Raw genomic sequence first — 57671 nt, forward strand, 5'->3', positions numbered from 1 at the left:
TGCGCACGCATCCGCATACGTGGTTGTTTAATGCTCCGGATATTGTATCCGGGCTGGCGGGTGAGGGATATCGGACCATCTGCATCGGCGGCGTTATTTTTTTTACGAAAAAAAACAAGCTTGCCAAGGTGCTGCCGGGGTATTTTCAGGAAAGCTACTGGCGTATGACCTTCGGCGTTACGAATTCCCGTTCGACCGAGCATCAGGTGAATCATGCCCTAAAGCTGCTGGAGAAGGCGGACCCGGCGCAGCGGCTGTTTTTGTTCCTGAATGTATCAGCTATTCATGGCCCTAATCACTATTTTCTGGAGGGCTCAGCCAAGGATTCGGTGGAGTCCCAACGTGCAGCCTTGCGTTATGTGGATGGGCAGCTTGGTCGTTTGTTCGACGCTTTGCGAAACCGGGGGAAGACGTTTTGTATGGCCTTTTCCGACCATGGTACGGCTTATGGGGAAGATGGCTACGAAGGACATCGTCTGGCGCATGAGGTCGTATGGAATGTGCCTTACCGCGAATTTGTATTGTAGGGTAAAAGAAATTATAGACTGCACTGGTAAAATGTAAAGAAATCAATCCAGCGCGAGGAGGGAGCAGAAATGAAAGCCATGAATCTGAATCACCCGCTTCTAACAGGAGCAGGAGCCAATACCCCTGCGGGGCTGGGCACAGGCTCATTAGGGTCTTCATGGCCTGAGAACCCTGTTGAATGGGCACACACGATCCGTGAAGCTCCCTACCGTTCCTATTTGTACTCTTACCCGCATAAAACGGCCTATCGGCCGTTTGATACACCGCTCTCACTGCAAGAGTTGTGGGAGAAGGAGGAGTTGGAGAGCTATTTTTTGTACATGCATATTCCGTTTTGCGCGGCTCGTTGCGGATTTTGTAACCTGTTCACTTTGCCGGACAAGCGGCTGGATGTGCATAAGGAATATGTGGATGCGCTTGAAAGACAAGCTCGCCAATGGGCGCCAATCATGGGCAGTCGGCCGTTTTCACGCTTTGCCATCGGCGGCGGTACGCCAACCTTGCTGGAGGCTCCTTTGGTTGAACGATTGTTTGACATTGCGGAAAATATAATGGGTTTAGACCCGGAGCATGCTTCCATTTCGGTGGAAACGTCGCCGGATACGGTAACCGAAGATCGGCTGGAGGTGCTTAAGCGTCGACGAACGGACCGTGTCAGCATGGGGATCCAAAGCTTTGTGGAGTCGGAGAGTGCGGCCATATACCGCCCACAGAAGCCCAAGCTTGTACGAGAAGCGCTTGCGCGGCTGGTGGAATACGATTTTCCGCTATTGAACGTGGATCTGATCTATGGCCTCCCTGGTCAAACGCCGGAAACCTGGCTGTATTCTCTGGAGGAAGCCTTGTCTTATTCGCCGGGTGAAATTTTTATTTACCCATTATACATTCGGGAAAATACGATTTTAAAGCCGGGTTATACCGGGCTGGATCATGATATTCGTCTAAGCTTGTACGAAGTAGCACGTGAAAGACTTAAACAAGCGGGATATGTACAATACTCTATGCGCCGTTTTGCCAAAAATGAGGATGCATCCGGCAAGGAGCTACTGCCGTATAGCTGTCAGGAGGAAGGCATGGCCGGTCTGGGCTGCGGTGCGCGCTCCTATACGCGCAATGTCCACTATGCTAGCCGATATGGTGTTAGTGCAGCGGCAACGCGTGGCATTATTGCTGATTATGTCGCCGCCGAGCGTCATGATCTGGCTGACTACGGCTTTATTTTAAATGTGGAGGAGAGTAAGCGGCGTTTTATCCTGAAGGCACTTCTCCATCGTGAAGGTCTGGAGCTATCTGCTTACGCCGTGCGCTTCAATGCGTCTCTGGCGGATGATTTTGCAGGAATGTCCTTGCTTTTGGAATCTGGTATGGCGGTGGTTATAGACGACACACTGCGCCTGACCGAGGAAGGAATGGCTTATTCCGATGCGATTGGCGACTGGATGATATCCACGGCAGTACGGGAGCAGATGGAAGGCTACGTAGGCGCATGAGAGCGACCCTATATTATCGTGGCTCGTTGACTTCTTGCAACTATGCTTGCCCTTACTGCCCGTTCAGCAAAAACGTGGATAGCCGTGAAACATTGGACAAGGATCGGGCGCAGCTGGAGCGTTTTGCCGATTGGGTACGGGAGCAGGGAACTTTGGGGCATCGACTATCCATATTTTTTAATCCGTATGGAGAAGCTCTGATTCATTCCTGGTACCGCAAGACCCTGATTGAGTTTTCTCATATGGCGCATGTGGATAAAGTGGCTGTACAGACGAATCTGTCCGCTAAGCTGGATTGGGCTAGGGAACTGAATCCGAGGACGGCTGCGCTGTGGGCGACGTATCATCCGGGAGAGACGAAGGAGCCGGCTTTTATATCTCAATGTATGAAGTTATATGAACTTGGTATTTCCTACAGTGTCGGCACCGTGGGACTGAGACAGGCTTTTACCGCTATTCATGCCTTGCGATCGCAGCTTCCGAAGGATGTTTATTTGTGGGTCAACGCTTACAAGGATCGACCACATTATTATACCGATGCCGAGATTGATGAATTAACGGCTATAGATCCCTATTTCCAATGGAATTTGCAAGATTACAGCAGTCAGGGGCGGGCGTGTCGCGCTGGAGAGGATGTATTTTACGTACAGGGTGATGGGCGTGTAAAACACTGCTACCAGGATCGGCGAGTGCTGGGTCATTTGTACAGAGATGGCCTTGAAGGACTAAGTGGCAAGCGTCCGTGCCGGATGAAGGAATGCGGCTGTTATATCGGGTACATTCATATGGAAGAACAGCCGTTTCGGGAAATGTACGGCAGTGGTCTGCTCGAAAGGGTACCTCAGGTTCCGGTATTCTCAGTTCCACACATTTAGCTATGTCCTATAGAACGCCAAAAAAGAACCGACCCTTGCATCAAGCGAAGGTCGGTTCTTCCGTTTCACTGCATACTCTGTTAGATATCACTATGCGTTATTCCATCAAGTCTGGACAATGGCCGTGATTTCTTCGTCGAGATCCAGCCTGACTTGCTCACGATAGGCACGGATATTGTACTCGGAATGCAGGTATCTCAGGATGGCCTCAATCATGTTGGCTTCCACCAGATACTGGCTACGACCCTGTACATGGACTTCTGCCGAATATCCTGTATCCTCTTCCCAGCTTAATTCTACTGTCACATCAGTGGGCTGGGCGCCTTTGCGTTCAGCCATATGCAGGCAGATGGCGTTTACAATTTCATCCATACTTAAAATCATAACTTAGTAACGTCCTCCACGGGAATCATCAGGTCTGCGACGATTTTTAATGGCACGGTAGATACCTACTCCGACCATGATCAGGGCGTATATAGCCAAAACGTTGACCGCAAGGCCAAGCAAGCTGCCCAGTGCGCCCATGTTGCCGAACAGTCCGCCGAAGAGCATACCTGCCAAACCACCCAGCATCATGCCTTTCAGGAATCCACCGCCACCGCCAAGAAATCCACCCGTTCTGCTTGTATTACCCGCAGTTGCACTGGATTTGGTTCCGTTATCAGACTTATTGATGCCGTTGCTGTCAGTGGCCTTGCTCGGTGTAGATTGGTACGTTTTTTGCCCGGATTTAAATCCGCCGCTTCGCCTCGCGTCAGCTGTAGATGGCGCGACCATAACAATCAGTAGGGTAAAAGCCATCATCAACATCATCATATTTTTCAAAGTAAATGTTTTTTTCATGTAAATATAATCCCCCTTGATATGTTAGTTTGATATAGGTCAAAAGCCGCTTACCAGTAATACGAAACGAATAGAAAAGGGTTTCAAAAAATTTAAAACATTCAAATTTTATTAATATATAAATCCTATGCTTGAATCGACTAAAGCATTCAGTTTACGGTTTAAGTGAAAATGGATTAGTGTCCGCTCTTACATCTCCGGCGAGCAGCATACGCAGTACCATTTGGCACCATTCCAGGCCCGCTTTGGCATTTATAAGCCCTTTTTGCACGAGAATGTAGTCACCGAAATTTTTGCTGCCAAAATGCAGATCCTCGTCGGGAATGTCGTTCAGAATATCCTCCAGATGTCGTATTCGCTGAATAAAATGACGTTTTCGCTCCTCCAGCATACGGTTGGCACTGCTTTTGTCCGTCAGCCAGAGACAGAATAGCCGAAGGCTTAATTCGTCTCGTGTGACCGGAGCGGTCACTGATTCTTGGAACCATTGCTGAAGCATATGGATTCCTTTGTCAGTAATGGTATACATTTTTTTATCAGGTTTGTCGGACTGCTGAATCCAGCGGGAAGCAAGCAATTCCTTGCTTTCCATACGCGCTAGCAGTGGATAGATCTGACTGTGCTTGGCCTGCCAAAAAGGCTGGATACGCAACATCAGATCATAGCCGGAGGATTCTTCTCTGGCGAGAAGGCCCAACAGACCATACGATAGTAAATTCATAGTATTTATCTCCTTCATCCATCTTAGTAACGGTTATAACGGATCTGCAGCAGGTGTACTGTCGCAATATGAAAAGTGTACACTGAAACTGTATGGTTTGACAACTTTCAGATAGGCCATTTACGGGTTAGCCTAAATTAGCTCCGGTCAACATAGACTCATATGTGCTTATTTTCATAAAAAAGAGGGTACCTCAGGGTCGTATTTTACGACCTAAAGATACCCTTTTCAATATTAATCATGGGGGCTTTTACTGCTTATTTCCATCAACAACCAGCTTTAGCTCCCCGGTGTCCGGATGAATGATCATACCGTGTACAGGCGCATTAGGAGGGAGAAGAGGGTGGTTTTTAATAAGCTTTACGGTACTTCTAACGCCTTCCTCAATGTTGTCAAAACCTTTCAGCCATTTGTTCAACTTAATGCCCGAGTTTTCCAGCGTATTCAGCACCTCTTGCGAAATCCCGCGCTCCAGCATTTCATTGACCATGTGGTCGGCATTCAGTGCGGCCATGCCGCATTCGTAATGACCTATGACGAGCACTTCATCTGCTTCCAACTCATACAGGGCAACGAGCACACTACGCATAACGCTTCCGAATGGCTGGGAGATAATCGCACCCGCATTTTTAATGATTTTGACATCACCGTTGCGCAGGTTCATGGCTTTGGGTAGCAGTTCGGTCAGACGCGTATCCATACAGGTAATGATGACCATTCTTTTATTAGGGAACCTGCCTGTACGATAGGCTTCGTATTCTTTGTTTTCCACGAAAACGCGGTTGTATTCCAAAATCTCTTTGATGTGATCCACGATTGTTCCCTCCGTATACTAATTAATGTTGAACCATTTTTTTGCAGCAGACCAGCATGAAAGAAGCCTAATTCTGATCTACACAGATCGATAATCAGGTTTTACTCCTTGGAAAATACGTACAATCTAACAGGTTGCAAAGCCTCCAGGAGCTGGTCGTACAAGTTGTGTGTTGATTATACTTTTTAATAAAAGTATCATCAAGTACAAGAAGTATAAAGTTTTATCATTTTAAAATAAAGAGGTGACCACGATTATGGTACAACAGACGTTGGATCAATTGGCGGCTTTAAAAGAATTAGCACACAAAATCAGAAGTTATGGTGAAGCCGTAGGCTTATTACATTGGGATTTACGGACAGGTGCTCCGCGCAAGGGCGTTGACATTCGTTCGGAAACATTGGGGATGCTGTCCACTGAAATGTTCAAGCTGGTTATTTCAGATGAAATGGGACAATTGCTGCAATTTTTTGCCGCAGAAGATAAGCTGGAGCAACTGGAGGACAATGATCGCAGACTGGTGGAGGAATGCCGGAAAAGTTATGAGCTGAACCGTTCGGTTCCGGCTGACCGTTACCGGGAATACAGCGTACTCGCTGCTCAGGCAGAGAGCAAGTGGGAGGATGCTAAGGAACATAGCGATTTTGCCGGATTTGAACCGTACTTGTCTAAAATCGTAGACATGAAACGTGAGTTTATCGGCTATTGGGGTGTCAAGGACACGGAATACGACACGCTTTTGGATCAATATGAGCCCGGAATGACGGTTGCAAAGCTGGATGCTGTGTTTGATCGTCTCAAAAATCGTCTTGTGCCGCTGTTGTCTAAAATTCAGGCTTCACCAAACCAGCCGGATAAGAGCTTTCTGGACGGTGTGTTTGATGTGAAGCAGCAAGAGAAGTTTGGCCTGTTCATTCTGAGACAGATGGGTTATGACTTCGACGCAGGTCGCTTGGATGAGAGCGTGCATCCTTTTGCGACAGGATTAAATCCGGGTGATGTGCGCATAACAACACATTATTTGCAAAATGATGTGACTAGCGCGATTTTCAGCTCATTGCATGAAGGTGGTCATGCGCTGTATGAGCAAAATATTGCGCCTGAGCTGGCAGGATCGCTGCTGTCCGAAGGAACCTCCATGGGGATTCATGAATCCCAGTCCCGCTTGTGGGAAAATATGATTGGACGCAGTCGTGCTTTTTGGGATCGGTACTATGCTGACTTGCAAAAGCATTTTCCAGACCGTTTTGCGAAGGTAACGGCAGAGCAATTCTACCTGGCTGTTAACCGTGTGGAAAATTCACTGATTCGTATTGAAGCGGATGAGCTGACATATAACTTACATATCATTATCCGCTATGAAATTGAAAAAATGCTGTTTAATGAAAAACTGGATGTGAAGCGCCTTCCAGAAGTATGGAACGCGAAATATAAGGAATATCTGGGACTTCTCCCGCCGAATGACGGGCTTGGCGTTCTTCAGGACGTTCACTGGTCCGGTGGTGATTTTGGTTATTTTGCCTCTTACTCGCTTGGCAATATGTATGCAGCGCAAATTTTGGCGACATTACGCAAGGAACTGCCGAATCTGGATGAGCTGATTGCTGCCGGAAATCTGGAGCCGATCAAGCAATGGCTGACTGAACGGATCTACCGTTACGGCAAGAGCCGGACGCCGTCCGAGCTGATTGTAGCCATTACGGGCGAGGATCTGAACCCGGACTATCTGGCTGATTATCTGGAAGAAAAATATACCTCCATATACAAGCTGTGATTTACTAGCTGTCATGTCATCATTTGTACAACTACCCCGCGTTCCTGGGCGAACGTGGGGTTTTTGTGTGCGATTAACCATTGAGTAGGCAGCCGCATAACAATATATGAAGTCTATAATGGAAAAAGGTGGGGAGGGAACAGAGATGAACATCGGCGCTCGTTTCAAAGCTGTGGCGGCTTCGGCACTGTTCGGGTTGCTGCTGCTCGGCGGGTGCGCACCCAAAGGAGAGCAGACGATTGAGATCAGACTGGGCGAAGTAGCTCGAACGGTCTTTTATGCGCCACAGTATGTAGCCTTGAGCCAGGGGATGTTTGCTCAGGAGGGACTGGATGTCCAACTGGCGACGATTCCCGGTGGCGACAAAACGATGACGGCGTTGCTGTCCAATCAGGCGGATATCGCGCTTATCGGTGCGGAAACATCTATTTATGTGTATCAGCAAGGGGCAGAGGACCCCATCATTAATTTTGCCCAACTGACGCAGACGGACGGAACCTTTCTATTTGCCCGGCAAACACAGGGTAGCTTTGACTGGGAAAAGCTGAAAGGGCAAAACTTTCTTGGACAGCGCAAGGGCGGAATGCCACAAATGTCGTTGGAATTTGCACTGCGCAAACACGGCATTGATCCACACAAGGATTTAAAGCTGATTCAAAATATTGATTTTGCCAATGTTGCCTCTGCTTTCGGTTCTGGTACAGGGGATTATGTGCAGTTATTCGAGCCGCAGGCATCTATTTTCGAAAAAGAAGGCCGGGGACGGGTAGTGGCCTCCATTGGTGTAGAGATTGGGGAGCTACCCTATACCGTATATATGGCGAAACAAAGCTATCTGAACGGAAATGGCGAGGCCGCGCAAAAATTTACGAAGGCTGTATACCAGGCACAGCAATGGATTGCCACGCATTCACCTGAGCAAATTGCCGAAGTCATTACGCCCTATTTCAAGGATACAGATCTGGCGGTTCTGACCAGTAGTGTCAAGCGTTATAAGGAACAAGGCACCTATGCTGTGAACCCGATAATTGGGGAAAAAGAATGGAAGAATTTGCAGGATGTCATGACTTCGGCGGGCGAACTGAAAAGCCCGGTTGCACTGGATCAACTGGTGAATCGAAGTTTTGTAGAGAAGGCGATTGCAGCAGGCTCATCGGGGAACGCTGACCAGCCTGCAAAAGCGGGAACAAATGGAGCCGCAGATACAGGCGTAGACGCCGGAGGCTCGCCATGACCGAAGAGCGGAGTTGTCTCATTTCGGATGAAACGGTCCCGGTGGTGGAACTGAAGAAAGTGACGCATGTGTATGTAACAGATCGGGAGGCGTCGCTTGCGGTTGAGAATATCGATTTTGCTGTAGGGACAGGAGAGTTTATCAGTCTGGTTGGCCCGAGCGGTTGCGGCAAAACGACAATTCTGTCCATGATCGCCGGGCTATTGTGCCCGGCGGCGGGCCAGGTGCTGCTGCAAGGTCGGCCCGTAAGCGGTCCGAGTCCGGAGGTCGGCTACATGTTGCAGCAGGATTATCTGTTTCCGTGGCGTACGATCATGGATAATGCGCTATTGGGCCTGGAACTGGGCAATCGGGTAGATGAGGCCTCGCGCGAACGAACCCGACTGCTGTTGGAAGGCATGGGGCTGAGAGGGAAGGCGCATCTGCATCCGTCCCAGTTATCCGGGGGGATGCGCCAACGTGTGGCGCTGGTTCGGACGCTGGCGACCAATCCAGAGCTGCTACTGCTGGATGAGCCCTTCTCTGCGCTGGATTATCAGACCAAGCTCCAGTTGGAAGATCTGATTGCCGAAACCTTGCGTGAGCGGGAGAAGACGGCTATTTTGGTCACACACGATTTGGCCGAGGCGATTGCGGTCAGTGACCGGATTATTGTGCTGGGCCGAAATCCGGGCCACATTCGGCGTACCTTTGAAATTCCGGATTCGATCCGGGAAGTTCAGCCTTTTTATGCGCGCGAGCAACCGGGCTTTAATGAGCTTTTTCATGAAATATGGGGTGAACTGGAGGCTTCGGGAGCAAAGGAGTGAGTCAAAGGATGAAGGACGAAGCGGATCGGCTTGGAGAACGCTGGATTCAAGGACTGTATCAGGAGTATCAACGCAGCAGGCGTTCGGAGCGGCGGTTGGTAACGGGTGTACAGACAGCCATTTTAGTGTTTTTATTCGTGTTGTGGGAAGTTGCGGGTCGGATGAAATGGATTGATGTACTGCTGTTTAGCTATCCAAGCAAAATATTTTCCCAAATTGGTAAGGATGCGGTCAGCGGCGAGCTGTGGGGGCATGTCGGTGTCACGGTTGGAGAGACGTTGGCGGGTTTTTTACTTGGGACGCTGCTGGGAACACTGCTGGCTGTGCTGATCTGGTGGTCACCGTTTTTGTCGAAGGTACTGGACCCCTATATGGTTGTCTTCAACAGTATGCCCAAGGTGGCGCTGGGACCGATTTTTATCGTCTTGTTCGGTGCCGGATTTACCGCTATTCTAATAACGACCCTCTCAATTACGGTCATTATTACGACGTTAGTCGTGTATAACAGCTTTCAGGAGGTCGATTCGAATCTGATTAAGGTGGTTCGCACATTTGGGGGATCGCGGCGCGATACGTTTAGCAAGGTGATTCTGCCTGCATCCTTTCCGGCTATCGTCTCTACGCTGAAGGTGAATGTCGGCATGGCCTGGGTTGGCGTGATCGTCGGTGAATTTCTGGTGGCTAAAAACGGGTTGGGTTATTTGATCATCTACGGCTTCCAGGTATTTAATTTTACCCTCGTGATGTCCAGTCTGCTTATCATTGCGGTCGTAGCGACATTGATGTATCAGGCGGTCGTGTATGTCGAGCGTCTGTTGCTGTCTGATCGTCTTCACCGATAGAAATCAAACTTCTATACATTTGTGTAAAACGTGAAAATAAAGTACCATGAAAATGAAAATGATTCAAAATTTACGAGAACAGATTTCATCCAGAGAGGACAGAATTTTTTCATGGGCTTTCGTACGATTAAAACGGCTATTGCCGCATTAATGGCCGTACTCATTGCGGATGGTTTTGGCATTCATGGAGCCACCTCGGCAGGGCTTTTGGCTATTTTGGGGGTGGATGTCACGCGCAAGAGAAGCCTCCGTACCATTTCGGCGCGATTTTTTGCATCCGTCGTGGGGCTTCTTTTTGCTTGTGTTTTGTTTGTTGTATTCGGATTCCATGATTGGGTGCTGGCATTATATATTTTAACGGCGTTTCCGGTCATTGTAAGGGTGGGCTTTAAGGAAGGAATTGTCACGGGTTCGGTCGTGGTTTTCCGCGTGTTCAGCGGTGGTGTGATGGATATGCAGGTGCTGCTGACCCAACTGTGTCTGCTGGTCATCGGATTAGGGTCCGCTATGGTCGTCAATTTGGCCTACATGCCGCGCTCCGATAACACCATGCAGCAAATCAGGCAGGAGGTAGACCGGACGTTTTCCATTATATTCAGAAATATGGCCAATACATTACGCAGTCCGGCATACATATGGGATGGCAAGGAAGTTATAGAGGCAAACAGCGTCATAGCCAGAGGGGTGACCGAGGCAGGGCGTTCATTGGAAAATCAGATGCTTCGTCCGCAAGAGGGCTGGAATGTGTACTTTTATATGCGCAGGGAGCAGCTGGAATCCATTCAAAATATGATGCAGTTGATCTCACAGATGTACCAGCATATGCCGCAGGCCAAACTTTTAGCCGAGCTATTTGATCAGCTCAGCAATGACGTTCTGGCCGGACATTATACGGGACAGACGGAGAAGTTGCTAGAGCAGGTACGTGAGGAATTCAAAAAAATGGAGCTCCCCTCAACCCGGGAGGAATTCGAAATTCGTTCGGCATTGTTACAGCTTACACATGAATTACATCAGTATTTGAAAATCGCCAAAAAGGACAAGGCCCCCACTCCAGTCAAAGCTTAGAGTCGAGGGCCCCAACTAAAAAGCTACTGTCTAACGATGGACAGTAGCTTTTTTTTGTTCAGTGATGACGGGCGGAGCAGGAAGGGTTCGTTTGTGCCGAATTCGACCTACGATCCATAAGGCAACGGTGATCAGGCAAGGATAAAGCATGGCCCAGCCGACAAAAGGAAACACCACCGCAGTCGAGATGAACGACACCCAACTGATGGCTACACCCCAGCGATTACCTCGTAGCAGCTTGATACCCGCAGCACACCCGCCCAGATAGGTCAGGATAAAAGTGGCGTTCGGGAACTGAATCAGGTTGGTGAGTGAAACAGTACCGCTACCGTAAAAAGACATAATGACGACGAAACAAAGGAAGAGAAACGCGATACCCCCAATTGGCGTATGAAAGCGCCGGGACAAGAGACCCATCCAGCGGAAGGCATGGCCTTGCTGGGATAAAGCATACGCGACACGTGAAGCAGCACCCACATAAGCAATAATCGTAGCTGTACATATAAAGATGCCTGTCAAGCCGGCTATCACCGCGCCCCACGGACCAATTGCCCGGCTAATCACCCATACGAGCGAAGCGTCCGATCCGCCTGCAAGGTAGCTTTGTGTCCCGACTGTAGCCAGTGCAGTAAGAAAATAAAGCAGGCCGACGATGACGGCTGCAACGGTGACACCCTTAACAGCTGCCCGCTGGGGATTGGTGAATTCCTCCGACAAATGGGAGACGGCTTCCCAGCCGATGAAGCACCAGAACAGAATCGCGGCCGCCTGACCGACAGGAAGCCAGCCGTGCGGAGCAAACGGTGTGAAGTGTACCGTTTTCATCTGAGGCAGCGCTGCGGCAATGGCGAAGATAAGGACAGCAACAATAGCAATAACAACGGCGATCTGAATACGGCCCGCAACCTTCATGCCGACCCAGTTAATGATCAGTCCAACCGCCAGCATGGCAGCGGCCAATCCCATGCGGCTTCCCTCTCCCCAGCCCATGGCGGCGGTCATATAGCCAGCTCCAGTGAGCGCGGAAACAGGTGCCCCAATCGGAACTGACATCAGAAAAAACCACCCGATATAAGAGCCTGCACGCGGTGAAAAAGCCAGCGTAACAAAATGCGATACCCCTCCAGCGTTCGGGAATTTGGCGGACAGCAGTCCCATGGACAGGGCCATTGGCAAGATGAGCAGGGTCATAAAGCCCCACGCCAGTAGTGATGCCGGACCCGCCATTTCGGCGGCAAGACCGGGTACAATCAATATCCCCGAACCCAGCACCGCCCCGATATATAGTGCAATGGCCTGTGGAAGACCAATGGTGGATTGTAGTTTATGTTCATTTGTCATGCAGGTAAGCCTTCTTTCTCTTGTCATTTCCTTCAGCTTATCAGATAATCAATCTATCGGAAAAACGGAATATAACGATGGCTTGCATCGAAAAAAACGATTGAAGGAGCAACTTATGGAATCACGGCATTTGTTTACTTTTTTAAATGTGGTTGAGGCAGGCAGTTTTACCCGGGCGGCGCGTATACTGGACTATGCACAATCAAGTATAACTGCTCAAATTCAGACGCTGGAGACGGAGCTGGGCACCCCTCTTTTTGACCGCATAGGTAAGAAAATCATGCTGACAGATGCCGGACGACGCCTGCTGCCCTATGCGCAGGAGATTTCCAAGATGCATGCCCTTGCCAAGGATGCGCTGCGTTCAGAAACGGTGTTGACGGGCACACTGAAAATTGGAGCGCCAGAGTCGCTGGCGGCTTTCCGCCTGCCGAGCCTGATCCGTGAGTACAGGGAGCGGTATCCGAAGGTAAAAATCGTGCTTAAACCTGGCGCATGCTGGGAATTGCGTGATATGACCCGTTCAGGTGAGCTGGATTTGGCTTTTTTGCTTCAGCCGGAGACGGAGGATAGAGAACTGCATGTCACTACGCTCATTCATGAGCCGATAGCATTGGTTGCGCCACTGGGGCATTCACTGGTTTCCTATAATAAGGTGGAGCCAGCTGACTTGAAGGACGAAACCATTTTACACACGGAGACGGGCTGTACATATCGTATCCTTTTTGAGCAGTATTTGAACAGACATGGTATTTTTGCAGACCCTAGTCTGGAGTTTTGGAGTATTGAAGCGATCAAGCAATGTGTCATGGCCGGATTGGGCGTTGCGCTGCTTCCGCTGGTTACGGTACAAAATGAGCTGCGTGAAGAGAAGATGGCGCGTTTAAGCTGGGATGACAGCGAACAGCAGGTGGCTACCCAGGTCGCCTATCATACAAAAAAGTGGAAATCCCCGGCGCTCAGCGAATTTTTACGGATTGTCGAGCAGCATGTAACACATTGGCGTGCATGAGTTCAAGCCATTAGGGCATAAGCTTATACAAATAATATTTTTTCCTTTTCGCCTATTCACTCAACATTCGCCCACAACCTGCATACATATGTATGGAATGATTGATTGTATGGAGGAGGTTCAAGTATGGCATTAAGTCATAAAAATCGTAGAGAGATTATTACAAAAGCGATCTGCGGTAAAGGTCGCAAATTCTCTACCGTAACCCATACCGTAACTCCGCCTAATAATCCGACCAGTATCTTGGGGGCGTGGATTATTAACCACCAGTATGAGGCTGTGGCGGCTGGAGACGGCATTGAGGTCGTGGGGACGTATGATATCAATATCTGGTACTCATACGATAAAAACTCGCAGACCGATGTGGCTAAGGAAACGGTGTCGTACGTGGAAAGTGTGCCGCTCTCGTATCTTGATCCGAAACACCGGACGTCTACAGTGGAAGTATCCGCCGAGGCAACACAGGAGCCAAGCTGCGTTGAGGCCAGTGTGTCTTCAGGGGGCGGCAGCGTAATTATCCGGGTCGAGCGGGAATTTGCGGTGGAACTGGTGGCAGAAACGAAGATTGTTGTAGAAGTATTCCCGAATGGTAGCAGTGACGATTTTGACAAGGACTATGATTTTGGAGCGGAAGAAGGGGACTATGAGGAGCTCGACCCCGACCTCATTGACGACGAGCTCTGACGGAAGTAACCCAAAAGAGGGCCGCTTTACTCTTTGCGCCGGCTGAGACTGCGCAGGGGGCAAAGGCCCTCCTTTTTGTTGTTATAGGGAAGAAAAATCGTTCAATCGTCCGTAATCTAATAGGGAGGGGGAAGATGATGCAGCAGGCGGGACAGGCGCTCAGACGTTTCAGACAAATGCCGGATGAAGAAAAGCAGCGCAGGCTGGAACGTTCCGGCATATCGGTTCGCTGGATTGACGACAACGCAGCAGATTTTGCAGTAGGCTATGTGGTGCAAATCCATCAGCTACGAATGCTGGAGATTCGAAGACGCACGATTGAAGGAAACTCCAAAGTCCGCGCTTATGATCCGTCTACGCTGGACAGCAGCTCTCAGCTGTCCGTCCGAATGGAGCGACTGGCTGTACGTACTTTGTACACACTCGGCCTCGACAGCGGCGAGGTCGCGCTGACACTGCTGGGCGAGCGCAGCTGTCAGGTACGCCAAGTCGTGGCCCAGCCATGGCTAAATGATAGACGCCTAGACACGCTATATGAAGCCGCAGCTCGCGAAGAACAAGGCCTTCCAGGGGCACAAGGGGATAAACAGCTGCTAATCGGGATGGACCCTGAATTTGTGCTGGTCCGTATGCCGGAAGGACGGGTCGTACCGGCTTCACGATATTTGGGCCGCCTTGGCGTGGCGGGATGCGATGCAGTTACGCGCCGAGGGCAGACGTTGTACCCGGTTGCTGAGCTTCGCCCCGCACCAAGTGGCGATCCGGCCCTTTTGCTGACACATCTACGCCATGCCTTTGCGGCAGCAGCCCGGCTCATTGCCGATCGTACGCTAATTTGGCAAGCGGGAGGGATGCCGCAGTCGGGTTTTCCGCTGGGAGGCCATCTGCATTTTAGCGGAATTCTGCTGAATGGGGCACTGTTGCGTGCGCTGGACAATTATTTAGCGCTGCCTTTGGCGTTGTTAGAAGATAAACGCGCAGCCCGTCGCAGACCGCATTACGGAAATTTGGGCGATTTTCGCCGCCAACCGTACGGAGGTTTTGAATACCGTACGCTACCCAGCTTTCTCGTTTCGCCGCAGCTCGCGAAAGGCGTGATTGGAATGGCATTTCTCATCGCGTCTCAATATCCGCGCTTGCAGCGTAGGCCGCTGGATGAGGAAGAGGCCCATAGAGCTTTTTATGAAGGAAATCGGATCGTGTTGGGAGAGTACATGGAGCCTCTTATTTTGGATATTGTTTCACTGGATGTATATCCGCAATATAAAGCTTATGTCGAGCCTTTGCTGGGCAGCCTGCGCCAGGGAAAACAATGGGATGAATCGCGGGATTTACGTCCGTTCTGGAAGCTTTCGTAAAATGTGTGGCGTTGTTTGCGATGCTTTCATGTTATCGACTGTCATTTTTGCTATAATGAGAGGTAATGTAAGTTTAAACGGAACAATGTGTGGGGGTTAGTGAACGGTATGGCCAAATATACACCGATGATTGAGCAATATTTATCCATAAAAGATCAGGCGCAGGACGCTTTTTTGTTTTTCCGCCTGGGGGATTTTTACGAGATGTTTTTTGATGATGCGATTCTTGCATCCAAAGAGCTGGAGATTACACTCACCGGACGCGAGGGTGGCGGCACGGAAAAAATTCCGATGTGCGGTGTGCCTTATCATTCGGCGGAAAATTATATACAGCGCCTTATTGAAAAGGGCTATAAGGTTGCCATCTGCGAACAGATGGAGGAAGCCTCGGCTACAAAGGGGATGGTACGGCGAGATATTGTCCGTGTCGTCACTCCGGGTACGGTGATGGAAGGCAAGGTGCTGGGTGACAAATCCAACAACTACATGGTATGTGTCACCGAGACGGACGGGATGCTGGCACTGGCGGCCTGCGATTTGTCAACAGGTGAGCTGTATGTGACCTCTGTACCGGATTCAAAAGAATGGCTATTGGATGAAATTAATATCTATGAGCCGTCGGAAATGCTGGGGGATGGTCATCTGCTCGATTTCGTAACCTCCCGAATGTCACCCGTTGGACGTCGTGTTGTATACACAGCCTGGGACAAGTCTAAGGATGATCTTGTGCGTGGTCAATTTGGTGAAGCAACGTGGGCCAGGCTCAACGAGGAACGTAGGCATTGTGTATCGCGTCTGATTGCCTATTTGAATGAAACGCAAAAAAGATCGTTAGGCCAGTTGACTCAGATTTCCGTTTATGAGCCGAACCATTTTATGATTCTTGATCCATTTACTCGCCGTAATCTGGAACTGGTGGAGACGGTTCGTGAGCGCTCCAAGAAGGGCTCGTTACTGTGGCTGCTGGATCGGACGGAGACGTCGATGGGGGCGCGGTTGCTACGACGCTGGATCGACAAGCCGCTGCTTAGCAGCCATCTGATCGAGGAACGGCTGGAGGCGGTGGACAAGCTGTACCACCAGTTTATTTTTCGTGAGGATGTACGTGCACAGCTCAAGGAAATTTACGATCTGGAGCGTTTGGTTGGGCGAATTGCCTTTGGCAGCGCCAATGCACGCGACCTGATTGCACTCAAGCTGTCATTGACCCGGATTCCGGCTTTGCGTGAGCTATGCGCTGAATCGGAATCGGAGACACTGCGTCGAATTGCCCAAACGCTGGATCGCTGTACAGACTTGTGCGCGTTGATTGAGGAAGCCGTAGCGGACGAGCCACCTATTTCCGTAAGAGACGGGGGGCTCATTAAGGAAGGCTACCATCAGCGTCTGGACGAACTTCGGGAGGCGAGTGTGAGCGGCAAGCGCTGGATCGCCGAACTGGAGGCGAAGGAACGTGTAGCGACTGGCATCCGGTCGCTCAAAATTGGATACAACAAAGTATTTGGCTATTATATCGAGGTAACCAAATCCAATCTGGCTTCATTGCCGGAAGGACGTTATGAACGCAAGCAAACGCTGGCGAATGCGGAACGATATATTACACCGGAGCTCAAGGAAAAGGAATCTCTGATTTTGGAAGCCGAGGATAAGATGGTAGATCTAGAGTACTCTCTCTTCTCTGAGCTTCGCGGTAAACTAAATACTGAAATTCCACGTCTGCAAAAGCTGGCAGAACGGGTGGCTGAAATTGACGTGTACCAGTCCCTGGCATCGGTCAGTGCAGAGCGGGGTTTTGTGAAGCCTGAACTGACAACGGGATATGATTTCGTGGTGGAACAGGGGCGGCATCCCGTTGTGGAAGCTGTGATGAAGGATGGTAGCTTTATCGCCAATGGCACGGCCCTGGAGGAAGCAGATGCGCATATTTTACTGATCACCGGTCCGAATATGGCCGGGAAAAGCACGTATATGCGTCAGGTTGCGCTGATCGCAATTATGGCGCAGATCGGCTGCTTCGTTCCGGCTGCACATGCCAAAGTGTCGATGCTGGATCGTATTTTCACACGTATCGGTGCGGCGGATGATCTGATCGGCGGGCAGAGTACATTCATGGTGGAAATGGCTGATATTCAGGTCATGACAGACAAGGCAACTCCGCGAAGCTTGATCATTATTGACGAGTTGGGACGCGGTACATCTACCAGTGAGGGGATGGCGATTGCTCAAGCTGTGATCGAATTTGTCCATGACACGATCGGTTGTAAGGCGCTGGTGTCTACGCATTTTCATGAGCTGGCTCATTTGGAGCAAAGCCTGTCCTCGCTGCGAAACTACTCCATGGCGGTACAGGAAAGCGGCGACAAGGTGAATTTCCTGCGTAAGCTCATACCGGGCGCGGCCAGCAGCAGTTACGGGATCTATTGTGCCCGTCTTGCGGGTTTGCCGGATAATATCATTGAACGTGCGAACGGGCTGTTGCACGGCTTTGAGCACGCGGCTGCCCAAGTGACGGCAGGCACCGAGGTTGTTGCAGTAGCGAGGGAAAACGTTATAAGAGAAGCTGCATTGCAGGCCCCACTTGTGTCACAGCAAGCCACCGCTGTAAAAGAAAACACTCAGCAGGCTGTGGAAGACTCCAGTGTGTTGGACCATACGGCTACTGGAGTCGTACAGCTGTCCATTTTCGGAGAGCAGGAGCTTGCCCCTGCCAAGCCGGAGACGGAGAGGGCCGAGGTTAATCCGATTGTACACCAGATTTTGCGTAAGGTGAAAAATGCTGATGTCATGAACATGACACCTTTGCAGGCGATGCAGTTGTTAAATGAATTGAAAAACAAGGCTAACGACCTATAGGTAACAATATTATATTTCTAATTTTTCATCACACTTTGAAGTCAGGGGGAGGTTAAAAGGATGTCTAAAATCCGGGTACTGGATGAGCATATTGCCAACCAGATTGCTGCCGGTGAGGTTGTGGAACGTCCAGCTTCCGTCGTGAAGGAGCTGGTGGAAAATGCGATTGATGCGGGCGGTACGCGCGTAGATGTATGGGTTGAAGAAGGCGGGCTGCAAAGCATCCGGGTGACGGATAACGGCAGTGGCATTGAGCCTGAAGATGTGGAAACGGCGTTCTATCGGCATGCGACAAGCAAAATCGGACATGGACGCGATCTGTTCCAAATCACGAGCCTGGGCTTCCGGGGAGAAGCGCTCCCGAGTATTGCGGCTGTATCGAAAGTGGAGTTGCTGACAGCAGCCGGAGATGACGGACGTGCCCGCAAATTGGTTATTGAGGGCGGCAAGCTTTTGCTGCACGAGGATGCAGCTGCCCGGCAAGGGACGGATTTTACCGTCCGAGACTTGTTTTATAACACGCCTGCAAGGCTAAAATATATGAAAACGATCCAGACGGAGCTAGGGCACATTTCGGATGTACTTTACCGAATGGCGCTCTCGCATCCGGAAGTTGCCTTCACATTGAGGCACAACGGAAATACCTTGCTTCAAACGCTGGGCAGTGGTGATTTGCTTCAAGTGATTGCCGCTGTTTATGGAACCTCGGCAGCGAAATCCATGCTGCTGCTGGAAGGAGAGAGTCTGGATTACCGTATTAGCGGCTATGTCAGCCGCCCGGAGTGGACCAGATCCAATCGGAATGCCATCTCGACGGTGGTGAACGGACGTTTTGTGCGTAGCTACGGGCTGAATCAGGCGCTGCTTAAGGCGTATCATACCTTGCTGCCAATCAATCGTTTTCCGCTGGCTGTGATCCAGCTGGAAATGCACCCTTCACTAGTGGATGTTAACGTTCATCCCGCCAAGCTGGAGGTGCGTTTCAGCAAAGAAGCCGAGCTATTTCAGTTGATTGAGGATTCGGTAAAAGCTGTTCTAGGACAGCAGGTGCTGATTCCGAAGGCAGTCAAGCGCGAGATCGGTGGCAAGGATAGCGGCTCGTTCGTGCAGGAGCAGTTTCATTTCTCGAAGGGAAGCGGTATGGAAGGAAACTCTTCTGCTGGCCAGAGCCGAGGGGGAGCACAGCCGCTTACTGGATCTTTCTCGGAGAGCCGAGACCTGCGCCAACCTATTCGCCTGGACGGGAATGAGGAAAACAGCAGGCTTAGCACAGATTGTGAGCAACGTCAGGATAGGGAAAGGCTGCCTGTCTCTGGCGGGGGGGACCCGCCTTCTGGGAAGCGTGTCAGCGATGAGGAACTGGATGCAGATTTTGTAGATGTAAACGATGGGGATAGAGCCGTATCGGGCTCATCCCACTTGTACAGCGGTGGAGTGCAGGAAGCAGCTGCTTCTGTGGCTTATCGGCCTTCTGCTTCAGCGGATGCAGGAAGCGATGTGGATTCCCGCTATTTCACGGATCAGAAGCCACGTCAGTCACGACTGAATGCAGAGCAGTTGGCGGTGGTATCGGGTGAGGCTCCTGAGCTGCCCGCTTTTCCTGAGCTAAATTTGATCGGTCAGCACCATGGAACCTATCTGATTGCGCAGAACGATCAGGGGCTGTATTTAATAGACCAGCATGCTGCGCATGAACGGGTTAACTACGAATTTTATTATGAAAAATTCGGCAATCCCGAGGCGGTATCGCAGGAACTACTGCTGCCGATTACATTAGAATTTACGCCCTCAGAGACGGAAAAGCTGAAAACAAGGCTGCATTGGTTTGAGCAGGCGGGAGTGTATTTGGAGCATTTTGGTGGTCAAACCTTCCGCGTTAGCTCTTATCCTTACTGGCTTCCTCAAGGGGAAGAAGCGGATATTGTTGAGGAAATGGCAGGATGGGTACTGGATGAAAAAGCAATTGATCTTGCTAAGCTACGGGAGGCAGCCTCAATCATGTGCTCTTGCCGGGCTTCGATTAAAGCGAACCAGAAGTTGACCGACCGACAGGCTATCGTACTGCTGGAGCGTTTAGCGGAATGCAGACAGCCGTACACCTGCCCGCATGGGCGGCCTATCGTTGTATCCTTTTCCGCATATGATTTGGAGAAGCTGTTTAAAAGAGTAATGTAAGGGAGTTTATACATGTTGCAGGATCGGGAAAACCGCGAAGTAGAAAGGCAGGCAAGGCTTCGGAAGGAACAAGCCGATTTACTGGTGACGACGGGAGATTCTCCTTCGGCTGAGGTCGTGCAGCGGGCGGAAATGCTTGCAGCCGAGCTGGAGGTGCTGTATGCCCCCCGTCGTGGTATATCGGTAGCAAGGCTGACTGCTGCTCATAGAGTTCGTCAGGCGCTGGTGCTAGTGCAGGGGGGGGTGAGGCTGATTAGTCCGGAACAACCACCGATGACTTTTCACCCAAGCATGGGCTTCATCCGCGCCAAGCGAGTGTTGAAGGGCGAGCCTGATCCGATGCTGACCGCCGCTCGGCTCGTTCCGGGGGACACCGTGCTGGATTGCACCGCAGGACTCGGAACGGATTCCCTCCTGTTTGCAATTGGAACGGGAAGTTCTGGACAAGTAACTGCTGTGGAAAGTTCTTTTCCTGTCTATGCTTTAATCAAGGATGGAATGAGGCATTATCGCTCCGGCAACGTTGCGGTTGATGAGGCGTTTTCCGGCATTAATGTGCGTTTTGGTCATCATGTGGACTATTTGCGGAGCTTGCCGGATCGCAGTGTGGATATTATCTATTTTGACCCAATGTTCCGTGATCCGTTGCTCGATTCTAGTGCCATCGGTCCATTGAGAGGGTTGGCTAACCCGGATGCGCTGGATGAGGAAAGTATTATTCAGGCAAAACGGATTGCAAGGAAAACAATTGTGTTGAAGGAAAAACGGGGCAGCGGGGAATTTGCCCGCCTCGGCTTTCGTGTGGAGCAACGGGGAACAACGAAAACAGTGTACGGAGTGATTAATATTGACAGCGACATCTAAGCCTAAACTACTTGTTCTTGTCGGCCCGACAGCGGTTGGCAAGACGAAATTAAGCATCGAGATGGCACGGCAATTTGACGGGGAAATTATTTCCGGAGATTCCATGCAGGTGTATCGTCATATGGATATTGGAACTGCCAAAATTTCTGAACAGGAAATGGAAGGAATCAAGCACCATTTGATTGATATTCATGAGCCGGAATACCCATATTCGGTAGCTGCATTTCAGGAAGATTGCCGTCGCCTTATACCGGATATTCATGCCAGAGGGAAACTGCCGTTTATCGTAGGTGGGACTGGTTTGTATGTGGAGTCTGTCTGCTATGAATACCAGTTTTCCGAGGTCGGAGCTGATGAAGATTTTCGTCAGGAACAGCTTCATTATGCCGAGCAATTTGGAGCCGAGGCGCTTCATGTACGACTACAGGCGGTTGATCCCGAAAGTGCACGTCGTCTGCATCCCAATGATCGTCGCCGAGTTGTTCGAGCGTTGGAAATTTATCATATTAGCGGAACGACGCTTAGCTCGCAATTGGCTAGTCAAAAAAAGGAATCTCCTTATCAGCTATGCATCGTAGGTTTGACAATGGATAGGCAAATGCTATATAAACGTATTGAAGACCGAATTGACGGGATGCTCGATCAAGGGATTGTTGCTGAGGTAACCTCCTTAATGGAACGGGGAGTGCGGAGCGATGCCATCTCCATGCAAGGTCTAGGCTATAAAGAGATATCCTCCTACCTGCGAGGAGATGTGTCTTTGGAAGAGGCAGTGACTTGGCTGAAACGGGATACGCGTCATTTTGCGAAGCGGCAACTCTCGTGGTTTCGCCATATGAAGGATATCCAGTGGGTAGATGTCACCGATTTCGGAAATTTTTCTGCTCATGCAGCCCGAATACACGAAATTATAGCAGGAAATTTCCGGACAGACCTTGAATATATTTCAAAACAATCCAAATGATTATTGGGGGTACGGCTAAAATGAACAAGTCCATTAATATCCAAGATACGTTTCTGAATCAATTGCGCAAGGATTCTATACCGGTAACGGTATACCTGATCAATGGATTTCAGGTGCGAGGAACGATTAAAGCATTTGACAACTTCACAATTGTTATCGACTCGGATGGAAAGCAACAGCTGATCTACAAGCATGCTATTTCCACCTTTACACCGCAACGCAATGTGTCGCTTGTACAGCAACAGGATAACGCCAGCGATAACTGATTACGGCCTGACGGTCGCCCGGGTTGATGAAACTTTTCAAGCGTCCGTCTCGTCTAACCGTATAGGAATGTGACCGGGAGCAACCTGAACAGGGTTGTTCTTTTCATTCCGTTTGCTTTCATGCTGCCGACAGCAAGCTGTATACGTTCTGCAACAATGATTATTCGCGAAAGGGAGTCAGGGGAATGCCAAACGATTCATTGTCCAGATCCGGCAATCGCAATAGAAACACACCTAATGAGAAGCCGAAGGGCAAGAAAAAGAAAATTACAGGTAAACGAATTGGATGGACGCTGTTTATTACGGCGGCGTTAGCCATATTTTGCGCGCTTGGTGGATATTTGTTTGTCATGGTAAATGGCGAAAAAATCTATAAGGCCAATCAAGACAAAATTACAGTGAATGAGACATCGAAGGTTTACGATCGTAACGGCGTGCTCATGGGCGAACTGTCCGTGCAAAAAAGCGACCCTGTCACAAGTGGAGAAATACCAGATCTGCTGAAAAAGGCCTTTGTGGCGACAGAGGATAAACGGTTTTATGAACATCAGGGTGTCGATATTTGGTCTATTGGCCGGGCGGCTGTTAAGGATATCGTAGCCCGTTCGGCAGTAGAGGGCGGCAGTACGCTGACCCAGCAGTTGGCCAAAAACCTGTTTTTGACGCGTGATAAGACCTTTTTCCGTAAAGCGACCGAAGTATCCATTGCGATGGCGCTGGAGCGTAATTTGAATAAAGATCAAATTATTACGCTCTATCTGAACCGTATTTGGTTTGGACGTTCGTATTCCGGTATCAAAGCGGCGTCGGAAGGCTACTTTGGGGTGTCAAATTTAAATGAGTTGAAACTGTGGCAGATCGCTACATTGGCAGCTATTCCAAAAGGGCCTTCCAAATATAATCCAATCAGTAATCCGGAAAACTCAAAGGAACGACGTGCTGTGGTTCTCCAGCTGATGTTTGAGCAGGGAATGATTGGCAAGCAGGAAATGGAAGAGGCCAAGGCTGTAGATTATGATTACAAGCAGCCGGAAAAAGTTCAACAGTATCAAAATTTTATGGAATATGTGATGAATGAGGCGGAGGATGCTTTGCCGGGAGTCAGCGGAAACGATCTGATCGTTGGCGGATATAAAATTCATACGACGATGGATGCTCAAGCCCAAAATGCGCTGGATCAGGCGATGGCGGATGATAATATGTTCGAAAAAAGTCCGGACGATCAGCCTGTTCAGGGTTCCATGGTCATCATTAACAACCAGACGGGCGGAATTGCCGCGATGGCACCCGGACGGGATTACAAAAAGGGAACCTTTAACCGCGCAACACAAAGCCGTAGACAGCCAGGTTCGGCCTTTAAACCTATTGCGGCGTATGCGCCGGCTCTCGAATCTGGCAAATTTACAATGGATACACCTTTGAGTAATGAGCGACAGAGTTTTAACGGGTACAGCCCGAAAAACTTACACGGTTACTCTTCGACCATCAGTATGACTGATGCGATTACCAAGTCTGAAAATATCCCGCCAGTATGGCTGCTGAACCAAATTGGTGTGGAAAAAGGAGTTCAATTCGCGGAGAGCGTAGGAATTCCGATGGATAAAAATGATCACTCGCTCGCTATCGCTTTGGGTGGATTAAGCAAAGGAACGAATACACTTGAAATGGCACAGGCGTACAGCTCTTTTGCCAATAACGGACAGTTCCAAAAAGCTTATTCCATCAAGCAAATTAATGATAGTGATGACAAAACGGTTTACACTCACAAAGAAGAATTTAAAACCGTAATGAGCGAGAAAACAGCTTATGAAATGACGCAGATGATGCAAAATGTTGTCAATAGCGGTACGGGTCGTAAAGCACGTATTGACTGGCCTGTAGCCGGTAAAACGGGTACAACTCAGAGTGGAATCAGCGGTAACAGTGGTAACCGTGATATCTGGTTTGTTGGTTATACGCCGGAATATACTGGAGCGGTATGGATGGGCTATGACAAGCCGGACAGCAAGCATATGCTGAGAAACTACAGTGGGCAGTCGGCAGCCTTTTTCGGAAGGGTCATGAGTGAAGCCCTCAAGGGGCACCCGGTTACGCAATTCAGCCAGCCGAAGGGATATGAACCACCGGTTGAGAAGAAGCCAGATGAGTCGGTTCAGGCTACCGCTCCAAGCGGGCTGAGCGGGTCTTATAGTCAGGACACCCAAATTGTATCGCTGTCCTGGACTGCGGCGGCGGGAGATAATGTGCAATACCGTGTGTATCGCAAAGAGGCTTCCGAAGGGGGCTTTACGGCGATTATGGAGGCGATGAAAGGCACGAGTGGTGAAGATACGTCTCCATTAGCCGGAGCCACGTATGAATATTATGTAACGGCTTATGGAGCGGATGGTAAGGAATCTGGTCCATCGAATACAATCCGAGTGAAAATTCCGGCAGAGACCACTCCGGTAGATCCTCAGCAGGGAACCGATCCGAATCAGAATGGAACATTACCGGATAACAGCGGGACTACAGATGGTCAGAACGGCACCGATCAGGGGAATACATTCCCTGGAGGTACCAATAACGGTACTGGCACGGGTCAGGTCCCGACGTCCCCAGGAAATACGGATAGAAATGGTGCTGGAGGTACAGGTAACAATAATGACAATTCCAGTAACGGAAACAATACAAATCAGGGCAATGGTCAGACTACTTCACCGGATACAGGTATTTCTGATGAAGATACTATGGTAAATCCAGAAAATACGGATACATCTGCGACAGGAGACACGACGGATGGAAGTCAAGAAAGCAATTCCAATGGTCATTCGAACTCCAATCGTGGACATCGCAATCGAAATTAGAAGGCATATGTTGTATGTAAGTTGAATTTGTCTCAAACCAAAGGTATTTTCGGACCATTTCATGGTCTGAGAATACCTTTTTTTACTGTGATGAAGAGTGTTATTTTTGAGTGTACAGTTTAAATATGGTAAGCTGGTTTTACCAATGTTGGAGAGGAACATCATTTATGAAGCGCAAATTCGGAGACCGGGCCAACTGGCGCAGAATAACGAACCGCAAGTTTGCTTGCCGGTATGTGGAAAGTAACGTGTTTACAGGATATGTGACCTTATATACCATTTTGAGTCTCAAAGAGCCTCTATGGAAAAGCTACGGCGGTCATACATTTTGCATAGCGGATAAAGGGTATTCCTGGTTGCAATATTATCCGAAGGGTGAGCATTATGTAGTAACTGCTATGTTCGACAATCGGGAGCAGATTGTGGAATGGTATATTGATACCTGCCGTAATCAGGGAGTGACCGACCAGGGAGTGCCCTGGTTTGACGATTTGTATTTGGATGTTGTCGTACTTAAAAATGGCGAAATCTTTTTGGTGGATGAGGATGAGCTGGAGGATGCGTTACAGCGCGGGCATATCTCGACACAGGAGGCAGAACTGGCTAACCGTACTGCGGCTGAGGTTTTACGGCGGATAGATGCCCATATATTCCCCTATTTTAAAATGTCGCTGAAACACCGGGCAGAATGGTTTCACAACGGTGATTTTAAGAGGGATCGATGAAGGTTTTGCAGAGGATTAGAAGCGCTGAACCCAAAGAATCTGAATCAAGAAGCAGGCTGAGCCGCCCAGAGAAAAAGTTTACAGCAGCCAAACGCCTTATACTTTGTCTGCTGGTTATCTTTATGATCGGTTTGGTATGGGTGGGTATTCGATTTTGGAATATGAATACCGCAGCCTCTACCAATCCGCTTCAGCAGGCACAGGTAGGTATTGTACTTGGGGCTTCCATGTGGGGAGCAGAGCCAAGTCCGGGGCTGAAGGAGAGGCTAAATGAAGCCTTGCAGCTATACCGCAACGGGACAGTGAAACGTCTAATTGTAAGCGGAGGATTGGACAAACCAACTTACCCCTATACGGAAGCTGAGGGGATGCAACGCTATTTGGTCGACAGAGGTGTTCCAGCGCAGCATATTGTGTTGGAAAACCATGCGACCAGTACCTACGAAAATCTCCTGTATAGCCAGCGCATCATGCAGGAGTATGGTTGGACCTCGACCGTGATTATCACACATAGCTATCATGGCCCACGGGCGCTGGAAATTGCCCGATTTTTGAATTTGGATCATCCTCAGATGGCTCTGGCGGAATCTAAAGTACTGAATATGCCGCTTCACCAGTCAAGAGAGGTGGTGGCCTACGCCAAATGGACGCTGCAACGGTGGTGGCTTGATGCTCAAACCTGGGTGTCCTGAAACGTACAACGTTTTCTCATAGAGGTCTTCTCCATAAACAAAATGCTTTGCACAAGCTCCTGTTGCTTTTGTGCTAATAAGGACATGCCGGGCCGAATACATTAATAGGGTAAGCTGTGCCTGAAGAAATGTTGAGGTGATGGATGCATGAACGGACGGGGAATCGCCGCGGGTAAGCGGACGGAGGAGAGACCTTCCAGACAAATCAATGTCGTGCTGCGTAGCCCGGAGCCGATCGCTTCGGTAAATGTTGATGAGACGGATGCAGCAACTTCGACCAAGTCGCAGGCGTTACCGCAGTATCTTAGTCTCTATCAGGAAATTCAGAAGGAACTCGATCATCTCGTTGGCCTGGATAACATCAAAGATCTGGTATTTGAAGTATATGCTTTTTTGCAAATTGCCCATATGCGTACTGATGCGGGGCTGTTGAGTAATGCGCACGTATATCACATGATTTTTAAAGGAAACCCGGGTACGGGGAAAACGACGGTAGCCCGCATTATCGCTAAAATGCTGCAAAAAATGGGCGTACTGAGCAAAGGCCATCTGATTGAGGTGGAGAGGGCTGATTTGGTAGGCGAGTATATTGGGCATACAGCGCAAAAAACGCGGGATCTCGTCAAGAAGTCTCTGGGTGGGGTGCTGTTTATTGATGAGGCATATAGTTTGGCGCGGGGAGGGGAAAAGGATTTTGGAAAGGAAGCTATTGATACTTTAGTAAAATCCATGGAGGATCAGAAAAATCAATTTATTTTGATCCTTGCCGGATACTCGGGGGAGATGGACTTCTTTTTGCGTACGAATCCTGGCTTACCTTCCCGTTTTCCCATCCAGCTTGATTTTCCGGACTACACCGTGGATCAGCTTATCCAAATTTCCGAAATGATGGCCAAAGAACGGGATTATATTCTCATGCCCCAGTCCATACTCAAAATGAAAGAGCATCTGTTGAATGAACGCAACGACAGTATTCATGCATTCAGCAACGCGCGTTATGTCCGCAATGTTATCGAAAAAGCGATTCGGCATCAGGCCGTCAGGTTGCTCAATCAATACAGGAGCGGGCAGCCGGGAAAGCAGGAACTGATGACGCTGCGCCCAGAGGATTTGAAAATGGACAAAAGATAGGCGATAATAGAAATCTGAATCACATCGAATTTCATAACATCGAACGGGGGCCGGCCTGAATATCAGGTCGGTCTCTGTTCGAGAGTTAACATGGAAAATAAAGGAGCAAACAATATGGCGAACTCCACTTATGATACACAAACCGAAATGCAGGATAAGGCGGTACTGGTCAGTCTGATTACAGATGAAGTCAAACGTTCTGGCATCAATACAGAATACTCTCTGAATGAACTCGTGAAGCTGGCTGAGACGGCTGGTGTTGAGGTGCTAAGCGTTTTGACTCAGAACAAGGAAGCAAAGGATTCCAAATGGTTTATCGGCAAAGGGAAGGTAGAGGAACTGCGTGCAGCTGCCGAGGAATTGGGAGCGAATACGGCTATTTTTGATCAGGAACTGTCGGGGGCTCAGGTACGAAATTTGGAAGAAAGTCTGGATCTCAAAATTATCGACCGTACACAGCTTATTCTGGATATTTTTGCCCAGCGTGCGAAAACACGGGAAGGTATTATTCAGGTTGAGCTGGCACAGCTGTCCTATTTGTTGCCCCGTTTGTCCGGTCACGGCAAAAATCTGTCGCGACTCGGTGGCGGTATCGGAACACGTGGTCCCGGTGAAAGCAAGCTGGAGACAGATCGTCGCCACATCCGTGATCGTATCAGCGATTTGAAGCGTCAGTTGGAAGAAGTCACCCGTCATCGGTATTTACACAGAGAGCGCAGACAAAAGAGTGGTATTGTGCAGGTAGCGCTTGTCGGCTACACTAATGCGGGCAAATCAACGCTGTTAAAGCAACTGACAGCGGCTGATGTATATATTGAGAACCAACTGTTTGCGACGCTGGACCCTACCTCCAGAACGATGGAGCTGCCGAGCGGCAAAGAGATTATTCTTACGGATACAGTTGGTTTTATCCAAAATCTGCCTCATGATTTGGTTGCTTCTTTCCGCGCTACTCTGGAGGAAGCTAATGAGGCCCACCTTATTTTGCACGTGGTAGATGCTTCTTCGGATATGCGTGACGAACAGATGAAAGTCGTGGAAACGATTTTGGAGCAACTGGGGGCTGCGGACAAGCCACAGATCGTATTGTTTAATAAAAAAGACGCTTGCACTCCTGAGCAACTGGAAATGCTTCCTTCCGGCGAGGGCTATTTGAAAATCAGCTCATTCGACGAAAGTGATCTGTTGCGTCTTCGTGAGCTGATTCAGGAGCATCTGAGCGGAGATACCCTGAGATTCCGCATTCCTGCGGAACGTGGGGACCTGACATCGGTGCTTTACCGGATCGGGGATGTACTCCTGACTGAGTATGATGGTAATGATGTCATTTATGAGGTAGAAGTTCAGCGAGGTGAATATGAAAAATATGGTCATGCCCTCAAGGACTTCACAGAAGGCTAACATCTGATGACGTTTTTAGGTCAATTCAATGATAATGCGCATCATTCAAAGCGAGCGATGATATAACATCAATAGCCTAAGGCTGCGTAAGAGAGAGGGTCAGAAAGGTAAAATGGTAGTTTTTAGTCCGGAAATCCAACAAATTCAGGAAAGAGCAGAGCGCAAAATACAGGAACGGTTACAGCGTATAGATCATTTTGTAGATGCAAATCAGTGGAAGGTTATTCGGGCATTCCAGCGGAAGCAAGTAAGCGATTTTCATTTTGCTGGCTCTACGGGATATGCGTACAATGACCGGGGGCGTGAGGTACTGGAGGAGGTCTACGCCGATGTGTTCGGTGCGGAGGCGGCACTGGTCCGCCCGCACTTTGCCTCGGGAACTCATACGATTGCCACTGCTTTATTCGGCGTTCTGCGTCCAGGTGATGAGCTGTTGTATATTACGGGGCAACCGTATGATACGCTTCACAAAGTGATCGGCAAGACCGGCGATGGGACCGGGTCATTGCAGGATTTTGGCATTACTTATGGAGAAACTGCACTGACAGCAGAAGGTAAAGTAGATTGGAAAGCAGTGGAGGCTGCAGTCCATGCCAATACGAAGGTGATCGGCATCCAGCGTTCACGCGGCTATGATTGGAGAGCTTCCTTTAGTGTGGCAGATATCGAGGAAATGACAGCCCGTGTAAAGGCGATTAAACCTGACGTTATTGTCTTTGTTGATAATTGCTATGGTGAATTTACCGAAAAGCTGGAGCCTACTCAGGTCGGTGTCGATTTGATGGCAGGTTCACTGATTAAAAACCCCGGCGGTGGCATTGCTGAAACGGGAGGATATATTTGCGGCAAACAAGAGTATGTGCAATTGGCAGCCTACCGCTTAACTGCGCCTGGAATCGGTGGAGAGGTAGGAGCCATGTTAGGTACCACGAGAGGTATCTTTCAGGGCTTATTTCTTGCTCCAACACTGGTTGGACAAGCGATTAAAGGAAGTATATTCGCAGCTGCGGTCTTTGAAGACATGGGCTTTGAAACGAAACCTGCCTGGCATGAGGAACGCACCGATTTGATTCAGGCCATTTCTTTTAGCGGACCGGAGCATTTAATTGCTTTTGTCCAAGGAATTCAGCGTGCCGCCGCCGTGGATAGCCATGTGGTACCAGAGCCGTGGGATATGCCGGGCTACGAGCATCCGGTTATTATGGCCGCAGGCACTTTTATACAAGGAGGAAGTCTGGAATTATCCGCAGATGCTCCGATTCGTGAACCCTATATTGGTTACATGCAAGGGGGGTTAACCTACTCACATGTGAAATATGGAGTGCTGATGGCTCTGCAAACGATGAAAGAACGCAAATTATTGTGAGTTTTTCTAACATGTTATTGACACTTTGCATCAGCTAAATGTACAATAAGGTGAAGAATAGATCACTGGAAGGTTGATGACAAATGGGCGACGAAATTCGCAGAAACATGGCCTTATTTCCAATAGGTATTGTCATGAAGCTAACGGACTTGTCAGCACGTCAGATTCGTTATTATGAACAGCATAACTTGATAGTTCCTGCTCGTACGTCGGGTAACCAACGTCTTTTTTCTTTTAATGATGTAGAGCGTTTGCTTGAAATCAAGGCGTTGATTGAGAAGGGGGTTAACATTGCGGGAATTAAACAAGTCATGAATCCGGTCACCAAGGAATCGGAAGAAGCTACAGTTATTACTGCAGATACGGAAGTCAAACGCCGTGAAATGTCCGATACCCAGCTTCACCGATTGCTGAAACAACAGCTTGTGGCAGGTAAAAGACCAGGACAGGTATCCCTGATCCAAGGTGAATTATCACGTTTTTTCAATAAGAGATAATGTATAGCCTGCATTTTGGCATACTACCGCTTTACTTGCAGATCAGGCCTTATTATTTAAGACAACCATGGAACAGCTGATTGGTATATAGTCGCTACAGAAAGGGAGAGGTTAGTGTGAGTTATACCAGAGAAGATATTCTCCGGATTGCCAAAGAAGAAAATGTTCGTTTTATTCGTTTGCAGTTTACAGATTTGCTTGGTACGATCAAGAACGTAGAAATTCCGATTAGTCAACTCCCAAAAGCGCTGGATAACAAAATGATGTTCGACGGTTCTTCCATTGAAGGTTATGTGCGCATTGAAGAATCTGACATGTACTTATACCCTGATCTGGATACATGGGTAGTATTCCCTTGGGTAACCTCAGATCGTGTAGCTCGTTTGATCTGCGATATTTATAAGCCGGACGGAGTTCCGTTTGCTGGCGACCCGCGGGGTATCTTGAAACGTGTACTTAAGGAAGCAGAAGAAATGGGTTATACTTCGATGAATGTCGGACCAGAGCCTGAATTCTTTCTGTTCAAAACCGATGAAAAAGGCGAACCGACTACAGAGCTGAATGACCAAGGTGGATATTTTGACTTGGCACCGATGGATCTGGGTGAAAACTGCCGTCGGGAAATTGTTCTTAAGCTTGAAGAGATGGGCTTTGAAATTGAAGCGTCTCATCATGAAGTTGCACCCGGTCAGCATGAGATTGACTTTAAATATGCAGGTGCAGTCAAAGCTGCCGATCAGATCCAAACGTTCAAGCTCGTTGTTAAGACGATTGCACGTCAGCATGGTCTGCACGCCACCTTTATGCCAAAACCTTTGTTTGGCGTGAACGGCTCCGGTATGCACTGTAACCAATCGTTATTCAAGGGCAATGAAAACGTATTTTATAATGAATCAGACGAACTCGGATTGAGCCAGACGGCCCGCCATTATATGGCTGGTATTCTCAAGCATGCACGTGCGATGGCAGCAATCACGAATCCAACGGTGAATTCATACAAACGTCTTGTACCGGGTTATGAAGCTCCTTGTTATGTTGCCTGGTCTGCCAGCAACCGTAGTCCGATGATTCGGATTCCGGCATCTCGTGGCCTGAGTACCCGCGTCGAAGTTCGTAATCCTGACCCGGCTGCGAATCCTTATTTGGCACTGGCTGTGATGCTGAGAGCCGGTTTGGATGGTATCAAACGTCAACTGGCTTTGCCAGCTCCGATTGATCGTAACATCTATGTTATGTCTGAGGAAGAGCGGATTGAAGAGGGGATTCCAAGCCTGCCTGCAGACTTGAAAGAAGCTTTGTCCGAGCTTATTCGTAGCGAAGTTATCACTGACGCGCTAGGTGACCACGCGCTGGCTTACTTCTACGAGCTTAAAGAAATTGAATGGGATATGTATCGTACACAGGTTCACCAGTGGGAACGTGATCAATATCTGACGCTTTACTAAAACGTGGAATCCCTTGGCGCTCTAAGCGTAGAGGGATTTTTGTTTTGTGGGGAGCAGGGGAAGTTAAGCAGTATCATGAGGTTTGCTCCCCAAATGTCCCCACTAAAAAATATTATTTTAGAGATATCTGTGAGTGTTTCATATTGAAATGGATTCGATACCAGTGTTGTTTCTTTTCGTAATTACTTGGATGAATATTCGCTTACTTCAAATGTTAAAATTCTGTTGAAAATGATAAAGTCCTTCCGACTGCTAAAGGGTCCTTTATTATTGGCATGCTTATCAATGGCATAAGTTGCTGTGCCTGCCCCGGCTTGTTTTTGCTTCGTTCCAAGAGATGAAGGAGTTAACCTCCTCTATACTGAGATCATACTCTTTCTCCAGACCTGTATCCATGATTACAACCAAGAGTTCACGGCTGCCAGCAGGTTGTCCAGGTTCAGAAGGCTCTGAATGGTTCAGGAACAGGAGTAGGATCAAATATTAATCCTATAGTTCTTATACTGTTTGTTGTAAGTTAGTGAGAAATTCATAAGCTAGCTCAGCCATTTTGGGGAGTTGTTCCCCAAGCGATGTAATTTCCGGATACACTATAATGTGGTTTGCCATCAAATGATTTATACCCTTCTAAACCGCCGATAGCAGCATTGTATGTTACTTTGCCTTAAGAACTGGTGTTGGATGTCTTCTGAGGTATTAAACTGACTAATTGTGGTGCTATTTTTTATATGTACTCTCCTTAAGTTTTATTTCCCTCATAAGATTACAAAACATAAAAAGGGTTTTATGAATAATAATACTTATATTTTCAAATAAAATATGTTTTATGGGTTATTTATTTTGCTTAGAAAAATTGGTAACTATCGTATATAAATGATATCTCTGTTGGATAAGAGGGTCATGCTTTCCTGAAAATCAACGTTTTTGTAACGACCGAGCTTTTTGCAGGAGAAATACGTTGAACATATTGTAGAATGGGGTTTAACGTGATGCAAAAAAAGCGAGAAGAAATCCTTCTCGCTTTTCGCTTAAAAACAATCTTAACGTCTGCGTTGTCTATCATTTACGCTAAACAGATTAACAGCCAGTGCGTTACCTCTTGCACGTGCAATGGCTCTTTGACTGGAACGGATGGATAATCTTCTTCTTTTCACATGGTGTTTAAAATGTCTTTTGCTCATAGTATCACCTCCCTTCAAAGAAATGAAGGCGGTTAAATCTTAGAAGCGTTTATGATTCTTACGGTTACGCTTGGAAATTTTGATGTTCAATGCGTTAGTGGCTAGCGCGTTACCGCTTCTTGTTTTGGCAGCAGCGGCTTGAAAGACTTTTACGACCAGAAATTTGTTCTTACCAATACGATGCTTATACGTTTTGACTCTATTTTTGATCATCTGCATATCTCCTTTGCTAAGGTCTACTTTATTCATATGTCAGTAGCGCTAGTAATGTATCAGCATAAATCTATTAAAAGCAAAAGAAGCTATCACCTATGACCTTGATATTCAGAAACTAATAAAGTATAAAGGTAAGAAACGCAAAAAAACTCATGCTTACCTGCCTGATAATCCTTACCAACTTTACGTTGTTGGGAAAGTTACAGCAGATCAGCACGAGCAAAATGATAAAAAGCGAAGATAACAAACGGGGAGAAGTATATTACTTATTATAAAGGGCCTTAAGTTTTTTCTGGTAATATGTTTCCTGCTCAAGAATGTGATTCATTTGTTCAGAAAGCTCTTTATATTTTGGACTGTCCTCTGGGTAGTTATTTCTTTCGGAAAGTACAGCTTCAAATTGCTTTTCCAATGATTTAAAATGGATAATTATTTGTATGTAATGAATGCGATCAAAGGTTGTTCTGGTTGAATTCTCCTTAGCATACACATAATCCATTGTTGGAGCTGTAAAACCTATTACGATAAAAGTCACAATAAACACTGAAATTATAATTTTTTTCATTTAATCTCTCCTTAATAAAACTATAAATATTAATACACCATATTTATCTAAAATAATTACAAAGTTATTTTTGATCCGCCAATAAACAGAACAGTAATTGTAGATATAAACCGTTTAATCTATGGGCTGTCAAAGAAAAAAGAATAGTTGTGAGGTAGATTTTATGTACATAAGATCAATACAAAACCGGCTTGCCTATGGCCAGCCGGTTTTGAAGTTGCGGGAAGAATAACGGGGCTGAAAAATGAAAAATCAGTGGAAGTCCCGGAAAAGTCCTACAACCTTGCCCAAAATACTAACGTGCGTCAGACGAAGTGGTTCAAAGGCCGGATTTTCCGGTTGAAGTCGGATATGATCTTTTTCTTTGTAAAAAGTTTTAACAGTAGCCTCGTCCTCGTCCGTCATGGCCACTACAATGTCGCCGTTATCGGCTGTCTGCTGCTGACGTACAATGACATAGTCTCCGTTGGCAATACCAGCTTCAATCATGCTTTCTCCTACAACAGATAACATGAATATTTTATCCTCACCCACAAAATGTTGGGGAAGAGGAAAGTAATCTTCAATATTTTCTGTTGCTGTAATAGGTAGACCGGCTGTTACTTTGCCGACGACCGGAACACGACTAATAGAGTAATTAATCAAGTTGCTGTTATCCGATTCGTCTTGGCCGAGTAACTCGATGGCCCGTGGTTTCGTTGGATCACGACGTATTAGTCCCTTCTTCTCCAAACGATCCAAATGACCGTGAACCGTAGAACTGGAGGCCAATCCGACAGCCTCACCTATTTCGCGTACAGAAGGGGGATATCCCTTTAGACGCACTTCATTGCGGATAAATTCAAGAATGGCCTGCTGGCGGCTTGAAATCTTAGACATACCGTATCAACCCCATTTAGTAACGTTTGGGAAAATTATAGCATAGAACCTCCGTTCGTACAAACATAAGTTCTAAATAATCCCTAAAAATAATTACGAATCTTTGTTCTCCGTTCTGTTGGACAAAACAAACGTTCTCATTACGTAGCCAATGATGAAATATAGTACATATCAAAGTATTTTTTCATGGATTTAGAAAAGATGCAAAATGTCCGGAATGAGAGAAGAGCACAGCTTGTATGAACCATTTCCAACAGTCTTCTGCCCAAACTTCTTATTCTGGTTATCGTTGCCTGGATTGCGGGTGCAGGTGTACTGACGGTATTCGCAGTTCCTTCGGTTTCGAATGAAGAGGTAACCAAACTTATTGTACAACCTGGGGATACATTGTGGCAGATTGCCTCCAAATCATAAACCGGAACGAGTGGATACGCGGATATATCATAGAAGGAATTGTTCGGATTAACGGACTGGAAGATTGGGAAGTGCAGGCAGGTTAGGTTTTAAAGCTTCCACACTTCTGATTAGTCACATTAGAGCTTGTCAGGGAACGTGATGCGGAACCTTGACAAGCTCTTTTCTACGTGTCAAAGTGTATTATATCTTTGCTTATATGGAGGGGACACAATTTGGATATAGACAGCTTGGTAGAGCGCATCAATGAATTGGCACGTAAAGCAAAAGCCGAGGGATTGACCGAAGAGGAAACAATAGAGCGTGCCAATCTTCGGGAAATTTATTTAGGTAACATTCGTCGTAATTTTCGGCAGCAGCTTGAAACAATTGAAATTGTGGACGATGAAACGCCGAAGGGAAATGGCGGGCTGACGCATTAATGTCGCTAAAGCGGCTTAGCCCGCGTAATTTGCTTTTTGTTTTTTTTAGGTATCTATTTTTGGTATCTATATAGATTAGGATTGGTGGCAATTGTTTTTACGCAATATATTTGGGAAGGGAATTGAGAAATGGCCCGGTCATTTGAAAGAAAAGTTCGCAAAAACACAGCGCATTTGAATAAGTCGCGCAAAAAGCAAGGCAATCAACCCATTAGTGGCGCCGGTTCTGCAATGGATATTTTCCGTGGACGTAATATTACCGTGCCAATTATGCTGGCTGGACTTTCAGTTTTGTACATGCTCATGAGTTATTTTGTGACTAAGACCGGCATGCGCGGAATGGACTGGCTTGTATTCGGTTTGTACTTGATGCTGGCTGTTATCTTTTTCATCCGCCGTCCTTATTTAAAGGTTGGGAAGAGCACGCTGTACATGCTGAAGGGTGGCAGAGAACGTCCAATGACGGCAGAGGATATGAAAGCCATCAAAATTGAAAAGGGTTACGTAACGGTTGAAAGAAAAGGTAAGGGTGGCAACTTTATGTTTACAAAATCACTGGGCCGTTATGATACGAATGCCATTGCAGAGCGACTTGAGAAGTTTGCGCTATCTAATCAGGTTCAAGTAGACAAAAAATAACGACATCTTTTGGTACGAATCGTTTAAATTGTCTGCGGGCCTATAGCCCCTGTAAATAAGGTCGCATAATGTTGTTTCATATAAAACATTGCGGCCTCTTGCTTAATATAGGCACATAACGATTGGAATGCTTGTAGATGCAACAAGGCAGAACAAGCGTACATATTAAGTAGAAAGAGAGTGGATAGTTCAGATGACGATTCAGGCGGTAATGTTCGATCTTGATGATACACTTCTGTGGGATGAGCGGAGTGTAGAAGAGGCATTTGACGCGGCGTGCCAGACAGGTTCCCGGGAAGCAGGCGTTGATCCGAAAGCTTTGGAAGAAGCAGTCCGCAAGGAAGCGCGTGCTTTGTATGAGTCTTATGAAACCTTTAGCTTTACTCAATTGATTGGTATTAATCCGTTTGAAGGATTGTGGGCGAATTTTACGGCAGGAGAGCAGCCTGAGTTCCGACAATTGGAACAGTTGGCCCCTGCTTATCGAAAGGAATCTTGGCGTAGAGGTCTTCAACAGCTGGGTATAGATAATGAAGGGTTGGCGCAGAAGCTGGCAACCCAATTTGCTTTGGAAAGACGCTCCCGTTCCCATGTTTATGAAGAAACGTTTGAGATTCTGGAGCAATTGAAAGGGCAGTATAAGTTGCTTTTGTTGACAAACGGTTCCCCCGATCTACAGCAGGAAAAGTTGGATGGCGTTCCGCAGTTAGCTCCATTTTTTGATCACGTTGTTATTTCAGGTTCGTTTGGTAAAGGCAAGCCTGATCCGTCTATTTTTCAGCATGCTTTGGGGCTTCTCGGTATTGAGCCTGAACATGTTTTAATGGTGGGGGATAAGCTGACGACTGATATTCAAGGGGCTCTGGCGGCAGGTGTGCACTCCGTGTGGGTGAACCGAAACGCCAAAACCAATACTACAGAAATCAAGCCCAAGTTCGAAATTAAGCATCTGTCCGAATTGGATGGGATTATCCAATCGTTTAAGTAAGTGCTTTTCGGCTCTTATTATAGTAATAAGTCAAACAACTCCCTCCGCTCAGGTGTCTCAGAGCAGAGGGAGTTGCTTTATCCACATTAGGATAAATTCTTATTATTCTTTAGTGCAGGTATTATGCCTTAATAAACGATGGATCTTCAAACGGCTCGGCAATCCAGCCATTTTCTTCGATGAACAAACGTACTGCGACGATCTTCTGATTTTCCATTAAGGTGAAAAAATGAGGAATATTTTCGGGTACCGAAATAACGTCACCCGGTGAAAGCTCCACATTAAAATAACCGATTTCTTCAGGATCTTTAATGATAAAAATACCTTTACCAGTAACAATAGCACGAATTTCATCGTTGGTATGGGTATGAATTTGCTCAAACTTGGCAAGTAGCTCGTCCCAATTCGGCGTTGCTTCGGACAAGGTGATAACATCCCATATTTTATACCCGCGACGGGCGGCTAAATCCTTGATTTCGGGTTCAAAAGTGCTTAGAACTGTCGCTTTTTACTCATCCGTCAGGGTGAAGTTTTCTTGCAGCTCCCCGGACAGCTTGGAAGCATCCCAATGCTCGTACAATACCTCGTGACTCTCCAAAAAATCACGTACCTTGTCTTCAGCGTTAATTTGTACATTTATACGCGTGTTAAGATTTCAGCCATCAGTTACCCTCTTTTTCACTTGGTTTAATATTGTATGCAGGATACCATGTCCTGAATCGTTGTACAGTATAGCTTTGAAACGATTTATGCTGCAAACTGTAAAAATGAATATCGAGAGTCGCTTTTGCACGGAAGAAGTCGTATAAAACGTATGTTTTTACTTCAATCTATCTAAATGATACGGTTTCTGATAAACTAGACTTTAACGTTTTGCGGGGAAGAGCTGAGGGCTGCAACGAGATGTTGGTCTTGACCAGGCCCGATGTCATTCAAGGGATACATGAGGCATACTTGGAGGCCGAATTAGACCTGACTGAAACGGATACTTTTGGAGCGGACATCCGTCGTTTTGGCGGATTACGATATACCGGAGCGCGCCCGTGAAATTAACCTGGTAGCAGCTAAATTAGCTCGTAACGCAGCAGATAAGTACAGTACTGCGGACAAGCCTCGTTTTGTTGTAGGAGCTATGGGACCGACGACGAAAACATTATCGGTGACAGGTGGTGTTACGTTTGCGGAGCTGATCGAGAGCTACGAAGAGCAAGCATTGGCGCTGATTGAAGGCGGCGTGGATGCCCTGCTTTTGGAGACGTCGCAGGATACGCTTAACGTCAAAGCCGAAAGTATTGGAATTCAGCAGGCTTTTAAGCAGACGAGTATTGAGCTTCCGTTAATGATTTCGGGAACGATTGAACCGGTGGGAACAACTTTAGCAGGACAAAATATCGAATCTTTCTGTATATCGCTGGAACACTTGCACCCGGTGTCGATTGGGCTCAACTGTGCTACAGGGCCGGAGTTTATGCGGGATCACATTCGCGCTCTTTCCGATACGTTCTTAGCAGTGATTAGCTGTTATCCGAATGCAGGTTTGCCCGATGAAAACGGTCAATATCATGAATCGCCTGATTCATTGGCCCGTAAAATGTCTGCTTTCGCCGAAAAAGGCTGGCTAAATATTGCAGGGGGCTACTGTGGAACCACGCCATAGCATTTCCGTTTATCTATACGAATGTACCAAAGCAGGCTTTGGACTATGCAATTTGTAAATACGGAGAAGCTTGAACGCTATGCTTCGATACCCGAACATGAACGGAAGCTCGCCGAAGATCTGATTTATAAAACGACGACGATACTTTATCCGCTTTTGTGGCTGCTTTCCGTAATAAGAAAGTGGAGAAAAAAGAAACGATGTCCAACCTTTCGCTTGAGGAGCGGCTGGTTTCCTATGTAGTGAAGGGCACTAAGGAGGGACTGATTCCGGATCTGGAGCAAGTGCTTGCCAAATATTCTTCGCTGGAGATTATTCTATCCAACAATGGTTACCACATTGTGAATCTGGGTATAAAAGTACCACCAGAACGCATCATTGAGGCTTACCGTGAAGAAAAGGCCGACGCGATTGGCTTATCCGGTCTGCTTGTTAAATCGGCTCAACAGATGAGTGTGGAGGCCGAGCGAGAGGCGGAAGTTGCTGTAGTCGTGGAAACCAAGCCGTTGCCTAAGCTTACTCGGGCTGTTCGCTCTAAAATCGCTCAGGATTTGCTCGTCTATATTCTGCTGGATACAGATCGTCATGTACTGCGTAACTATCCGCTCAATTATATTTTGCCTTATGTGAATATACAGATGCTGATGGGGCACCATCTTGGATTAAAAGGAAATGTAGAGCAATTGTTGGCTTCGGGGAATCCGAAAGCGACTCAGTTGAAGGAAACGGTAGATAGCATCATGTTTGAAGCCGTTACGGATAGAATTATTCAGGCACATGCTGTATATCGTTTCTTCCCGACGCAGTCACAGGGAGATCAGATTCTGGTCTATGATTCAGCGGATGTGAGCAAGGTACTGCACACATTTACGTTTCCGCGTCAACAAGTAGAGCCTTATTTATGTCTGGCTGACTATTTGAAATCGGTGGAATCTGGAGTTATGGATTATGTAGGTTTTATGGTCGTTACGGCGGGTCATGGTATTCAGCAGCTTTCCACGCAATGGAAAGAAAAAGGGGATTACTTATGCTCTCATGCACTTCAGTCGGTAGCGCTGGAAGTGGCAGAAGGACTCGCCGAGCGACTTCATCATATTATAAGGACAGCTGGGCTTCCCGGACTCGGCAGACATGACGATGAAACAGCGGCATGGGGCTAGATATCAGGGGCCATTGTTCCAGCTGTTGAAACCTGAGGATATTGGCATTGAGCTGACAGAAGGGTTTATGATGGAACCGAAGGCTTCAGTATCAGCCATGGTGTTCAGTCACCCTCAGGCGCAGTATTTTAACGTCGAAAAGGTATAACACCTTTATCAGATGGGATAGCAAAAGACCCTCCGAGCCTCGGAGGTTTTTTGCTGGTCAGCAGGAAGAAGGTTAAAATCATGGAATTTTATTTTCTCGGCACGAATGCAGGTGTGCCTACCATCCAGCGAAACGTGACGTCCATCGCACTCCGTTTGCTGGAGGAACGAAGAAGCATGTGGTTGTTTGATTGCGGCGAAGGAACTCAGCAGGAGGTCCTGCGTTCGCCGCTTAAGCTAAGCAGGCTTGAAAAAATATTCATTACCCATTTGCATGGAGACCATCTCTTTGGTCTGCCGGGTCTGCTGTCGAGCAGGGCGTATCAGGGAGGTAAGACACCGCTGACGGTATACGGGCCGCCCGGACTCAAGCAGTACATCGAATTATCGCTGGGAATCAGCCAATCCCGTATCAACTACCAACTACATATTGTGGAGCACACGGGAGGACTGTTGTTTGTTGATGGGCAATTCCGTGTGGAGTCGGCTCTGCTGGATCATCGTATTGACAGCTACGGATATCGTATTGTAGAGATGGATAAGCCCGGCAAGCTCAATCAGGAGCTGCTGGAGCGATACGGAATCAAGCCCGGCCCGGTGTATGGTAAGCTGAAGCGTGGAGAAAGCGTCGAGGTGGAGGGTGGTGTCATTCTTCATCCTCAGGATGTATTAGGTACACCGAAAAAAGGACGTATCATCACCATTCTCGGTGACACGAGGCCTTGCCCGAATACCGTAGTACTAGCTCAGGATGCAACGGTTGTCGTTCATGAAGCCACTTTTCTAAATGAGCTGGCGGATACGGCGTATGAATATCATCACAGTACAGCACTCCAGGCAGCGGAAGCAGCAAAAGCGGCAGGTGCGGGTCAGTTGATCATGACGCATTTTAGTTCCAGATATAAAGATCAGGAGCAGCTACAGCCCTTGCTGGAGGAAGCGCGGAGTGTGTTCCCCAATTCATTGCTGGCGGAGCAGCATGTGTTGTTACCCGTGTCCGATATCGGTTCTTAAACGGTAGTTATAGAAGATAGACGTGTATGGGTGCCGGGGCTTGCTCCGGTGCCTTTGTTTTTCCTGCGAAATTATTTTCCGGGAAAGCGCAGGATGCGACAAGAGATGAGGACGACATATGGGGGGGCGGATGAATTTGTACTACCACATATGGAGGCTTGTCATATTGGATTTTCTATATATCGAATTTTAAGGAGTTTGTATTTTGAGCAGGGCCAGGAAATACAGGGGATTTTCATTGGAGAAAAGGCATTTTCGATGGATTTCGACGGAGATGTAAGCTTATTCCATGGGAAAGCGACGGCTTTTAGCGAGGAATGGCATTATTTTGGATGGTTTATCAGCAATTCATGGACTTCAACCGTATTTTTGACTTAAGATAGATAAGATGAAATGGAAGGCCGACTTATTTTATGACCTGAATGCTTAAGGTGATTAAATAAGAAGGTGAGCATCATTCATGGGATGAATTATAATTTCAATGTTATGATGAATTGATTTGAAGTGCGGGAGGGAATTACGATAAAATCGTTACTAATTGATCTGGATGGAACATTGTATCATGGGGACCGAATGATCAAGGGTGCGGATCTGCTCATATCCCAATTGCGCACGAACCAGATACCTTATGCTTATGTTACGAATAATTCTTCACGCACACCCGAGTCGGTGGCAGAGCATTTGGTAGGTATGGGAATTGAAGCGGTTAGCGATGAAGTATGCACTTCGGCGCTGGCGGCTGCACAATATGTTGCACAGCAAAGCCCTGGAGCACGTGTATATTGTATTGGTGAAACGGGATTACGTCAGGCACTTACGGATGCCGGATTGCAGCTTGTGGAGGATCACCCTGATTATGTGGTGCAGGGGATAGATCGCCAATTTACATATGATAAGCTGGTTGCTGCCATGCGCTGGATTCGGGAAGGGGCCATTTTTGTTTTGACGAACCCGGATCTACAATTGCCTTCACAGGATGGACTCACGCCGGGGGCCGGAACGATTGGAGCTGCAATTGAAGCGGCATCACAGGTAAAACCGGTAGTCATTGGCAAGCCTTCAAGTGTGTTAATGAACTATGCGCTGGATCGCTTGAACATTAGAGCGGATGAAGCTCTGGTTGTAGGCGATAATATGCTTACCGATATTGCGGCAGGTGCGGCGGCAGGTTGCAAAACAGCTCTCATACTATCGGGTGTTTCGACCCGCATTAACATGGGCGAACATATACGTGTCGTTGGCGTAAAGCCTGACCTGATTTTTGACAATCTGGATGAATTGCAGGATTGGCTCCAAGAAGAGTGTAAGTAATACTAAATATACATTTTAAAATAATCTGCAAGAATCAAAAGTGATTTGCAGCTACGAAAGGAAAGATATTGACATGCCGGAACTTCCTGAGATGGAGAATTATAGAACGCTATTGTCAAAACAAATTTTGGACATTCCGATTACTGGAGTGACGGTTAACCGTGTAAAATCCATTAATACCGATGTGGAAACGTTTGAGAAGCAATTGCTGGGAACTACCGTTGTATATATGGAGCGTCGAGGCAAGCACTTGATTTTTCATCTGAACACGGGCGGGCGGCTTGTGCTGCATCTGATGCTAGGAGGACTGCTATATCTGGGAACGGAGGAGCAGCGCCCTGATCGCACGGTTCAAATTGAACTGGATTTCAGTGGAGTAAAGCTTTATTTTATCGGGCTGCGCTTAGGTTATCTGCACCTGCTGACGGCTAAAGAAACAGAAGAGGCGATGTCTGAACTCGGACCTGATCCGCTGGATCGTCGTATGACATTGGAAAAGTTCACGGCACGTCTGAAGGGACGTCGGGGTATTTTGAAAACAACGCTCGTAAACCAGCATGTTTTTTCCGGTATCGGTAATTGTTATTCGGACGAGATTGCTTATATCGCTGGATTTACACCAGGTTCCAAAGTGCAAAACATCGTACAGTCACCCGAAAAAGTGGAAAAGCTGTATCATGCCACACAGTCTGTGCTTCGTGAAGCTACTGCGGAAGGCGGTTATATGGAAATGCCTCTGATGGAGGGGGATACGCTAACGGGCGGCTTTGATCATCAGTGCCGGGTATATGACCGTGAAGGAGAAGAATCTCCAAGTGGCGGGAAAGTTGTACGAGTTGAGCTGGCGGGGAAAAAAGCATTTTATTGCCCGGTACAGCAGCATGATGCCTAAATTTCTGATCGGTTCTCATGTTAGTACGCGTGGCGGTTTTTCCAAGGCCGCTGTGCGTGCACGAGAGCAGGGAGGACGTTCTTTTCAATATTTTCCGAAAAACCCGCGTAGTCTTAGGCTGAAGGAATGGAATGTTGCTGATGCGGCTGCTTGTAAAGCTTACTGTGTAAAACACGAACTCCAATCTATTGCCCACTCGCCATACCCCGTTAATCCAGCTCATGGGCGCGAACGCGGTCAGGAACTTTATGAGCTGACAGTTGCTTCATTGCGGAACGATCTGGATATCGCTGAAGCCTGTGGCTCAAAGGGGATTGTCGTTCATTTTGGTCATACCCATACGTCTGACCCGCTGGAGGGCTATCGGAATATCATTGGTTGTCTTGATGATGTGCTGGAAGGATGGCAGGGAAATGCTAAAATACTGATTGAAAATCAGGCAGGGGATCATGGTCCGATGGGAACCACACTGGAGGAAATGGTGCAAATTCGCCAGTTGTGTCAATATCCTGACAGCATCGGTTTTTGTCTGGATACCTGTCATGCGTATGCAGCAGGATTGTGGAACGGTGGACGTGATGAGGCGTTGATCGAAAAAGGAGATCGTCTCGGCTATTGGCCAGCCCTGTGCGGAGTTCATTTGAACGATTCCAAATACCCGTATGGCTCCAGAAAAGACAGACATGCGCGTGTCGGGCAGGGATGTATTGGTCTGGAGGGCATGTGTTGGATGACGGAACAGGAGCCTGTAAGGGGCATTCCAGTCGTTTTGGAAAGCGAAACGGGACCTGATGGGACACATCGCGAAGATATTCAAATAATCCAAAGCTGGCAGTAAAACAGTCTGACGGATGATCTTCATCTTTGAGGCTTACGAAGCTTACAACCATGGGGAAAAGGGGAGACGTTTATGCATTTGTTTATGGACGATTATCGGCCTTGTCCTCCGGGCTTTAAGCTGGCAAGGGATGCGGAGGAGTGTTTATTACTGCTTCATGAATACCCGATTTCGGTACTATCGCTGGATTATGATTTGGGACCGGGTCAGCCAACGGGGAAAGATGTGGCTGCTGCCATTGCAGGGAAGCAGTTGTATCCGCGTGAAATTTATTTGCATTCCTCCAGTGCGGAGGGCAGACGCGCCATGTTTGAGCTGCTGTATGCGAATAAGCCGGAAGGAGTCACCGTGCATAACGGTCCGGTATCGGAGGAGCGCATGTGCGAGATCAGAAAAGAGTCGGAACGATGAAGGAGTTGGGACAAAAAGAAGTGTGTCGCGCCATATGGGAGGGATGCAAGCTGGCTTTGTTTGTGTACACTCCCATGTGCGGAACCTGCGCGGCTGCCCGGCGGATGCTGGAAGTGGCAGAGCATTTGCTCCCCGAAGGAGTCGTGGTGCAAAGCAACATTAACTATATTCCCGAACTGGTACAGGAGTACCGGATTTCCAGTGTTCCTGCGCTTCTTTTATATAACGGAGAGAACGAAAATCCTGAAATCATTTACAAAATGGAATCTGTGGAACACTTGCTGAGCAGGATAAGGAGCGTGGTGGAATGATATCCATGAAGAACATCACATTGCAGCGGGAAGATAGACGAATATTGGACGATGTGAGTCTTGAAATAGGGGAAAATGAACATTGGGCCATTCTGGGGCGTAACGGTTCTGGTAAAACAACATTGCTGGAAATGATGACCGGGTATATGTTTCCGAGTCGTGGAACGGTCGAGGTGCTTGGACAAACGTATGGTCAATGTGACGTGCGAGAAGTACGCAAGCAGATCGGATATACCAGCCAGACGTTGCTGGAGAAATTGGCTTTAAAAGATCCGGTATGGGAAGTGGTTGCTACTGGAGCGTATGCTTTTTTACGTTTTTATCAGGAGATTCCAACGGAGACAAAAGAAAAAGCCGTATCTCTTCTGGAGGGGATGAATTTAGGTGCTCTGATGCATCATCCGCTGGGTACCTTATCTCAGGGAGAACGCAAAAAAGTAATGCTGGCCCGTTCACTAATGGCGGAGCCTCGCTTGCTGGTTATGGACGAGCCTTGCGCCGGACTGGACCTATTTGAGCGGGAAATAATGCTGGTTGAAATGGATCGGCTCCGCAAGCGAGATTTGTCAGTGGTCTATGTAACCCATCATATTGAGGAGATTGTCCCCCTTTTTACCCATGTGGCGCTAATCCGTGATGGCAAGATGGTAGCAGCCGGACCGAAAAAAGAGGTTTTAACGAAAGAATTGATTATGCACACCTATGAAGTTCCAGTCGAACTGGATTGGGATGGCGAGCGTCCCTGGATTCGGGTGTGCACTGGAGGGTAACGTTATTTTGGAGGAATTATACAAGAATACAGATGAACAGGGTGGAACCGCTTTGTCATCGTCAAGATTTGTTTGCACTGCCAATCATGGGTTTGCACCCTATGCCCAAGAAGAGCTTAGAAGAATGTTTGGCTCTGTGAAAAGCACAATACTTTTACCAGGTGAAATTTTTCTGGCTACATTACCTGCGGATGCAAGTGAGGCATTGGGGACGATTACGGGTCAGCCGCCAATGTTTTTGCGTCACTTATTTCCTGTGCATTTTCAGGAGGAAGGTACAGATTTGACTCAGGTGCTGGAGCGTTTGGTTGCTTTTATCCGTAACCGCCGAGAACTGATAGATCAGCGTGTTTCTTTGCAGGTGCGTAAAGGAGCTGACAGCAGTTGGACTGAAAGCGCAGGTGCGCTCAAGCAGGCTTTGAGTGAACAAATAAGTGATCTTCCTATGGAGCTTACGGTACAGGGAGCCGAGGTTATTGTGTCCGTTTTTGTAGATACGGATACATGGTATGCAGGTGTGTCGCACCCTCAGGATAATCTATCTGATTGGAGCGGAGGTGCAGTTCGTTTTCAGAAGGAGGACGGACAAATCTCTCGTGCCAAATTCAAGCTGCTGGAAGCAGAAGCGACGTTTGGCATTGATTTTAGCGCTTTTCATCAAGGGCTGGATATCGGGGCAGCACCGGGTGGATGGACTTCCTTTTTGCTGGAGCGTGGACTCAAAGTAACGGCGGTTGATCCAGCAAAGATGGAGCCTTCGTTGATGAAGTATGCCAATCTGACTTTTTTGCGTAAAAATGCGAGTGAGGTCAAATTCAAAGAAAATACGTTTGATCTGCTGGTTTGTGATATGAGTTGGAGTCCCAAACAAATGGCAAGGCTCGTTACTGATTTGCTGTATAGTTTACGCAGTGGCGGTACTGCCATCGTAACGGTCAAGCTAATGCATAAAAAGCCTTTGGCGCTTATTCATGATGTGATCGCTTCGTTCGAGCAGTCCGGCATGCAGATTCAATGGGCCAAGCAGCTATTCCATAACCGAGATGAGATTACACTGTACATGATCAAGTATGGAAAATAATGCTTTACAATCGGTATAGGTGTGCTATATAATAAACCCAAATTGTTCCTTAAAAATAGTATAATCACGTTTAAATAAAGGGAAAGCATCCCGCGAACATCATTTTCATGGTGACATGAAGATTGTGTTTTTGCGGTAGGCTTTCCCTTTTTTGCGTTATTTGCTTATGGAAGGGAGGTAGGAGAGAGATGAAAAAACAAACGAATTTGGAATACGGTTCGATTGTGGGTGAGCGTTACCGGATTGTCCGCACGTTGGGTACGGGAGGTATGAGCAGCGTGTTTATGGCAGAGGATTTGAAGCTGCCAGGTAAGCAATGGGCTGTGAAGGAGTCCGTTGCCGACCCGCAAATGATGAAACTTGTACGCGCAGAGGCAGAGATGCTGATTTCACTGAGCCACCCACGATTACCGAGAATTGTTGATTTCTTTGAGCATCCGCCATCCGGGGCGGTATATCTGGTCATGGACTACATTGAAGGAATTACGCTGGAAGCGTATATGAAGGGTTACCAAGGTCATATTCCGCAGGAGCAAATGGTTCCATTCGCCTTGCAGTTGCTGGATGTGCTGGATTACTTGCACACTCGCCAGTCCCCTGTCATCTACCGGGATCTGAAACCAACGAATATTATGCTGACACCGGAAATGGAGTTTAAGCTGATTGATTTTGGCATAGCACGGAGCTATAAGGCTGAGATGAATCAGGATACGGTAAAGCTGGGAACAGTGGGTTTCGCAGCCCCGGAGCAATATGGAGCAGGTCAAACGGATGCCCGTTCGGACTTGTACAGTTTGGGAGCGCTGTTGTTGTATCTCTGTACAGGTGGCAAATACAGCGAGTGGACGGCCGGAGTCGAAGGATATATTCGTGGAGAATTACCCCGTCATTTGATTCCGGTGATTCGCAAGCTGCTGCGTCATCATCCAGGGGAGCGATTTCAGTCTGCCGCAGAGGTAATTGGGGAGCTGCGACGCAGTGCAGATTTTCAGCCTGCTCAACAAGGAGCGTCCGTTGGCGGTGCTTCTATCGAATATGGAGGTACAAGGGTTGTAGCTGTGCTGGGCGTGTCTTCTGGTTCAGGTGCAACGCACACAGCGATTGCGGTGAGCCACTATCTGGCCCGAAAGTCCCGTTCAGTGGCACTGGTCGAATTGCATAGTACAGCCAAAGCATTTGCCCGGCTTCAAGAAGTGGTAGATGGAGTACCCGTTGGGCGAGCGAGTTCAAGCCGGCGCTTTGAGGTAGACGGAGTACATTATTGGCGGCAAACATCCCGTGCGGATGTCATCGCTTTACTGGGTGGCTCTTACCAATTTATCGTACTTGATTTGGGGATCGGGCAGGACAATGAGCGGCTGGAAGAATTTTTGAGAGCGGATTACCCGTTAGTGGTCGGTTCTGGGGCTGAGTGGAGAATTCAGGATATAGCCGGACTGGCTCGTTCTCTCCAGCGCCATCCGCAACATAAATGGAATTACTACTTGCCGCTGGCAGCAGCGGAGGCTGTACGCAGGCTGCGTAAGGAATTGGATCACGACAAAGTATTTGCTTTACCGTTCCATTCAGATCCATTTGAGCAAGAGGACGAGATGGATCAGGTACTGGATGAGCTGTTTCGTGGAGCCATTCCTGATACGCGAAAGAAACGCTTCGGATTTCTTAAACGCAATCACCGCTAGAGAAAAGGTATATATCAAAAAGGCAGGGGAGAAGTTGTGTGTCCAAGCTAAGAAAAAGCAGTAAGCAAAAGCTTTACGCCGGTTGTATTGGTGCGGGTATTGTTGGCGTTGTCTTCGCGAGCTACCTTATAATTAACACCTATCAATTGAATAATGTCAGGAAGCAGGCCGAAGCAGAGGCAGCACAAAAATGGAAAGGCTATGAGCAAGAACAACGAACGGCGAAAAAAGGATGGGCTGTTGTTCGTGACATTTCTCCGGGTGAGCAGATTACACCTAGTGATTTGAAGGGAATCACGGTTCCTGGCTCTCAGGCTCCAGCCAATTTGATTGCGGGTAAAAATGAGGCTTCCGGCACCACGGCTAAAATTGAGCTAAAAAAAGGGTCCGTACTTACATCAGCTATGATTACTGTCGATGAGCCGACTTCTAAAGACCTGCGCAACCGGGAGCTGAAGGTTGTGGTTCTTCCAAACAGCCTGAAAGCTGGAGACGAAGTGGATATCCGCATTCAATTTCCAACGGGGCAGGATTATATTCTGCTATCCAAAAAGAAAATTTCCAAGCTGGAAGGTCCGATCATCTGGGTTACTTTGAATGAGCAGGAAATATTATCGCTTTCGAGCGGAATTGTTGATGCCTATCTGCATAAAGCATCGATCTATGCATTAACGTATGTCGATCCACAGTTCCAGCCGAAGGCGATTCCGACCTATCCACCCAATTCGAAGGTGTTAGAGTTAATGAACAGTGATCCTAATTTGATCCGCGTTGCTGAACAAAAGCTGTCCAAGCAGTTGCGGGAGTCTCTTGAAAATGCACTTAGTGCGTCAAACAATGTAATAACGACACCTATAGAAAGAAGCCTGAGTGAGGAAGTTGCAGCACAGCATGCGGGAGCGAATGCAGATGGAGCTTTGAGTGAGAGTACAAGTACAGGGGACGGATATGGAAACGGGCAGGATGCCAAAGAACAATCAGATATCTTGACGCAGAGCGGAAGCTCTGATCCATATGGTAAATAAATCAGAGAAAAGGGACAAACGTATGAAAACTTGGATATTTGCCGGGCTATGTGATAAAAGCGATACCTTGTTATACATCAGCAGTATATTGGCAGCATCCGGTCAACAAGTGTTGCTTGTGGATGCTACGCTGCAGGGACAGTATCGGTATAGCATAGGGATGCTCGACAAACCACTCCCCATTGCGCAGTTTGGTGATTTTGATGTGGCCACGGGTTTTACATCTTGGGAGGATCTGCATATCGGTATGATGGCTGATCGGAAAGCAGGTTTGACTTATGACATCGTTATTCTGGATGTAGAGTCGTCGGAATTCTGTCCGATATCTGCTTGGCAAGAGGCAGAACAGCGGATTTGGGTCAGTGACTATAGCCGGATGTTAATGGACAACGGACGGGTGTGGCTTGAGCGTTTGTTCGGTCAACCTGAATTTCCCAAAAATCTTGTATTTCACAAATTATTTTTACAGGCTGTAGATTGTGGCGTGGAGGAGCCGTATTTGTGGGAATACATGAACGGCTTCCCTGCCTCTTGGCAGCAGGAACCGTATGTCTTGCCATGGGATGAAGGGCATCTTGCCCTGAAGCTGGAAAATGAGCACAAACAACAGCTTAAGCTTAAGCCATTGTCCAGAGCGTACAAGAAAGAGCTGAGTCGTTGTATTGGAGAATTAATGGGTTGGGAACCCAAAGAGAGCCGTCGTGCGTTAAAGCATGCGGAGAGGAGGAAAGCATGAGTACCATTTTGTTTTGGAGTCCGGTTAAGGGAGCGAGTGGAAGCAGTTCCATGGCGGCTGCCATAGCCGTCACCATAGGTAATCTTTATAGAGGACGACTGCTGCTGACCCATCTGGGGCGCAGACATACCGGTATAGAGTCGGGATTTCCTATACAAGAACATCGTATGGACGATCCAAGCTTACAGCTTCAGGAGGGAGGTTGGGATGCTCTTGCACGATTAGCTCTGCGAGGGACATTGTCCAGAGAAAATATTCGTAATTATACGACGCCTCTACTGGAGCAGACTCTCGATGTGCTTGAGGGAACCTCAAGCATTGGAGTCGAGCCGCCCCTGTTATCCTCTGCTCTTGTACGAGCAGTGATGGATACGGCGGATCAGTATTATGATTTGACACTGGTTGATGCAGGGAGTGGAGCAGGATGGGGAGTTGTACAGCATGAAGCATGTGTGCGATCCAAGCTGGCGGTCCTTTCGCTAACCCAAAATATGAGGGAGCTGGATGCCTACTTTGAATCTGTGTCTCCATTATCTACTTACTCTGAATTGCCTCTATTGATCGTGCTTGGAAAATATGATGTGCACTCTCAAGCGAATGTGGCGAATATTCGCAGGAGGTATGGCTACAAGGGAGCACTCCATACTGTTCCTTACAGCACCGAATTTATGGATGCGTGGAACCGCAGAGACGTGATAGGTCATGTGCAGCGGGATGTACGAAGCGGGAAAGAGAAGGAGCGTAAGCTTTTTATGCCTGTGGGATGGGCACAGAGCATACGTCAGATCAGCAAGGCTATTCTCGAGGTGGCAGAGTCCGATCTTCGGCTCAAGGCTTTGGAGAGGGGCGCTTAAATGCTGTCCGCTCCAATGATCAATGGGCTGATTCTTACCTGCATCGTTCTGTTGTGTATCGTACTGGTTATCGTTAAATACCGTGGGATCCTTCGCTTGCGGCATTCAACTATTCGGGTAGCTCCAGAGAGTGAAGATGCCACATTGGATGCGCTGATGGAGTATATCAAAAATGCGCTGCACGAGCTAAGTCATAGTCAGATGGCGGATGCCGGATTGCATGAGGAGGAATACAGGCGGCGTATCCATCAAAGGGCCGAACTGCGCAGGGCGTTAAAGGACTGTGCCAATGGCAGCAGTGGAGACAAGCGTTTTGTGAAAAACCTGATGACTGAGCTGCTGATTAACGGATACGGCTTGAACGAAAAGATCGTCGATACCGTTATGCCATTCTCCAGACCAGAACTGTTTAGCGTACAAGATCAATTCGAGATTGTATTCTATCAATATCAGCAAAAGTTTGGCGTGGATGCCCTGTCTCGCCTGCTGGATACTTATGATTTAGCGGAAATGAGATATTCGCAGCAAGATGAAGAGGATGGAAGCTATCATATCACGGCAGAGGATATCTGCTATATCTATGACTGTGAGCATCGCCATCTCTCCTTTCTGGAGAAGGTAGATATTATTGTGCAGCGGATTTATCAGCACTATAAAGGCTTTTCCGTCATAGATGATATTCGTGACCAGCGGATCGACGGTGTCAGTGGGGGCGTTAGCGGTGTGCCGGAAGGCGGAATCCCTGTATCGGCGAATTGGCCTTCGGATCACTATGCATTCGAACAAACATCCGAACCGATAGCAAATGGCTATGAGAGTGTGTGGATTTTTTATAAAGGCAAGACCATTCACCTTTCGTTCCTTTCCTTCGGTTCAGAGCGGGAGCTTAAAAGGGTGTGCCAAAATATTTACAAATACAACTATCCGGGGCAGCTTTCCGAAGCGAATGGTTATAAGGTGAACGAAATGAAGGATGGGTCACGGGTTGTTGTGGTACGACCTCCTTTTTCAGAATCGTGGGCTTTCTTTGTCCGTAAATTCGATATTCAAAGCGCATCGCTCGAGCAATTGATTAAGGGAGAAAATGCTGAGTTTCCGATACAGTTACTTTCTTATTTAATGAAAGGCAGCCGGATCACGGCAATCACGGGAGCGCAAGGCTCAGGTAAAACGACGCTGCTGATGGCGATGGTCAAGCATATTTATGCTTCGTATACGCTTCGTGTTCAGGAAATGGCCTTTGAGCTGCATCTGCGTAGCATTTACAGCCGTCGCAACATTCTGACCTTTCGAGAAACGGATCATATTTCAGGGCAACAAGGGCTCGATTTGCAGAAAAAGACAGATGGAACCGTCAATATCCTTGGTGAAGTAGCGAGTGATGAGGTAGCCGCATGGATGATTCAAATGTCGCAGGTTGCCAGTCTGTTCACCATTTTTACCCATCATGCCAAAACCTTTCGTGATCTTGTGTTTTCCCTTCGTAATTCACTGCTCAAAACGGGAGTGTTCCAGCATGAAGGTATTGCTGAGGAACAGGTCGTTCATGTCATTAACTTTGATGTGCATCTCAAGCGTGATGCTGAGGGAAGGCGATATATTGAACGGATTACGGAATGTGTGCCGCATGATCCCGAACATACAGACTCAGGCTCCAACTCTGCGTCGAGTTATAGCTACCGTCATGTTATGGAATTTCGGAATGGGAGATATATGGCGATGGAGCCTCTAACATTCAAAAGCGCAGAAGAAATGTGTGAGCAGATGAACGTTAAGGATGCCGGAGATTTTCGCAGATTCCTGACTCGCTATTGGGAGGAAGCCTATGAGTCTTAAAGAAATTTCACTGTGGGTTTTGCTCATTTCGGGTGGGTGCTTTGCGCTTCTCTATGTGACTTTGTGGTGGTTGCGCAAGCGTAATGGTCATGCAGTTCGCAGAGGGCGAATCCATTCTGTGCGAGAGGGACGGAAGGGAAAAGCAGTGTTGCAACGGCAATTGCAATCTGCAATGCACAAGTTGTACACGCTAGGCATGAGATTTCCTATTACATCCGGGTATATCACGAGTGTGCGCAAACGATTATCCGGTTTGCATGCCTATGATGAATATAAGCTTCGCCTTGAGACGATGAAGATGACGTTGTTCATTTGGGGGGCTTTTGCTTGCAGCGGCGTTATGTTGCTTATGATGAAACCGGGGATAGAGTTTGCCGTACTGGCTCTGTTATGCGGAGTGGTGATGAACAGTCTCATTTTGGATATGGCGATTAGCCGGATGGAAAAAAGGCTGCTTGCACAGATGATCGAATTGTTCGCCAATGTACGCCATCATTATCATCAGCACGGCATGGTGGAAGAGGCAATATCCGAGGCGGCCGATTTGGCAGGGGCTGAGGCTGGAAGGCATGCGCGACTTATTTATGAGGCGCTGACGGACGCTGATCCGCACGAAGCGCTGGAAAGATACTATGAGTCCGCTCCTAATCGGTTTTTAAAAGCATTTGCCGGTATTTCATATATGGTAATGGAGTTTGGTGACCGGATTGAAGAGGGAGGCTCCATTTATTTAAAGGGACTTGGCAGTCTTGCGCGCGAAATCCAGCTGGAGTTGCTGCGGAGAAATAAACTGGACTACCTGCTCAAAAGTTTAAATGTGATCGCACTTGCACCTGTTTTCTTTACAATGCCAATTGAAAGATGGGCAAGGTCCAGCTTTCCATCTATGGACGAGTTTTATCAGGGGAAATGGGGCTTTATCACGAAATTGTCCGTCTATATTGTAATTACAGTATCTTACTTCCTGCTCCAAAAGCTGCAACAGACCGACGAGACTGGATATCGTGCGGGCAAAGGAAGACGGGTCTGGGAGCAAAAGCTGTACCGTTTCCCCATTATTCGTAATGTGGTGGATGCTTTAATTCCGCGACAGCATATGTCCTCTTATTTCCAACTGACCCGGCTGCTAAAGGAAAGCGGTGCAGAGGTCAAGCTGGAGTGGCTGTACATACGCAGAATCACTCTTTTTATCGCAGGATTGGTGCTCAGCATTAGTACGGTATTTATTTTACATGAAGCTGAGAAAACACATATTCTTCACGCTCCGGTTCAATCGGGACAAATGTTTGGACGTTTGAGTCCGGTGGAGGAAAAGGAAGCTTTAAAGCAGAGTGAGATTGACCGCAAAATGATGCATGCGCTAAATATGAGGGCGGACAGCACCTATGAGCAGGCGTACGCAGCGCTGGAGCACGCTTCTGGTGGCAGAACTACTCCGGAGCAGCTTTCCGAAAATACGCGTCGTATCCTGCAAAAGCTGGGAGCGTGGAACGCGGAATACATCAAGTGGTGGGAAGTGCTGATTAGTCTGGTTGCCGGGTATGTAGCCTATCAGATGCCTATGCTTTTATTATATTTGCAGCGAAAAATGCGGCGTTTGGATATGAGGCATGAGGTTTATCAGTTTCAGACGGTCATTTCGATTTTGCGAGCTATGGAGCGAATGTCTGTTGAGGAAATATTGGAATGGCTGAACCGATTTTCTGTTATTTTCAAAAGGCCTTTGCAAAAATGTTTGCTTCATTATGAACATGGTCCTGAGGCAGCACTGGACTTGTTGAAAGAAGAAGCGCCACTGCCCGAATTTCAACGCTTGGTGGACAAGCTGCATCTGTCTTTGGGCAAAATTACGATTCGAGAGGCTTTCGACGATTTGGATTCCCATATGTCCTACTATTTTGAACAAAGAAAACAGGAGTATGAAAAAATTATAGACAGCAAGGCCATCTGGGGAAGGATGATTGGTTTTGCTCCGATGTACGGTCTTATCTTTTTATATTTGGTCATTCCTTTGATCGGTATGAGCTTTGTCCAAATGGATAGCTATTACGAGCAAATACAAAAGATTCAATAGCAGTTCTAATATGACTATTATGATATCACAGCTAAGGAGAGAAAAATAATGAATAACGCATCAACAGCCTTAAAAGTAGCTGCTGGCATATTTTTGACCATCGCACTGATCACAATTGTAGTTATTTTGTTTATTTCAGCACAGGAGGCAACCAAAACGGCACAAAACAATTTTGCCGATATCCAGACCGAGTTGTCTCAAGCCTCATTTACGGTGTATGACGGTACAACGATTAGCGGGTCCCAGGTGACTAATGCGCTGCGGAAGTTCCAAGGCAAAGATCAATTCGGGATTCAGATTAAAACCGGAAAAAACATGGCAGGTCAGTGGTACGGAAATGCGCTGAACATTAGCCCAGACAGTGAACAGTATGGATCGGTGAACGGTGGAAGTGATAAGACTGGAAAAATAACGAATACGCTGAATGAGAAAGAAAACGAATACGTAAATCCAAGTGGTAAATTCAAGGCCGAGATCGTCAAGGATAAATCGAACGTTGTACGCGGGTTGCTGTTTATCCAATCCTAGGATGCAGATTAAGGATATCAATTGTAAGGGAGATGAGTAGCATGTCTGATCACGCTTCAAGTATGCTGCGGCTTGGTGTGTCAGTTACGCTGTTTATAACCGCATGTGCAGCTGCAGCAGAACTGTCCAGTCAGATGGGCACTACACTGGAATTAAGATCGCAGCAGGAGGAGCATTCCGAGGGGCGTATCAATCGTACTTTAGAGGTGAGTATGCCAGAACGGGTCAAAGGAACTCAAGTTATGCAGGCAATCCGTATGAACTTGCAGGAAGGCATTCCTGTTCAAGTCGGTGGTACAGTGTACGATATGTATTCTGAACCGTTTGAGCCCGATGTATCAGCCCTCGATGCTTCCTCTTTATATTCCATGCATCCACAGCGTGATCAGCATGGTGATATACAATCCATACGTTTTGAGAAATTGGGGGAGGACTGAAGTGGTTCAATCAATATCCAAGCTGTTAGGGGCACTGCTCGCTGTCCTGCTCTTGTATATAGTGCCCGCAGCCCAAGCCGCTGAACGGCAGGACGATATATCCGGATTAAATACGTATCATTCAACCGTACGTTTTGTTGATATGGTGAGAACCAAGGGATATATTACACCGACGATGTATAACGATTTTATGCGTGAGCTGGAGCTGACGGGTAATACGTATGAGGTTGAATTGGAGCATATGCACAAAAAATATGTACCGGACTATGCAGATGCTGCGAAGCCGGACAGCTTTCTTGGCTTCTATTCCTCCGTATATGACGGATACTATAACTCGCAAATCTTGCCTGTGCTGTTTCCTGACAATCAGCAGGCAAAGTCGGATCAAACACGTCGGTATACCATGATCTCAGGAGATTATTTTACAGTGCGGGTACACAATACGAATCGGACTCCTGCGGACTTGTACAAATCATGGCTCCTTGGTGGGGCAGATAGCGGCAAACCGGCGGTTACAGCTTCTTACGGGGGCATGGTTCTGAATGAAGATTACTGATTTTGCAGTTATATTTATACTGCTCTTTCTGCCCTTTGGCGTGGTTAGTGACCTGCGGGTGCAGAATCAGCGCGAAGTACAGCAATTGGAAATGAAATATACCTCAGCCCTTCGTACCGCAGTTCAGGATGCAGGTGTCGTGCTTTCACAGAATGAACGTCAGGAACGAGAGGCTGGGTATGGCTCGGACAAGTTTTTTCGTGTAGATAAAGAAGAAGCGCTGCACACGTTCCTGCATACCCTTTTTCTTAATATGGGAATTGATGGGGATCCAGTGGCACAACGCGCATTATTGGATTATATGCCTGCCCTTATGGTTCTGGACTATGATGGTTATTATGCATTTGCTTCTGAATCTTACACAGATGAACATGGACAAGCTGTCCAAGAACCCAAATGGAGTGAAAAAAAACCTTATGCCTACGTTGA

Annotated in this window: 54 protein-coding genes and 3 pseudogenes (2 of these 57 cut by a window edge); 46 read left to right on the plus strand and 11 right to left on the minus strand. The window is 47.6% G+C overall.

Annotation, left to right across the window (positions count from 1 at the left end; genetic code table 11):
• The 3 genes from ACWGOO_RS10720 to ACWGOO_RS10730 form a co-directional block, all read left to right on the plus strand.
• Window positions 1-527, plus strand: partial view of an STM4013/SEN3800 family hydrolase gene (locus ACWGOO_RS10720; RefSeq protein ID WP_452483181.1) — the 3' portion only. 256 nt of this gene lie to the left of the window's left edge; 527 of the gene's 783 nt are visible here — the last part of the coding sequence; its start codon lies beyond the left edge, outside the window; its stop codon occupies window positions 525-527.
• A gap of 69 nt (window positions 528-596) precedes the next feature.
• Window positions 597-2018 (plus strand): STM4012 family radical SAM protein, encoded by a 1422-nt coding sequence (locus ACWGOO_RS10725; RefSeq protein WP_452483183.1) that lies wholly within the window; start codon window positions 597-599, stop codon window positions 2016-2018.
• Window positions 2015-2893, plus strand: coding sequence for an STM4011 family radical SAM protein (locus tag ACWGOO_RS10730; RefSeq protein WP_452483185.1), 879 nt, complete (start codon window positions 2015-2017; stop codon window positions 2891-2893). Before ACWGOO_RS10725 ends, ACWGOO_RS10730 begins: the two co-directional genes overlap by 4 nt.
• 105 nt (window positions 2894-2998) lie before the next feature.
• On the opposite strand, the gene ACWGOO_RS10735 is transcribed toward ACWGOO_RS10730, so the two are convergent.
• From ACWGOO_RS10735 to ACWGOO_RS10750, 4 genes are all read right to left on the minus strand, one after another.
• Entirely contained in the window at window positions 2999-3277 is a 279-nt protein-coding gene (locus tag ACWGOO_RS10735; protein ID WP_452483187.1) for a YxcD family protein, read from the minus strand.
• 3 nt (window positions 3278-3280) lie between these two features.
• Window positions 3281-3736, minus strand: a complete 456-nt coding sequence (locus ACWGOO_RS10740) for a hypothetical protein (protein WP_452483189.1) — start codon at window positions 3734-3736, stop codon at window positions 3281-3283.
• A 154-nt stretch (window positions 3737-3890) separates the two neighbouring features.
• Window positions 3891-4457, minus strand: a complete 567-nt coding sequence (locus tag ACWGOO_RS10745) for a PadR family transcriptional regulator (RefSeq protein ID WP_452483191.1) — start codon at window positions 4455-4457, stop codon at window positions 3891-3893.
• Window positions 4458-4707: 250 nt separating this feature from the next.
• Window positions 4708-5271: a beta-class carbonic anhydrase gene (locus ACWGOO_RS10750; protein WP_452483193.1), complete on the minus strand. Its 564-nt coding sequence runs from the start codon at window positions 5269-5271 to the stop codon at window positions 4708-4710.
• A 256-nt stretch (window positions 5272-5527) separates the two neighbouring features.
• Between ACWGOO_RS10750 and ACWGOO_RS10755 the strand changes: the two genes are divergently transcribed.
• The 5 genes from ACWGOO_RS10755 (at window position 5528) to ACWGOO_RS10775 (ending at window position 10998) form a co-directional block, all read left to right on the plus strand.
• Entirely contained in the window at window positions 5528-7045 is a 1518-nt protein-coding gene (locus tag ACWGOO_RS10755; RefSeq protein WP_452483195.1) for a carboxypeptidase M32, read from the plus strand.
• A 145-nt stretch (window positions 7046-7190) separates the two neighbouring features.
• Window positions 7191-8279: an ABC transporter substrate-binding protein gene (locus ACWGOO_RS10760; RefSeq protein WP_452483197.1), complete on the plus strand. Its 1089-nt coding sequence runs from the start codon at window positions 7191-7193 to the stop codon at window positions 8277-8279.
• Window positions 8276-9088, plus strand: a complete 813-nt coding sequence (locus ACWGOO_RS10765) for an ABC transporter ATP-binding protein (RefSeq protein WP_452483199.1) — start codon at window positions 8276-8278, stop codon at window positions 9086-9088. The genes ACWGOO_RS10760 and ACWGOO_RS10765 overlap by 4 nt, the downstream gene beginning before the upstream one ends.
• 8 nt (window positions 9089-9096) lie before the next feature.
• Entirely contained in the window at window positions 9097-9930 is an 834-nt protein-coding gene (locus ACWGOO_RS10770; protein ID WP_452483201.1) for an ABC transporter permease, read from the plus strand.
• Between the two features lie 111 nt (window positions 9931-10041).
• A complete protein-coding gene (locus tag ACWGOO_RS10775; protein WP_452483203.1) occupies window positions 10042-10998 on the plus strand; it encodes an aromatic acid exporter family protein in 957 nt (318 codons plus the stop codon).
• Between the two features lie 30 nt (window positions 10999-11028).
• Here the strand turns inward: ACWGOO_RS10775 and ACWGOO_RS10780 are convergent, their stop codons facing one another.
• Entirely contained in the window at window positions 11029-12339 is a 1311-nt protein-coding gene (locus ACWGOO_RS10780) for an APC family permease (RefSeq protein ID WP_452483205.1), read from the minus strand.
• Between the two features lie 115 nt (window positions 12340-12454).
• Between ACWGOO_RS10780 and ACWGOO_RS10785 the strand changes: the two genes are divergently transcribed.
• The 16 genes from ACWGOO_RS10785 to glnA all read left to right on the plus strand — a co-directional run bounded on the left by ACWGOO_RS10785 (window position 12455) and on the right by glnA (window position 32618).
• Window positions 12455-13351, plus strand: coding sequence for a LysR family transcriptional regulator (locus ACWGOO_RS10785; protein WP_452483512.1), 897 nt, complete (start codon window positions 12455-12457; stop codon window positions 13349-13351).
• 126 nt (window positions 13352-13477) lie between these two features.
• Window positions 13478-14035, plus strand: coding sequence for an outer spore coat protein CotE (locus ACWGOO_RS10790; RefSeq protein WP_452483207.1), 558 nt, complete (start codon window positions 13478-13480; stop codon window positions 14033-14035).
• 134 nt (window positions 14036-14169) lie between these two features.
• Entirely contained in the window at window positions 14170-15393 is a 1224-nt protein-coding gene (locus ACWGOO_RS10795) for a putative amidoligase domain-containing protein (RefSeq protein ID WP_452483209.1), read from the plus strand.
• A 108-nt stretch (window positions 15394-15501) separates the two neighbouring features.
• Window positions 15502-18246, plus strand: a complete 2745-nt coding sequence (gene mutS / locus ACWGOO_RS10800) for a DNA mismatch repair protein MutS (RefSeq protein ID WP_452483211.1) — start codon at window positions 15502-15504, stop codon at window positions 18244-18246.
• A 60-nt stretch (window positions 18247-18306) separates the two neighbouring features.
• Complete coding sequence (mutL, locus tag ACWGOO_RS10805) at window positions 18307-20421, plus strand: DNA mismatch repair endonuclease MutL (protein ID WP_452483213.1); 2115 nt, start codon at window positions 18307-18309, stop codon at window positions 20419-20421.
• A 12-nt stretch (window positions 20422-20433) separates the two neighbouring features.
• Window positions 20434-21285 carry a class I SAM-dependent methyltransferase gene (locus ACWGOO_RS10810; protein ID WP_452483215.1) on the plus strand — a complete coding sequence of 284 codons (852 nt, stop codon included), beginning with the start codon at window positions 20434-20436 and terminating at the stop codon, window positions 21283-21285.
• Window positions 21269-22249 (plus strand): tRNA (adenosine(37)-N6)-dimethylallyltransferase MiaA, encoded by a 981-nt coding sequence (gene miaA / locus ACWGOO_RS10815; RefSeq protein WP_452483217.1) that lies wholly within the window; start codon window positions 21269-21271, stop codon window positions 22247-22249. Before ACWGOO_RS10810 ends, miaA begins: the two co-directional genes overlap by 17 nt.
• Before the next feature lie 20 nt (window positions 22250-22269).
• Window positions 22270-22515 carry an RNA chaperone Hfq gene (gene hfq, locus ACWGOO_RS10820; protein WP_023989043.1) on the plus strand — a complete coding sequence of 82 codons (246 nt, stop codon included), beginning with the start codon at window positions 22270-22272 and terminating at the stop codon, window positions 22513-22515.
• Between the two features lie 185 nt (window positions 22516-22700).
• Window positions 22701-25361, plus strand: a complete 2661-nt coding sequence (locus ACWGOO_RS10825; RefSeq protein WP_452483220.1) for a PBP1A family penicillin-binding protein — start codon at window positions 22701-22703, stop codon at window positions 25359-25361.
• 167 nt (window positions 25362-25528) lie between these two features.
• Window positions 25529-26086, plus strand: coding sequence for a DUF402 domain-containing protein (locus ACWGOO_RS10830; RefSeq protein WP_452483222.1), 558 nt, complete (start codon window positions 25529-25531; stop codon window positions 26084-26086).
• Window positions 26083-26778, plus strand: coding sequence for a YdcF family protein (locus ACWGOO_RS10835; RefSeq protein WP_452483224.1), 696 nt, complete (start codon window positions 26083-26085; stop codon window positions 26776-26778). The genes ACWGOO_RS10830 and ACWGOO_RS10835 overlap by 4 nt, the downstream gene beginning before the upstream one ends.
• A 147-nt stretch (window positions 26779-26925) precedes the next feature.
• Complete coding sequence (locus ACWGOO_RS10840; protein WP_014281445.1) at window positions 26926-27909, plus strand: AAA family ATPase; 984 nt, start codon at window positions 26926-26928, stop codon at window positions 27907-27909.
• Window positions 27910-28023: 114 nt separating this feature from the next.
• Entirely contained in the window at window positions 28024-29310 is a 1287-nt protein-coding gene (gene hflX, locus ACWGOO_RS10845; protein ID WP_283652126.1) for a GTPase HflX, read from the plus strand.
• Between the two features lie 112 nt (window positions 29311-29422).
• A complete protein-coding gene (locus tag ACWGOO_RS10850; protein WP_452483227.1) occupies window positions 29423-30676 on the plus strand; it encodes a methionine gamma-lyase family protein in 1254 nt (417 codons plus the stop codon).
• An 83-nt stretch (window positions 30677-30759) separates the two neighbouring features.
• On the plus strand, window positions 30760-31173 hold the full coding sequence (locus ACWGOO_RS10855; protein ID WP_007430683.1) for a MerR family transcriptional regulator: 414 nt from the start codon (window positions 30760-30762) through the stop codon (window positions 31171-31173).
• A gap of 116 nt (window positions 31174-31289) precedes the next feature.
• Window positions 31290-32618: a type I glutamate--ammonia ligase gene (gene glnA / locus ACWGOO_RS10860; RefSeq protein ID WP_452483229.1), complete on the plus strand. Its 1329-nt coding sequence runs from the start codon at window positions 31290-31292 to the stop codon at window positions 32616-32618.
• A gap of 182 nt (window positions 32619-32800) precedes the next feature.
• On the opposite strand, the pseudogene ACWGOO_RS10865 reads toward glnA, so the two are convergent.
• The 5 genes and pseudogenes from ACWGOO_RS10865 to lexA form a co-directional block, all read right to left on the minus strand.
• Window positions 32801-33062: pseudogene (locus ACWGOO_RS10865) on the minus strand (ran-binding protein 10); the annotation flags it as partial.
• A 596-nt stretch (window positions 33063-33658) separates the two neighbouring features.
• On the minus strand, window positions 33659-33799 hold the full coding sequence (locus ACWGOO_RS10870; protein ID WP_452483231.1) for a hypothetical protein: 141 nt from the start codon (window positions 33797-33799) through the stop codon (window positions 33659-33661).
• Window positions 33800-33838: 39 nt separating this feature from the next.
• Window positions 33839-34012: a hypothetical protein gene (locus tag ACWGOO_RS10875; protein WP_452483233.1), complete on the minus strand. Its 174-nt coding sequence runs from the start codon at window positions 34010-34012 to the stop codon at window positions 33839-33841.
• Between the two features lie 265 nt (window positions 34013-34277).
• Window positions 34278-34580, minus strand: coding sequence for a hypothetical protein (locus ACWGOO_RS10880; RefSeq protein WP_452483235.1), 303 nt, complete (start codon window positions 34578-34580; stop codon window positions 34278-34280).
• Window positions 34581-34832: 252 nt separating this feature from the next.
• A complete protein-coding gene (gene lexA, locus ACWGOO_RS10885; protein WP_013310545.1) occupies window positions 34833-35459 on the minus strand; it encodes a transcriptional repressor LexA in 627 nt (208 codons plus the stop codon).
• 629 nt (window positions 35460-36088) lie between these two features.
• Between lexA and ACWGOO_RS10890 the strand changes: the two genes are divergently transcribed.
• The 3 genes from ACWGOO_RS10890 to ACWGOO_RS10900 all read left to right on the plus strand — a co-directional run bounded on the left by ACWGOO_RS10890 (window position 36089) and on the right by ACWGOO_RS10900 (window position 37922).
• A complete protein-coding gene (locus tag ACWGOO_RS10890; protein ID WP_452483238.1) occupies window positions 36089-36295 on the plus strand; it encodes a DUF896 domain-containing protein in 207 nt (68 codons plus the stop codon).
• Between the two features lie 129 nt (window positions 36296-36424).
• Window positions 36425-36934: a hypothetical protein gene (locus ACWGOO_RS10895; RefSeq protein ID WP_452483240.1), complete on the plus strand. Its 510-nt coding sequence runs from the start codon at window positions 36425-36427 to the stop codon at window positions 36932-36934.
• Window positions 36935-37127: 193 nt separating this feature from the next.
• Window positions 37128-37922 (plus strand): HAD family hydrolase, encoded by a 795-nt coding sequence (locus ACWGOO_RS10900; protein ID WP_452483242.1) that lies wholly within the window; start codon window positions 37128-37130, stop codon window positions 37920-37922.
• Between the two features lie 121 nt (window positions 37923-38043).
• Here ACWGOO_RS10900 and ACWGOO_RS10905 read toward each other — a convergent pair.
• Window positions 38044-38585: pseudogene (locus tag ACWGOO_RS10905) on the minus strand (cupin domain-containing protein).
• A gap of 165 nt (window positions 38586-38750) precedes the next feature.
• On the opposite strand from ACWGOO_RS10905, the pseudogene ACWGOO_RS10910 reads away from it, so the two are divergent.
• From ACWGOO_RS10910 to ACWGOO_RS11000, 19 genes and pseudogenes are all read left to right on the plus strand, one after another.
• A pseudogene (locus tag ACWGOO_RS10910) lies at window positions 38751-40887 on the plus strand (homocysteine S-methyltransferase family protein).
• Between the two features lie 80 nt (window positions 40888-40967).
• Window positions 40968-41900, plus strand: a complete 933-nt coding sequence (gene rnz / locus ACWGOO_RS10915; RefSeq protein ID WP_452483244.1) for a ribonuclease Z — start codon at window positions 40968-40970, stop codon at window positions 41898-41900.
• A 504-nt stretch (window positions 41901-42404) separates the two neighbouring features.
• The gene (locus ACWGOO_RS10920; protein ID WP_452483246.1) at window positions 42405-43211 is read left to right on the plus strand and encodes a TIGR01457 family HAD-type hydrolase; all 807 of its coding nucleotides are present in this window, start codon (window positions 42405-42407) and stop codon (window positions 43209-43211) included.
• A 73-nt stretch (window positions 43212-43284) separates the two neighbouring features.
• Complete coding sequence (locus ACWGOO_RS10925; RefSeq protein WP_452483248.1) at window positions 43285-44103, plus strand: Fpg/Nei family DNA glycosylase; 819 nt, start codon at window positions 43285-43287, stop codon at window positions 44101-44103.
• Complete coding sequence (locus ACWGOO_RS10930; protein ID WP_452483514.1) at window positions 44093-44941, plus strand: deoxyribonuclease IV; 849 nt, start codon at window positions 44093-44095, stop codon at window positions 44939-44941. Before ACWGOO_RS10925 ends, ACWGOO_RS10930 begins: the two co-directional genes overlap by 11 nt.
• 72 nt (window positions 44942-45013) lie before the next feature.
• Window positions 45014-45352: a cyclic-phosphate processing receiver domain-containing protein gene (locus ACWGOO_RS10935; protein WP_452483250.1), complete on the plus strand. Its 339-nt coding sequence runs from the start codon at window positions 45014-45016 to the stop codon at window positions 45350-45352.
• On the plus strand, window positions 45349-45663 hold the full coding sequence (locus tag ACWGOO_RS10940) for a thioredoxin family protein (protein ID WP_452483516.1): 315 nt from the start codon (window positions 45349-45351) through the stop codon (window positions 45661-45663). Before ACWGOO_RS10935 ends, ACWGOO_RS10940 begins: the two co-directional genes overlap by 4 nt.
• Window positions 45660-46433, plus strand: a complete 774-nt coding sequence (locus ACWGOO_RS10945; RefSeq protein ID WP_452483252.1) for an ABC transporter ATP-binding protein — start codon at window positions 45660-45662, stop codon at window positions 46431-46433. Before ACWGOO_RS10940 ends, ACWGOO_RS10945 begins: the two co-directional genes overlap by 4 nt.
• Window positions 46434-46440: 7 nt before the next feature.
• Window positions 46441-47514: an SAM-dependent methyltransferase gene (locus tag ACWGOO_RS10950; RefSeq protein ID WP_452483254.1), complete on the plus strand. Its 1074-nt coding sequence runs from the start codon at window positions 46441-46443 to the stop codon at window positions 47512-47514.
• Window positions 47515-47702: 188 nt separating this feature from the next.
• A complete protein-coding gene (locus ACWGOO_RS10955; protein ID WP_452483256.1) occupies window positions 47703-49196 on the plus strand; it encodes a serine/threonine protein kinase in 1494 nt (497 codons plus the stop codon).
• A gap of 38 nt (window positions 49197-49234) precedes the next feature.
• On the plus strand, window positions 49235-50221 hold the full coding sequence (locus ACWGOO_RS10960) for an SAF domain-containing protein (RefSeq protein WP_452483257.1): 987 nt from the start codon (window positions 49235-49237) through the stop codon (window positions 50219-50221).
• Window positions 50222-50243: 22 nt separating this feature from the next.
• Window positions 50244-50957 carry a hypothetical protein gene (locus ACWGOO_RS10965; RefSeq protein WP_452483259.1) on the plus strand — a complete coding sequence of 238 codons (714 nt, stop codon included), beginning with the start codon at window positions 50244-50246 and terminating at the stop codon, window positions 50955-50957.
• Window positions 50954-51811 carry a hypothetical protein gene (locus tag ACWGOO_RS10970; RefSeq protein WP_452483261.1) on the plus strand — a complete coding sequence of 286 codons (858 nt, stop codon included), beginning with the start codon at window positions 50954-50956 and terminating at the stop codon, window positions 51809-51811. Before ACWGOO_RS10965 ends, ACWGOO_RS10970 begins: the two co-directional genes overlap by 4 nt.
• Window positions 51812-53647, plus strand: coding sequence for a pilus assembly protein CpaF (locus ACWGOO_RS10975; protein ID WP_452483263.1), 1836 nt, complete (start codon window positions 51812-51814; stop codon window positions 53645-53647).
• The gene (locus ACWGOO_RS10980; protein WP_452483265.1) at window positions 53637-55721 is read left to right on the plus strand and encodes a hypothetical protein; all 2085 of its coding nucleotides are present in this window, start codon (window positions 53637-53639) and stop codon (window positions 55719-55721) included. The genes ACWGOO_RS10975 and ACWGOO_RS10980 overlap by 11 nt, the downstream gene beginning before the upstream one ends.
• A 48-nt stretch (window positions 55722-55769) precedes the next feature.
• Complete coding sequence (locus ACWGOO_RS10985; RefSeq protein WP_452483267.1) at window positions 55770-56249, plus strand: ABC transporter permease; 480 nt, start codon at window positions 55770-55772, stop codon at window positions 56247-56249.
• 41 nt (window positions 56250-56290) lie between these two features.
• Window positions 56291-56686, plus strand: a complete 396-nt coding sequence (locus ACWGOO_RS10990) for a hypothetical protein (protein ID WP_452483269.1) — start codon at window positions 56291-56293, stop codon at window positions 56684-56686.
• A gap of 1 nt (window position 56687) precedes the next feature.
• Window positions 56688-57242 carry a hypothetical protein gene (locus ACWGOO_RS10995; RefSeq protein WP_452483271.1) on the plus strand — a complete coding sequence of 185 codons (555 nt, stop codon included), beginning with the start codon at window positions 56688-56690 and terminating at the stop codon, window positions 57240-57242.
• Window positions 57229-57671, plus strand: the start of a protein-coding gene (locus ACWGOO_RS11000; protein ID WP_452483273.1) for a hypothetical protein. Its footprint extends 547 nt past the window's final position; only the first 443 of its 990 coding nucleotides appear in the window; the start codon lies at window positions 57229-57231; its stop codon lies off the right edge, out of view. Before ACWGOO_RS10995 ends, ACWGOO_RS11000 begins: the two co-directional genes overlap by 14 nt.

This window comes from Paenibacillus sp. NPDC055715 (assembly GCF_053617595.1).

Coding starts and splice junctions, on each gene's coding strand:
- ACWGOO_RS10725 (WP_452483183.1), top strand. CDS start 597: ATGAAAGCCATGAATCTGAATCACCCGCTTCTAACAGGAGCAGGAGCC.
- ACWGOO_RS10730 (WP_452483185.1), top strand. CDS start 2,015: ATGAGAGCGACCCTATATTATCGTGGCTCGTTGACTTCTTGCAACTAT.
- ACWGOO_RS10735 (WP_452483187.1), bottom strand. CDS start 3,277: ATGATTTTAAGTATGGATGAAATTGTAAACGCCATCTGCCTGCATATG.
- ACWGOO_RS10740 (WP_452483189.1), bottom strand. CDS start 3,736: ATGAAAAAAACATTTACTTTGAAAAATATGATGATGTTGATGATGGCT.
- ACWGOO_RS10745 (WP_452483191.1), bottom strand. CDS start 4,457: ATGAATTTACTATCGTATGGTCTGTTGGGCCTTCTCGCCAGAGAAGAA.
- ACWGOO_RS10755 (WP_452483195.1), top strand. CDS start 5,528: ATGGTACAACAGACGTTGGATCAATTGGCGGCTTTAAAAGAATTAGCA.
- ACWGOO_RS10760 (WP_452483197.1), top strand. CDS start 7,191: ATGAACATCGGCGCTCGTTTCAAAGCTGTGGCGGCTTCGGCACTGTTC.
- ACWGOO_RS10765 (WP_452483199.1), top strand. CDS start 8,276: ATGACCGAAGAGCGGAGTTGTCTCATTTCGGATGAAACGGTCCCGGTG.
- ACWGOO_RS10770 (WP_452483201.1), top strand. CDS start 9,097: ATGAAGGACGAAGCGGATCGGCTTGGAGAACGCTGGATTCAAGGACTG.
- ACWGOO_RS10775 (WP_452483203.1), top strand. CDS start 10,042: ATGGGCTTTCGTACGATTAAAACGGCTATTGCCGCATTAATGGCCGTA.
- ACWGOO_RS10780 (WP_452483205.1), bottom strand. CDS start 12,339: ATGACAAATGAACATAAACTACAATCCACCATTGGTCTTCCACAGGCC.
- ACWGOO_RS10785 (WP_452483512.1), top strand. CDS start 12,455: ATGGAATCACGGCATTTGTTTACTTTTTTAAATGTGGTTGAGGCAGGC.
- ACWGOO_RS10790 (WP_452483207.1), top strand. CDS start 13,478: ATGGCATTAAGTCATAAAAATCGTAGAGAGATTATTACAAAAGCGATC.
- ACWGOO_RS10795 (WP_452483209.1), top strand. CDS start 14,170: ATGATGCAGCAGGCGGGACAGGCGCTCAGACGTTTCAGACAAATGCCG.
- mutS (WP_452483211.1), top strand. CDS start 15,502: ATGGCCAAATATACACCGATGATTGAGCAATATTTATCCATAAAAGAT.
- mutL (WP_452483213.1), top strand. CDS start 18,307: ATGTCTAAAATCCGGGTACTGGATGAGCATATTGCCAACCAGATTGCT.
- ACWGOO_RS10810 (WP_452483215.1), top strand. CDS start 20,434: ATGTTGCAGGATCGGGAAAACCGCGAAGTAGAAAGGCAGGCAAGGCTT.
- hfq (WP_023989043.1), top strand. CDS start 22,270: ATGAACAAGTCCATTAATATCCAAGATACGTTTCTGAATCAATTGCGC.
- ACWGOO_RS10825 (WP_452483220.1), top strand. CDS start 22,701: ATGCCAAACGATTCATTGTCCAGATCCGGCAATCGCAATAGAAACACA.
- ACWGOO_RS10830 (WP_452483222.1), top strand. CDS start 25,529: ATGAAGCGCAAATTCGGAGACCGGGCCAACTGGCGCAGAATAACGAAC.
- ACWGOO_RS10835 (WP_452483224.1), top strand. CDS start 26,083: ATGAAGGTTTTGCAGAGGATTAGAAGCGCTGAACCCAAAGAATCTGAA.
- ACWGOO_RS10840 (WP_014281445.1), top strand. CDS start 26,926: ATGAACGGACGGGGAATCGCCGCGGGTAAGCGGACGGAGGAGAGACCT.
- hflX (WP_283652126.1), top strand. CDS start 28,024: ATGGCGAACTCCACTTATGATACACAAACCGAAATGCAGGATAAGGCG.
- ACWGOO_RS10850 (WP_452483227.1), top strand. CDS start 29,423: ATGGTAGTTTTTAGTCCGGAAATCCAACAAATTCAGGAAAGAGCAGAG.
- ACWGOO_RS10855 (WP_007430683.1), top strand. CDS start 30,760: ATGGGCGACGAAATTCGCAGAAACATGGCCTTATTTCCAATAGGTATT.
- ACWGOO_RS10870 (WP_452483231.1), bottom strand. CDS start 33,799: ATGAGCAAAAGACATTTTAAACACCATGTGAAAAGAAGAAGATTATCC.
- ACWGOO_RS10875 (WP_452483233.1), bottom strand. CDS start 34,012: ATGATCAAAAATAGAGTCAAAACGTATAAGCATCGTATTGGTAAGAAC.
- ACWGOO_RS10880 (WP_452483235.1), bottom strand. CDS start 34,580: ATGAAAAAAATTATAATTTCAGTGTTTATTGTGACTTTTATCGTAATA.
- lexA (WP_013310545.1), bottom strand. CDS start 35,459: ATGTCTAAGATTTCAAGCCGCCAGCAGGCCATTCTTGAATTTATCCGC.
- ACWGOO_RS10895 (WP_452483240.1), top strand. CDS start 36,425: ATGGCCCGGTCATTTGAAAGAAAAGTTCGCAAAAACACAGCGCATTTG.
- ACWGOO_RS10900 (WP_452483242.1), top strand. CDS start 37,128: ATGACGATTCAGGCGGTAATGTTCGATCTTGATGATACACTTCTGTGG.
- rnz (WP_452483244.1), top strand. CDS start 40,968: ATGGAATTTTATTTTCTCGGCACGAATGCAGGTGTGCCTACCATCCAG.
- ACWGOO_RS10925 (WP_452483248.1), top strand. CDS start 43,285: ATGCCGGAACTTCCTGAGATGGAGAATTATAGAACGCTATTGTCAAAA.
- ACWGOO_RS10930 (WP_452483514.1), top strand. CDS start 44,093: ATGATGCCTAAATTTCTGATCGGTTCTCATGTTAGTACGCGTGGCGGT.
- ACWGOO_RS10935 (WP_452483250.1), top strand. CDS start 45,014: ATGCATTTGTTTATGGACGATTATCGGCCTTGTCCTCCGGGCTTTAAG.
- ACWGOO_RS10940 (WP_452483516.1), top strand. CDS start 45,349: ATGAAGGAGTTGGGACAAAAAGAAGTGTGTCGCGCCATATGGGAGGGA.
- ACWGOO_RS10945 (WP_452483252.1), top strand. CDS start 45,660: ATGATATCCATGAAGAACATCACATTGCAGCGGGAAGATAGACGAATA.
- ACWGOO_RS10955 (WP_452483256.1), top strand. CDS start 47,703: ATGAAAAAACAAACGAATTTGGAATACGGTTCGATTGTGGGTGAGCGT.
- ACWGOO_RS10965 (WP_452483259.1), top strand. CDS start 50,244: ATGAAAACTTGGATATTTGCCGGGCTATGTGATAAAAGCGATACCTTG.
- ACWGOO_RS10970 (WP_452483261.1), top strand. CDS start 50,954: ATGAGTACCATTTTGTTTTGGAGTCCGGTTAAGGGAGCGAGTGGAAGC.
- ACWGOO_RS10975 (WP_452483263.1), top strand. CDS start 51,812: ATGCTGTCCGCTCCAATGATCAATGGGCTGATTCTTACCTGCATCGTT.
- ACWGOO_RS10980 (WP_452483265.1), top strand. CDS start 53,637: ATGAGTCTTAAAGAAATTTCACTGTGGGTTTTGCTCATTTCGGGTGGG.
- ACWGOO_RS10985 (WP_452483267.1), top strand. CDS start 55,770: ATGAATAACGCATCAACAGCCTTAAAAGTAGCTGCTGGCATATTTTTG.
- ACWGOO_RS10990 (WP_452483269.1), top strand. CDS start 56,291: ATGTCTGATCACGCTTCAAGTATGCTGCGGCTTGGTGTGTCAGTTACG.